Genomic DNA, 47,105 nt, shown 5'->3' with positions numbered 1-47,105 from the left:
GCCATCCAGTTACAGACCGCGGTGCCGAGGTTACGAAGGCGGCTGATGCTTATTTCAACGCTTTATAGAGCGATGTTCCGCAAATCTGGGTTTTGCTCGGCGCACATGCAACACGATGCAACGAGCAATGCCGGGAAAAGTGCGCTATCCGGTACGCTGTTGCATATTTGTTGCATTTTTTGCATATTGAGGAATCAGGTATTTAGTTCAAGTTACAGTATCTAAATAGTTTGGCCCCGTAGCTCAGCTGGATAGAGCAGCGGTTTCCTAAACCGGAGGTCAGCAGTTCGAATCTGCTCGGGGCTATTCACATTTACAGGCTTTTCAAGGAGCCAAAACGGTCCGTCGTCACCGGAATTGCCACCAGGTTTGGCTGTTGGCTTCGTTCCGTACGCCGCTTCGAAGCATTCGCGAAAACATGATTTATCAATGGGTTAGCTTTTGAGACGGGATGAAATGCGGCCGGATTGTGCACTGGCGGTTCAAAAACAGCAAGTTGGAAACCAAAATTCGAGTATTTAAACACAAAATTCAAAGATGAATCCGAACTCAGAATCTTTAGCAGCGAAATTTCAAAATGCGATTAAAGATCGGTATCTTCATTCGCATTTTAAAAAGATGGGACCAGGAGTCCGAATCATTAGCCCCATGTTTAAAACATGAATTCAAACCTGCAATCTTGAAGCGACTCTTTTCAAAACTGGCTTAAAGATCTCGATCTTTAAGCCCAAAATTCAAAAATGGCTTTAAAAACGGGCATCTTTAAACCGATCTTAAAAAGATGCGATCCAAGATCGCCAACATTAACCCGATTTTGAAAGAATGGATGTGAAGGTAGGAACATCAATTCAATCTTTGAATCACTGGGTCAAAGATCGGAAACTTTAAATCCATCTTTTCAAAAAGGCGTCAATGATCGCGATCTTTAAAAATTCCCTGCAGAATGTAATTAAAGATCTGAATCTTTAGCCTTATTTTCGAAATATGAATTCAATGTTTTGGGACTTGAAACCCAGAAGTCAAATATCAATCCAAAGACGCAAAGACGGGATTGATGATCGGAAAGATTAACCCAATGTTTAAAGATGCGTTTAAATATTCTGATTTTGGGACTCACCTTCAAATTATTAGTCCAATCTTGAAAACATTCTTTTAATTATTCGACTTTCTGTCCAAAAGTGTCGAACATCGAAAAGTTATCCACGACCATCCCCAACCTTTATATATGTCGAAATTCGCGGCACAGCAATCACTCGACACGGCAGTTTTTGAATACTTCCGCAAGGCGTCGATCTAGCGCCGGGCTAGCGGGCAGCGAATTCAGGTAGTCGGCGAAGCAATCGTTGAAGAGCGCGCCGGGGCGGCGTTCGCGCAGGCGTTGAACGACTTCGGGGCCGGGCATGCCGAGTTTGTGGAGAATGACTCCGGCGACAAGCGCGGACCGATTGAAGCCCATGCCGCAATGAGAGAGCACGCGGTGTCCGGCCTGCACAATCCGGGCCCCGAGATGTCCGACCGCGTCGAGCTTTGCGAGGTTCGGCAGGTCCTCATCGAAAATCGGAAAGTAGATATAGAGGCACTGATTCGGCACGGTCGGAACGCCGTCGTCGATATCGGCATCCAGGTCGATGATCGTGTCGAGCTGGTGCTGAAGCAATAGATCCCAATCGCTGATCGCGGGCGAGATGAACAGCTGCCCGGCATCATCGACTTGAAAGAGTTCCATGCGGGCAGAGTAGCACACTGCTAACCAAACGTTTTTAGCCGCAGATGACGCAGATGACGCAGATGGGGCGCAAAAACGAACTTTAGAGGCGCCCCCATCCGCGTCATCTGCGTCATCTGCGGCTAAAAACCTTGTCAAAAAAACTAAAACTGACGACCTTGTTACACAAGGAGGGGGCCGCATTGATCATGCCGACTGCTTCATTTCCTTGCTACCGCTGATGGCCCGGCAGAACGCATTCACGACCTGAGGATCCAGCTGTGTACCGGCGTTGCGCTGTAATTCAGCGACCGCTTCCGCTTGAGATCGCGCGGAACGGTAGGGACGATTCGTGGTCAGGGCGTCATAAGAGTCGGCGACGGCGATGAGCCTGGAGCCGAGAGGGATTTCGGTTCCGCGCAGCCGGCTGGGATAACCGTCTCCGTCGAGGCGTTCGTGGTGATGCAGAACGAGCAGAGCGGCTTGCTGGAATCCGTTGACGTTGCGGCTGGCCATCCAGCCCCATTCCGGATGTTTGCGGATCCAGCCGAACTCTTCTTCGTCGAGTCTGCCGGGCTTCAGAAGGATGTGATCCGGAACCCCGATCTTTCCGATGTCGTGCAGTGACGCAGCGAAAACGGTCCTCTCCGTTTCATCGTCCGGCAGACACATCTGGACAGCGATGCTGCGGACATATTTCGCCACCCGCTGGCTGTGGCCGCCGGTGTAACGGTCGCGGAGATCGATGAGGGACACGAGCGACGTTGCCATTGCGAGGGTCTGCTGTTGAAACTCTTCCTCCAACTGGGCGAGACGGTATTCTGTTTCGCGGCCGGAGTTGTACCCACTTGAAGCGTCCATATTTGACTCAGTTCGGCTTGACAGCGTGGAGGACGTCGATACGGCCGTATCCCAGCTCATTCACATAACTGGGGTTCTCGGAGTTGATGTTGACGGCGGCTCCGGTAATGGATGGCGTCGCACCATTGACCCGCAGCGAGCGGATGAGCGCTGCCGTCCCCGCAACAGCGGGCGCACTGAAGGAAGTGCCGGAAACGACGCTGTACATTCCTCCCGGGTAGGGAAGAATGATGTTCACACCGGGGGCATCCACCACCACGGCCCTGCCGTAGTTCGAGAACGACGCCTTTTGATCGCTAATGTTTGTTGCCGCCGTCGTGATCACGCCGCTATAAGCCGCTGGATATTGAGGACTGGTCGTATTGTTGTTTCCCGCTGAAGCGACCAGCGTCAGGCTCAGGCTCTGAGCGTAGGAGATGCTGCTCCTGACGGCGTTCGAGTCCGTTAACGTGCCGAAGCTCATGTTGATCACCTGAGCTCCGTGATTAGCCGCATAACGGATGGCTTTCGCGATCGTAAACAGATCCGAGTTTCCATTGCTGTCGAATATACGCAGCGGCATGATCAGGCTGTTCGGCGCAATTGCCGCCAGGACGCCCGCGCACTCGGTGCCGTGGCCATATGCGGGATTCGCGCTGGCCTGCGGCAGTCCTGTGTTGTCCATGAAGCTCGCCGAAGATTGATCCATGAAACTCGCGGATGACTGATCCATGAAGCTTGCGGACGACTGGTCCATGAAGCTCGCGGAGGACTGGTTCAAAGACGCATATCCGGTCGGCTTTCCCGTGATGAAATCGTAGCCCCCCGTGAGATGGCCGGCGATTGCCGGATGCGTCGAATCGACCTGGGAATTGAGATCGGCGATAATCACGCCGGCCCCGCGCGAATAGGCCAGCGCGTTCTGGCTGTGCATGATCTGCCATGCCGGCTGGGCGGCATACCAGCCGGGATCGACGCTGCCGACCACCTGCAGGACTCCAAGTTGTCCGACGTTCGGAAGCGCCAGACCGGTGTTGACCTCGGACCATTGAATACCGAGCAATCCCGTAACCCGCGAAAGCAGCGCCGGCACCAGGGACGGTACAGAGATCGGCAGTTTGAGCAGATAGATACCGGTGCCCGGGATGTTGTCCAGGATGCTTGCGCCGAGGATGTTGACGAGCGAGGTGATATTGCCCAGAGGCGCGAGCTGGACGATAACGGGCGTTTGCGCCTGCGCGTAAACGCTGAGCCACAACATCAAAATCAGTGTCAGAAAGAATCGACGTCCTGTCATTTTATCCTCCTGGAGCCGGCTATATAGGCGTCTACTACGCCTAAATGTATTCCTTCGCGGTCAACGCGCCGATCACGGTCAGATTGGGAAGGTCGATCTGCAAGCTGAGGTCGCCTTCCGGCACATCGCTGAAATGGAATTCCCCCAAGTCGTCGACGGCTGTGCTTTCGATGCGCTCACCGTTTTTCAGTAAATGGAACCGCGCGGATTGGACGAAGTCCTCTCCGTGCCGGGGAAGCAGCTGGCCGAGCATTTGCATGTGCTCCTGCTCTCCCCAGATCTTCACATGAATATCGAACTCTTCGGCGCGCATCACCAGCTGCCGTGCCGGTGCGGCTGAGCCGCGGGCGCCGGCCATTGCAGGCTGCATGAAACTATCGAATATCAGCGTGGCCAGGACGGAGCGGACTTTTGAGCCGCCACCGTCCGGCCGTTTCGGGTAGATGTGCATTGCGTTCTGCAATTCCTGATCGGATGCGCTTTTCAGATGCGACCTTTCCAGGTCGATCCCCAATTGCCGCCATCGGCCAACTTCCTGCGTGCAGTCATTGCAAACCGCCAGGTGTTGCTGCCAGAACTGTTTTTGGGATTGATCCAATCGCTCTTCTGCGAAATCAAGAGCGATCTCTGAACTTAAATGCATATTGTCCGAATTGCTCCTCCTGGCTAAAAGTGGCCAGCAAGGCCCTCAAAAATACGAAGAGAGCAAAAAAACTTCAACTCCGTTATGGGTTTCCTGCCAGCAAGAATGGTGCCCAATAGAACGGATTTGGATACCGGTCGCGGACCGCGAGCATGGCGATCCTCAAAGCTGTTGATTTTGCAGCTCCTTTTCGCCATTCCTGGTAAAACCGCGTCATCAATTCGGTGGTCGACTCGTCATTAACATTCCATAAACTAAGGAGCAGGGACCGGGCTCCAGCATACAAAAATCCCCGCATCAGGCCGAGAAGATCGTCCGCGCCGGCCACTTCGCTCATTCCGGACTGGCAGCCGCTCAAGGTAACGAGATTGGTTTGGCACACCATTGAGAACAGGTCGAAGGCGGTGAACCAGCCGTCCGCCAGTTTGAAGCTGGAGAACATCGGATTATCCTGGCGGAATACGGCGTGAGTCGCGATGTGGAGGAATTCGGATGTCCTGCTGTTTTCGACGAAGGCTTCGCGGATGGCGGAGTCGTCCTGCAAAAGGCGGGCGTCCGGGAAAAGACGCTTCAGCCGCGTGAGTTCCTCCTTCACCAGGGGAACACTTTCATCCGCCACCCCGATCAGCAGAGGCGATGCGTTTTCGACCACCGGTTTTTCCAGGCAGTACTTCAGAACCGAGGCGCTGGGCGCGTAGGTGATCTCGAAATCGTCGATCAGGTACTTTTCGCCGTCGAAGAATGCGTGGAAAGGCAGGAAGTGCAGAGAGCCGTGCGGGACGATGGCGAGGTGGGGAGTTTCGAGTTCTTTAATGAACGGCGCGATCAAATATTTGTGCAGCTCGTGAAGGTGCCGCTTCGTGGCCTCGAGAATCTGCTTTGCGTGTGACAGGGCGTAATCTTTTCCCAGCATGAATTTTTCGAGCTGGAACCCCAGGCGCTCCTGCTGGCTCAAAACGCGCGTTGCGGGGCACAGCCGCCGCACGACGCGGGCGCCGGCCGGCGAGACAACGAACGCCAGAACTTCTTCACCGGCAGTGAAGTATTCGATCACCGTCGTCCGCTTTGGAAGCGAGGCCCGAAGGGATTCGAGAGTGACGATCGATACCTGCTGCAGCGACGCATACTCCGGATCGTCATTCGATACTTCACGCAGCGTTCGCGCCAGTTCCTGTTCCTTGAGGCCGATCGTTTCGAAATCAGAAGATCGCGAAAGCGGCCGTGTTTCCGGCCGGGCCCGCGCGTATTGAATATTCAATTCCTCCCGCAGGCGATTGATTTTTGCCAGCAGGGATTGATCGGTATGGCCCTGGCTCGAAGGAGCGTAATGCGAAAGCAATTCGATCAGTCCGCGGGACCGCGCCCGCTCGCACCATGCGTATGCGATTGAAAGCTGGGCGGCCGAATCGTCTTTGTCGAGCGACAGGCGGACCAGAGCATCGTAAGCCTTCTGCCTTCCCTTGAAAAACGTCACGCGCAATTCATCATGATGAAGCCGGGCCTGATGTTTTTCGAGTTCCTGAGCGGCGGATTCGAAGTGCATCCGGGCCTGTTCCCATTTTCGCTCGCGCTCCGCAATTTCCCCGCACAACAGGTGATACGGGAACAGAACGAGCGGGATTTTGATGTCCTTGACGATCGAGGCGATTTCGCCCGTGTAGCGGCTTGCGGCTTCGAGGTCGTTTAATGCCAGAGCGACGCGGCCAAGCAACACAAGACTGAAGATCCGTTTCGAAGGGATGCCGAGCCGGTCAAAGACGGCCTTTGCCTGCGCTGCGAGCGCCTGCGCTTCCCAGAACCGCTGCAGCGACAGGTGGACCTCCGCCCGGTAGAGGTCGAGCAGTCCGATCCAGTAATGATTGTTTTCGAGCTCGAAGATCTTTTGCGACGTTCTGAATATTTCCAGAGCTTCGGAGAAGCGCCGCAATTGTATGAAAGCGATACCGTAAAGACTTGTCGCTTTAGCCTGTTCGTATTTGAGCCCCAGCTTCTCGAAAAGTCCGGCTGAGCGGATGGCAAGCGCCGCGGCGTCTCTGGACAGATTGAGCTGAAGATAGATTTCGGCTTCGTCGAGGTCGCAGAGCGCGTAATGGCGCAGGCTGCCCGCCTTCTCGAATTCGGCGCGCAGCCGGGAAAAGGCGTCCAGTGCGTCGCTGTACCGGCCGCGCAGATACTGGAGATAGGCGCGGTTGTACTCCGCCTGGATCGAGAGATCCGCCCAGCCCAGTTTGTGGCAGAGTTTGATGGACGCGGCATACATCTGATCGGACTTTTCGAACTCGTCGATGTCCGCCAGCGCATTCGCAAGATTGAAACTCGATAAAGCGATGCCCTGCTCGTCGTCGAGCCGTCGAAATGCGTCGTAGCATCTGGCGTAATATTCGTACGCGCGGGCGTGATCGTCCGTCCGGTGGTGGATGTTGGCGATGTTGTTGTAGAGCCGGGCGAGCCCGGTCTCGTCGCTCAGATCCTTGAAGACTTTTTCAGCTGCTGCGGCAACTTCGAAGGCTTCCGCATAATGATCTGCATTCAGGAGGACACCAATGAGGGCAAGCCGGAGCCTGGCGGCCTGGCGGATGTCGCCGATATTTTCGAGGCTGGAAACGACGTCGCGGTAAAAGGGAATGGCGCGTTCGAATTCTTCATTGGCGCCGAGACAGCGGCCCATCATGTGGCGCGCCTCGATGAGGAAGCTGTTGTCGCCCGAGGCGGATGCAATACGCACGGCCGCTTGCGCGAGAGAAACGCTTTGCGCGGTTTTTAGGGTTTTGGGCTGGCCCGCATAACTGCCGGCGGAGACCGGTAGGATTTCCGCCCAGATCCGTTTGAAGAGATCCTCGATTTCCTGGTGAGGCGCCGGCGCAGCGAACGCATCCAGCTCGGCATCAGAACATTTCAGAAGATCGTCTGGCGACATATCATTTCCAGCCATGGTCAGGTCAGGAGCTTCCGCAGTTTTTCCAGGCAGCGCGCGCGCGTGGGGCCGATGCTCGCTTCCGGCATTCCCAGGGTCTCAGCGATCTGCGCGTAACTCGGCTCGCTGGCATCGAAATAGAGAAGCCCGATGAGGCGCCGGCAGCGATCCGGCAGTTGATCCAGCGCCCGCTCCACCGAGTGCTCCCGCTCCACCTGCGCCAGGTGCCCCGAGATGTAGGGTATGTCTTCCTTGAGCGGCTCGGGCCCGTATCGCGTCTGAAGCACCGCATATGAGCGCCGGCGGGTGACGGTCATCAGCCAGGCCGGCAGGGCTTCAATACTTCGAAGGTCGGCAAGCTGTTGATACAATTCCAGCCAGACCTGCTGAAACACGTCAGATACGTCTTCGGGATTCGAGCAAAAAACATGCGCGATGGAATATACGAGCCGCTGGTATCGCACAACCAGATCTCTCCATGCGGCCTGGTCGCCCTTGAGGCACCGTTCGATCAGTTCGTTGTCGACTCGCGGTTGCACCGTGCTCACTTACTTACGGGACTCCTTCCCATTAACATCAGGACACAGCAAAGGGAAAAGATACTAGTGAAAATGTGGTAAACTGAGGAGTTTCTAGAGCGTATCCGGGAGGTACCAGTGCCGCGCACCAAAATGACTCGTCATCAGCTCAAGGAGCAGGACGAGATCACAACTTCGTTACAAACGTTTTCAGAGCTTCTGGTTGCAAGGAAAAAGGAAGCGATCACCGGCGTATCCGTTATTGCGGCGCTTGTCATCATCTACTTCGGATGGAGCTATTATTCCTCGAGCCGGAACGCCAGGGCCCAGACGGAATTGTCGCAGGCCATCAATACTTATGGTGATACGACCATCAAGTCCGACAAAGAGCGATATCAACGGACGATGGACCAGGCTCAGAAGGTTGCTGACAATTACGGTTCGCTGAACGCGGGCAAGATTGCGCTGTACTACGTCGCATTGAGCCAGGAAGGGCTGGGCGACACCCCGAAAGCGGTCCAGAATCTGCAGGACGTGGCGCAGCGCGGCGATGCCAGCATCAAGGGTGTCGCGCAATTTGCTTTAGGCGAAGTGTATAAGAAACACGGGGATACGCAGAAGGCGATCGACACGGACAAAGCCTTGTTCGACAGCGGCGGCTATTCCAGGTCGGCCGTGGCTTATGAGTTGGCGATGCTATATGAAGCCAACAATCAGGCCGATCAGGCGAAGCAGTTTTATCAGAAAGTCGTTACGGACTTTCCGGATTCCCCGTTCCGGCAAAATGCTGATGACGCTCTGAAACGGCTGGGCGTCGTGACACCGCCGCCGAAACCCTCGTAAGATAATTGAAAAGAGGGGGCATAACCATGAGCGAGTATTTTGTCGATCTCAAGGATTTAGCCCGGGACAAGGTTTCGTTTGCGGCGTCGTTCGAGCCGGGCATTGTCGATTTTGGCGGCGAGATGCGCCAGGCAGGTCCGCTCGATTGGTCGGCAACGGCGGAACGCGCGGGCGCCGAGATCCGGATCAACGGGAGCCTGAGCACGCTGCTCGAGTGCCTGTGTTCGAGGTGCCTGGAGGCGACTCGGGTCGAGATCCAGAAGCCATTCGACCTCTTCTTCCGCCAACGGGATGAGGAGCTGTTCGACGAAGACGAAGAGATCGAACTGGAGGAAGACGAAACGCGAACCGCGTTCTTCACGGGAACGAAGCTGGCCATTGCGGATGTTCTGCGGGAACAGGTGCTGTTGGCGCTTCCGATGAAAGTCCTTTGCAGGGTAGACTGCAAAGGTTTGTGTCCCGTGTGCGGGATCAATTCGAATACCGCCGCCTGCACTTGTCCGGGGGAGGATTTCAGTCCTCACATGGATGTGCTGGCGGAAATCAAAAAGCGGATGGAAAAACTGTAGGCGCGGGAGTAATCAGAATATGCCGAATCCAAAACGACGACATTCCAAAGCGCGGCGGGATCGCCGCCGGGCCCACGATCACCTGACAACGCGCTCGTTTTCCGAGTGCTCCAACTGCCACGAATTGCGCATGCCGCACCGCGCCTGCCCTCACTGCGGCTTTTACAAAGAACGGGAAGTTATCGAGACAGCCGAGGAATAGCGGGAGTTAAATCCTCATGGCTTTCAAGATCGCAGTCGATGCGATGGGCAGCGACGGCGGGCCGTCGGTCGAGATCGACGGCGCGGTCCAGGCTGCTGCGCAATACGGCACGCCCATCGTCCTGGTCGGGCAGGAGGAACGTGTGCGCGAACTCCTGCGCGAGCGCGATGCGGGCAATCTTCCGATCGAAGTTGTCCACGCCAGCGAAGTCATCACGATGGAGGACGCGGCCGCGACCGCCGCACGGCGGAAGAAGGATTCGTCCATTCACGTGGCGGCCCGGCTGATGCGTGATTCCGCAGTCTCCGGCTTTGTCAGCGCCGGAAACACCGGCGCCGTGATGGCGACGGTGAAGATGATCATGGGAACGCTCGCCGTGGTGGACCGGCCGGCCCTTTCCACGGTTCTTCCGACACAGAAAGGCAAGCCCGCGATCCTGCTCGACGTCGGCGCCAACGTGGATTGCAAACCGCATCACCTCGAGCAGTTCGCCATCATGGGCGACATTTACTCACGCGCGATTTTTGGAATTCGCCGGCCGCGCGTCGGGTTGTTGTCGATCGGAGAAGAGGATTCGAAAGGGAACGAACTGACCAAAGAGGCCTTCAAATCCCTGAAGCGCGCGCCGATCAATTTCATCGGTAACGTCGAAGGCCGCGATATCTTTACCGGCGATGTTGACGTGATCGTCTGCGACGGATTTACCGGCAACGTTGCGTTGAAATTGAGCGAAGGTCTGTACGAAGCATTCGCCTCCATGCTGAAGCAGGAACTCCAGAAGACGCTTTCGGCGAAAGTCGGCGCGATCTTCGCGCAGAACGCATTCCGGCAATTCAAGCACCGCCTCGATTATTCGGAATACGGAGGGGCGCCGCTGCTGGGCATCAAGGGAATCACGATCGTTTGCCACGGCCGTTCGAATGCCAACGCCATCAAGAATGCGATCCGCATTGCGGACGAATTCTGCCGGCACGGCGTGAATGACGTTATTGAGCGGGATTTACCGAACTCGGGACCCCAGAGATTGCAGGGCTGAATTGAAAATCGCATTTGTTTTTCCCGGGCAGGGCTCGCAGTATGCCGGAATGGGCCGCGAGATTTGTGAGAAATTTAGCGGCGCGCGCGCCGCATTCGATGAGGCCGATGCCGCGCTGGATTCTCCGATTTCGCAGCTCTGCTTCAGCGGGCCGGAAGAGGATCTGAAACTCACCGAGAATACGCAGCCCGCCATTCTGACGACCTCGATTGCGCTCTACCGGATTCTGGAACAGAAGGGTATCCGCCCCGATTTTGTCGCCGGTCACAGCCTTGGCGAATACTCGGCGCTGGTGGCGGCCGGCTCGCTGAAGTTGAGCGAAGCCGCATCCCTGGTCCGCCGCCGCGGCCGCTACATGCAGGAGGCCGTGCCGGTCGGCGTGGGTGCGATGGCGGCGTTGCTCGGTCTGGATCTTCCGGCGGTTCAAGCGGTGTGCGAAAAAGCCGCGCAGGGACAGGTCGTCTCGCCGGCCAATTTGAACTCACCCGGACAAATTGTGATTGCGGGAAATCGCGAAGCGGTCGAGCGCGCGCTTCCGATCGCAAAGGATGCGGGCGCGAAGCGCGCCATTCTCCTGCAGGTGAGTGCGCCGTTTCATTGCGCGTTGATGTTGCCGGCGGAGGAAAAGCTGTCCGTCGATCTCGCTGCCTGTTCATTCGGAGATCTGCGTTTTCCGCTGATCACGAATGTCGATGCCGAGCCGATACGCGGCGGTGCCGAAGCGCGCAGCGGCGTCAGGCGCCAGGTCTCGCGGCCGGTGCGCTGGCAGGAGAGCGTGCAGCGCCTGCTCGATGAAGGCGTACGCACGTTCGTCGAAGTAGGACCCGGAAAAGTGTTGTTGGGATTGATTCGATCCATCGATAAGTCGGTTACAATGCTGAACGCCGAGGATGAGAAATCGATGGAAAATGTTTTAAACGCACTCCTATAATTGCAGGTTTGCGAATCGATGATGGTTTAACAGGAGGGTTTGAGAATGGCTTCGTCAGTGGAAGATAAGGTCAAACAGATTATTGTGGAACAACTGGGCGTCGATGAATCCGAAGTGACGCCTACCGCCTCTTTTATCGACGATCTCGGCGCGGACTCTCTCGATACGGTGGAATTGGTGATGGCGCTGGAAGAGGGATTCGGCATGGAGATTCCGGACGAGGACGCCGAGAAGATCACGACAGTGAAGGACGCCATCAATTACATTGAAAGCCACCTTCCGAAGTCGTAGATATCAGGATTCCGAGGTTTAATTTTGCAGAAAAGAAGAGTTGTGGTCACCGGCGTTGGGTTGGTTACCGCGCTGGGGACCGGCACGGAAGACACATGGAAAGGCCTCTGCGAGGGACGCAGTGGGGTGACAGCGATTTCCCGTTTCGATACCACTCAGTTTTCCACCAGGATTGCCGCCGAGGTCAAGGGATTCGATCCGCTCAACTGGTTCGAGAAGAAAGACGTCAAGAAGATGGATTCCTTCATCCACTACGCCGTTGCCGCGGCGGAAGGCGCGATGAAAAATGCCGGATTGACGATCACTCCCGAATTGTCCGAACGTGCCGGCGTTTTCATCGGATCCGGAATCGGCGGGTTTACGATTATCGAGCGCGAGCACACCAATTTTCTCGAAGGCGGTCCGCGCAAAATTTCTCCGTTCTTTATTCCGTCGAGCATCATCAACCTCGCCGCCGGTCAGGTCTCCATACGTCTCGGCGCTCGCGGGCCGAACTCGGCCCCGTGCACGGCATGCTCGTCGGGCGCTCACGCGGTGGGTGACGCCTTTCGCGTCATTTCGCGCGGCGACGCGGATATCATGGTTGCGGGCGGTTCGGAAGCTGCCGTCACGCCGATGGGCGTCGGAGGGTTTGCCGCCATGCGCGCTCTTTCGACACGCAACGAAGAGCCCCAACGCGCTTCACGTCCCTTCGACAAGGACCGCGACGGATTTGTCGTCGGCGAGGGCGCGGGCGTGATTATTCTGGAAGAACTGGAGCTCGCCAAGAAGCGCGGAGCTCAGATCATCGCCGAGCTGGTCGGCTACGGCATGAGCGGCGACGCCTACCACATCACGCTGCCTCCGGACGATGGGAGAGGCGCGCATCGCGTCATGCTGAACGCCATCACCGACGCCGGCATCAAGCCCGAGCAGGTGGACTATATCAACGCCCACGGCACCTCGACGCCTCCCAACGACCGGATCGAGACCATGGCCATCAAACGGCTGTTCGGCGATTACGCATACAAAGTTGCAATCAGCTCCACAAAGTCGATGATCGGACATCTGCTTGGCGCCGCCGGGGCCGTGGAAGCCGGTATCACCTCGCTCGTTGTCGAGCGCGGTGTGGTTCCTCCGACGATCAACTACGACACCCCGGATCCGGATTGCGATCTGGATTACACTCCCAACAAAGCCCGCAAGCTCGAAGTCCGTTACGCGTTGTCGAATTCCTTCGGATTCGGGGGGACCAACGCATCTCTCCTGTTCAAAAGATACGAAGGTTAAGCCGCTCATGAGGCGGATGACGCAGATCTGCGTAATCCGCGTAATCTGCGGCTAATCTTGCTAATCTTTATATATGCCCGAACGCGATGTTCTGGAAGTCGACGTCGTCATCGTCGGCGGCGGACCCGCAGGATTGGCTGCTGCCTACCAACTCCGCAAACTGAATAAAGATCTCTCCATCGCCCTGCTCGAAAAGGGCAAAGAGATCGGCGCCCACATTATTTCCGGGGCCGTCATGGATCCGCGCGGCATCAATGAACTGATGCCGGACTGGAAGGAACGCGGCGCTCCGATCGAGAATTCCGTTGACGAGGATCATGTCCTCTTCCTGACCAGAAATCGTAAGTTCGCGCTGCCTCTCATTCCTGCCCCGCTCCAGAATCACGGCAATTACATTATTTCGCTGAACCGGTTCACCCGCTGGTTTGGAGAGCAGGTTGAAAAAAGCGGCGTCGATATTTTTGCGGGATTTTCGGGTGCGGATCTGCTCATCGAGAACGATGCCGTCGCCGGAGTCCGGACCGGCGACAAAGGCACGGACAAAAGCGGAAAGCCAAAAGCGAATTTCGAACCGGGGATCGATATCCGCGCCAAAATCACGATCCTGGCCGAGGGATCGCGGGGATCGCTGACCAAGCAGCTGATCCGGAGATTCAATCTGGACGAAGGCCGTAATCCACAGGTCTACACCGTCGGCGTCAAAGAAGTCTGGGATGTGCCGAAGGAGAGAAATACCGGCGGCCGCGTTATCCATACGATGGGCTGGCCGCTGCGGAACCAGGAGTTCGGCGGCGGATTCATTTACAACATGTCCGAGGGTAGAGTTTCCATCGGGCTGGTCGTGGGACTCGATTATCTCGACCCGCGGCTGGATCCGCATGAACGGTTCCAGGAATTCAAAACGCACCCTCACGTAAAGGCGATTCTTGACGGCGGCACGCTCCACTCCTATGGAGCCAAGACGATTCCGGAGGGCGGTTATTGGGCCCAGCCGCAGTACTACTTTAACGGCGGCATGATCATTGGAGATTCCGCCGGTTTCCTGAATGCCATGCGGCTCAAGGGCATCCATCTCGCTTTCAAGACCGGACAACTCGCGGCGGAAGCCGCCCACGAGGCTCTCCAGGCCAACGATTTTTCCCGGGACAAGCTGAAGCGATTTCACGAACTCGTGGAGGACAGCTGGGTGAAGAAAGAGCTGTGGAAGGTCCGGAACTTCCATCAGGCCTTCGAGCATGGGCTGATTGCGGGCCTGCTTCACACGGGATTACAGATGGCGACCGGCGGCCGCGGGCTGCACAATCGGTATCGCAACGTGCCGGGCTATGCCCGGATGGAGCATTTGAAGCAGTATTACGACGGCAATGTCCCGATGGATTCCGAACCCACTTATGACCGCAAACTCACCTTCGACAAGCTGACCGACGTCTACAATTCCGGCACTGCGCACAATGAAGATCAGCCGTGCCACCTGCACATTCTCCAGCCCGACATCTGCCATCCGCGATGTACGCAGGAATTCGGCAATCCGTGCCGGTCCTTCTGTCCAGCCGCCGTCTATGAGATGGTCGAGAATGGCAGCGGGCGCCATCTGCAGATCAATTTCTCCAACTGCGTTCACTGCAAGACCTGCGACATCATGGATCCCTATGAGGTGATCAACTGGGTCACGCCGGAAGGTGGCGACGGCCCGTCGTACGAGTTGCTGTAGAATTTCAGACCTATGAGTACTGAACCATACGTCAGGCAGGATCCGAATCCTGCTCCGCTTGTCTTTAAAATGCCTGAGGGCGCGATCGATTCGCATATGCACGTGATCGGCCCGTTCGACCGCTTTCCGCTGTCGCCGAAATCCAAATACCAGCCGTTTCCGGCGGCCTGGCAGGAACAAAAAGAGATTCTCATCCAAAAAATGGGATTCTGGGGTTTTGTGGTTGTTCAGGCCACCTGTCACGGCACGGACAACTCCGTGGTCGTCGATGCGCTGGAGCACATGGAGGGACGGGCTGCCGGCGTCGCGAGCGTCGATGAGAGCGTCACCATGGACGAGCTCCGCCGGCTGGACGCCGCCGGGGTTCGCGGAGTCCGCTTTGCCTTTCTTCCTCACATTGCCAGCGAAACGACGCCGGCGGACGTGATTCAGCGGATTGCGGCAAAGATCCAGCCTTTGGGCTGGCATGTGGATCTTTATTTCTTACCCGACGCATTTGAAGTCATGCGGCCTTTGATCCAGTCGCTGCCGACACCGGTTCTGATCGACCACATGGGCCGTCCGGATGTGAATGTACCCGTCGAAAAGAACGAGTATTTTCAGCGCCTGCTCGAGCTTGGAGCCTCCCGCCGGGACATCTTCTGGAAAATCACCTCGCCCGATCGCTATACGCGGTCGGCGCGGCCGGAGGATTGGAGCATCGTCTTGCCGTTTGCTCACGAATTGATCCGTCATTTCCCCGGGAATGTGATCAGTGGAACGGATCGGCCCCGGCCGAATATGAACACGGTCATTGTCACGGGCAGAGGAAACCCGCCGAACAAGATGCCGAACGACGGCGATATCGCAAATTTCTGGATCTGGCCCTCGGCGCACAAAGACCCGAAGGTTTTGAAGGAGATTCTGACGGTCAATCCGCGGAAGCTGTATCGCTTTCGAGACTTGTGATTGACTCCAAGGCGTCTCGCCCGATCAGTTCTGGACTTCGAATTTTAAAGTCGTGCCCCCGGCCTCGATGATGTCGCCATCGGCGAGCGGCTGTTTTTCCTGTAGTGCTTTCCCGTTCAACTTGACGTAACCGGCCACGATCGGCACCAGAAAGTAGCCATCCTGGTTCACGATCATCGCCGCGCTTTCCGGCGCCGATCCGAACAGGCCTTTGCCTTTAATCTTGATCTGAACGCGGTCGGATTTGCCCAGGTAAGTTGAACGCGTTTTAAGTTCGTAGTCGAGTTGATCGACCACTCCTTTTGTAACGCGAACCATCGCCGGCTTTTTCTGAGCGGCGGTAGTGGAAGCTGCCGCAAGCTCCTGCTGTCTCTCAGGAGCGATCATGATGGTGGCGTCCTGAGCTGCCTTTTTCGGGGGTATTGCGACGGTCGGGCTCTCCTCTTGTTTGTCATCGAGGAATTTCAGCGCGTGCTTTGCGATACCGATGACGTCATTGTTCTGGAGTCCGGACTTCACGATTTTCTTTGCGTTGACGAAAACGCCGTTTGTCGAATTGAGGTCCTCGACGAAGAAGGTATCGCCGACCAGTTTTATCCGGCAATGGTGGCTGCTTACTGCAGGATTGTCGATGACGACATCGTTGTCCGGCTTCCGGCCGACAGTGATTTCGTCCTTGGCGGGGATTTCCTTAAGAACTGCGCCTTCGAATTGGAGCAGGAACTTAGCCATTCCGAGGGACCTCCAGGGGTGAATGAATGCTCATGACGGCGCCTTCCAACCAAATGAGGTTTTCATAAATGACAGGATGGACTCGCTCAAACTTGCTTTTTCGATTTGAGCAACCGCAACCGTAATGTTGTCTCGTCCACCAGCGGCGTTCGCCGCTTCAATCAGATTCCTGGCGCAATCTTCAGGCCCTGATGTTTTCATCACAATTTCCAATATCTGATCGTCCGTCAGCTCTTTTTCGAGTCCGTCGGAGCAGAGCAGAAGGCAATCGCCAGGATAAAGCGGATATTCCTGCATGTCGATTTTGACTTCGGCGCTGGTCCCGAGAGAACGCGTCAGAATATTCTGTCCTCTTTTGACGGCCTCATCGTCTTTCGAGAGGAGGCCGTGTCGTACCTGTTCCATAACCAGCGAATGATCTTCCGTCAGTTGCTCGATCTCGCCGCGGCGAATCAGATAACAACGGCTGTCGCCGACATGCGCAAGACTGAGGCGGCCGCCGGTGATCAGAGCCGCTGTGCAGGTCGTACCCATGCCGTGGTCCTCCGGATAGCGCTTGGCCGCCTCGAAAATCATCTGGTTGGCGATTTTGAAACAGAATCCCAACCGATTGGTTTCCCCGGAAAGCCGCTCATCCGCAACCTCGCCTGCTGTTCCTTTGTGGACCAGCTGTTGAAGGTGGTCCGGGATCGTTTTTATAGCCAATCCGCTGGCGACTTCTCCTGCCTGATGGCCGCCCATTCCGTCAGCCACAATCAGCAGGTTAGCCTGCGGATCGATCCATACGGCGTCTTCATTGTTTGAGCGGGACTTTCCCGGATCGGTCAGCCCCGCAATCTTTATTGCCAGCCTGTTCACGATTTCTCATTCTGATCAATATGTATAGTCCTATCACCGGCCACATCTGGTCCGTCTGGTTTGAGCGGATTGCCCAGAACTGCGGTCTTGTCGGCCGCAGCCGTGGCAGCTGCAGCTGCCACGGCTGCGGCTGGTGCGGCGTTGACCACCGGAGCCGGCGTGCCTGATTTCAACCGTTCGATGACACGGCGCAGATCGGCGGCCAGGTCGGCGCCCCTCTGATACCGGGCATCCGGGTCTTTTTGCAGGCATTTATCAATGACAGCGATGACATCAGCGGGTAAATCCGGGCGGTAAGTGGCTGGTGGCGTCGGCGTATCATTCGCAATCTGGAACAGCAGAGTTCCGATGGCGTCGCCACCTTTGAAAGGTTTCTCGCCGGTGCTGAGTTCGTACAACATGACGCCGAGCGACCACAGATCCGACCGGCCGTCCACTTTCTTACCGGAAACCTGTTCCGGGCTCATGTACGAGGGCGTTCCCATAACCGTTCCGGTGGCGGTTTTCGAGGAAGCGGCCATTCGTGCGATTCCGAAATCGGTAGTACGCAGCGTTCCATCTTTTAACAGCATGATGTTCGCGGGCTTGATGTCGCGATGAATCACGCCGGCCTGATGCGCGTAGTCCAGACCGTCGGCGGTCTTGGCGCAGAAGTCGAGCACTGTTTCCAGCGGAAGCAACGAAGCTTTGTCGCAATAGCGTTTGAGATCGTGTCCCTCGAGCAACTCCATCGCGATGTAGGCGATTTCGTTCTCCTCGCCGGCATCGAAAATGCGGACGATATTGGGATGATTCAGGTTTCCGGCGGATTCAGCCTCGCGGAAGAACCGGCTCTTCAGTTCCTTCACCTGCTCGGCCGTTCCTTCCAGCTCCAGCATCATCGTTTTAATGGCCACCTGCCGGTTGATCTTGGGATCCCTTCCAAGATAAACAATTCCCATCGCTCCTCGGCCCAGTTCCTTTTCGACCTCGTACCGTCCGAGTGTCGGCTTCATGCCTCCGCTCTCGGTCATGATCGTCGAGTCTTTACCGCGGCCCACCGACGAGCCGAAAACAGCGCCATCGGCAGCTTTCTTCAAATTCTCCAGCCGTGTCGTGATGTCTTTGTAGCCTTTGAATTTTGTCGCGATGTAATCATAGACAGCGACAGCCTTGTTGTACTGTCGCTTCCTTTCGAAATCGAGGCTCAGGTTGTAAAGCAGATCGGCAACAGCTTCGTCCAGCGGGAGGGTTCTGAACTTCTCGAACGCGAGATCCAGCATGCCCTGGCCCTGAAAAGAAAGTCCGAGCATTTTGTTGGTTTCGATTTGTGAGGCTTCGACCAGTTCCTTGCGTTTCTCGGTTGTGAGGAAACGTTTGGAAACGATGACAGTGTATCCGGCCGCAAGCAGAATCGAAGGATATGTCACCTTGAGCCAATAATTCTGCGAAACAAACATCCATGTGCCGGTCACCAGCAGAGCCGCCAGAAACACCAGGGAGACGATTGCGCCCATAGCGGCTTTCATGCGTGGAAGGAGCAGGCTGACAAAAATTCCTACAAACAGAATCAAAAGCAGTTCCGCTGCCCGCGCCCAGGATGGACGAACCAGAAACTTCTTGGTGAGAAGGTCGTCGATAATATTCGCGGTCAACTCAACGCTGTTGAAATTCGTCCCGGTAGGCGTCACCCAGCGCGAATCCAGTCCGATAGCCGTCGAACCCAGCAGGACGATGCGATCCTTGAACTGGTCGGGATTCACTTTATCGTTGAGAACATCGAAGAACGAATAGTAGGGAAACGTCCTTTCCGGCCCACGGAAGGTGATGTTCATCAAGCCGGTTTCATCGAGGGGCGCTTCGATCCCTCCCAGGATGACTTTGTCATCCTGCGCGATTTTCAGGTCCTTCGAATCGAGGCCCAGGTAAACCCTCAGCAGTTCCAGCGCATATGCCGGATACATTGCATCGCCATAGGCGACGGACACGGGGACGCGGCGCACTGTTCCATCTCTGTCGGGCACGACGTTTATGTGGCCGATCCCAACCGCATCGGCCATAAACAGCGCCACAGGGTAACTCGCTTTTTCAGAGACTACATAGTTCGGGCTGCCGGACGGAAGAATTGTCATCGCCGAGCGGGCGATTTCCGGCGGCAAGGGATCCGGTTTGCCCCCAAGCCCGGCAGAGAGATCGAAAAACATCGGAAGGACGACCTTCTTACCCTTTAAAGACGCAGCCAGCTTCGCGTCCTCATCCAGGCTTTGCTTTGCCGTATCGATCGCCTCCAGAATGGCGGAAGGCGCACCCGGCGCCAGCGGCTTTTTGCTGGCCGGATCGTTCTCGATGACGACCTTCGACTCGGCAAGTTCTTTGTACCGTGTAGCCAGTTGATCCAGCGCTGCGATTCCCGGGTTATGGTCCGGCTCCGAAAACAGGATGTTCAATCCAATGACTTTGGGACCGTACGAACCCACTTTGTCCAGCATCGCTGCGATCCGCGACCGCGGCCACGGCCAACGGCCCAGTTGGGTCAGGCTGTTGTCGTCGATGGCGATGATTGCCACATCATTGGGTTGGCCGGATTCCTGCCGGAATTTCGCGCGCACGTCATAAAACTTCAACTCGACTGATTCGAGGAAAGTACTTCCGATCAGGTACGAGCCGGCGACGAAAAGGGTCAGGACAATTCCAAAAAATAGGTCCGAAGTGAAGAGTTTCTTCATAGCGCGGGGACAGGCTATGAAAACGTCGGGAAATAGTAAAGCAATTGTTGAAGGAAATTGTTTGGACGGGTCCGGCGGTAACGCTGGCCTGGGCAGCGGATCCGCCCTCGCCGGCCCAACGAAATGACAGCCAAAGTGGAATACCCATGACAGCCAGGCCATGCGTTATTAATGGGAATCCACTAATTCTCAGATGGCTTTTCAGCTTCATCGATAACCAGGACATCGACTGAGACTTTCTGAGCTTGCAAGCGAAGGCCAAGTTGGTCTTCGAGTGCGTCGGATAATGCATCGACACCGCTTGGCGGTCCGCCACCGCGAGGCTCTCCGGCAGGTCCCCGCTGTCCTCCACCGGTCGAGCGCAGAGTGAATTCGTAATCATAGATTCCTGCGAGGCCTGTTTTGTCGACAATGGGGCCATTGCGAATAAAGATCAATTGAGTCAGAAACTGTGCAAGTTGTTCCACCGTAGATCTTCCTTTGTATGTCGGCCGCCCAAGGCAACACACAAACGGTGAGTCTTCGTCCGCAATCTCTTTCAACTTCGGTCCACCCTTAGCGACAAGCAGCGCATATCCGGGGACCTCATGAGTATCTCGATGGAACTTCAGTTTGAAGCGATCCGCCAACATCGTCTGAAGCATCTGCCGCAATTGACCGGTTGTTGCCGTGGAAGAATCCTCGGCTTCTGCTTCGACCTGAAAGACTGCGGCAGGTTTTGAGGGTATCGTGGTGCGCCCAAAAAGACTGTTCATCCAGTCGGGCCCGCCCGCGACAAATTGCGGCACAGTGTTATACGCGAATGCAATCAAGCTCGGCAAAGTGACGTAATTGCCCAGACATCGGCCTCGTGGCGCGCTGATCGGATCTGCCAGCCCAAAAGGCGCCCGTCGGGTTCCGTCGGCGCCATGACAGGCAAAACCCACTTTCTCTCCTTGCCCGGGAGGATTGGAGGGCATTGGTTTTATCGAGACGGCGGCAAAATACAGCAGCGGCGGCGGCACAGCGTTTGGCGCCTCGGAAGGCGGGGTTGTGTTCTGTTGTAACAAGGCCAGATGCGCGCTGGCGTTTTGGCTCCATGATATTTCCTCCGAGACCGGCACGCTCGGCATCGACGAACTTGTCGCTACCTGCTCACCGGAATGAAGTGTTTTCTCCTTGGCGCCTTGCAGTATCTGAACCTCGCCCTGAATGACCGCGACGCGCGAGCCTTGCTCTTCAGCATTTACCAGAAAGACGGTGCCGACAACCGAGACGGTGACATCTTTGGTCCGCACATACAAATGTCCGTTGTGCTGTCTGGCGGCGGTAACGATGATGCTGCCGGCATTCAACTGGATCAGCCTGCCTTCAGCGGCAGTCCGGAGCGCCATCTCCGAATTTGAGCGCATTTCGATGCGTGAGCCGTCTGCGAGCGCCAATGTGGCGCGGACTGCAGAACGAACCGTTTCACCGTCCTGGATCTTTTCTCCGGTTTCGAGAACCACGGCTTGTGTGCCGGTCACCGCCCTCTCGAAAACGCCAAGTGAAGCAACAATAAGCAATAAGGCTGCGGCTGCAATGGCAAGGAAGGCATATCGGCGTCTCCGCTTCGCACTCTCGATACGCGCCATCACTTTTCCGGCGAGATCTGCCGGTGGTGCCGGCTCGCGGAGGGCGTCACGAAGGTTGTTTTCGAGTGGGTCCATAGATCTCTTCTCCAAGGGCGCGCGGCGCTTTTTCGCGAAGGATGGCAAGCGCGCGCTGCAAATGACTCCGAACCGTCGGTGCGGGCATATCGAGCAACTCGCCGATTTCGTCCGAATCCATATCTTCGGCGTATCGGAGGATCAAAATCATCCGTTGTTTCTCCGGGAGTGAGGCGACAAGGCGGCGCAGGCGCTCCGCAAGCAACGGATCGGATTCGGGTATCTGGTCCGGAACGTCCGGCAGTTCATCCAACGGCAATTCCTTCCGTGCCCTGCCGCTGCGTACGAGGTCGATACACCGATGGGTCGCCGCCCGCCTCAACCATGCTTTCAAGTGTTCGGGAGACTGAATGTTTTTCAGATTCTCGAAACACTGAAGGAACACATCCTGGACGATCTCTTCGGCAATCCGGGCGTTCAGGAAGAAATTGAAGGCAATCCGGTAGAGCATCGCTTTATGCTCACGCACCAACGATTCGAAATCGCCGTCCTTGATGGCCATCTTTCCCTTAATACGGAACGTTGATGCATTCTGATGCAAAATCTCCAGCCGGCCGGTTTACCGGCCTTTTTTATTCCCCTGGTGCCGTCACTGCCCGGGTTGCCGTTACGAAGTGAGAATCGCTTATGATTGCAGGCGATGAATCGCGACTCCCAAAGACGCTATAGCCTGGATGAGTATTTTTCCGTCGAAGAAAGCTCTCCTATCAGGAACGAATACTACGATGGGCAGATATTCGCAATGGCCGGAGCCTCCCTGCGGCACAACGGCATTGCCGCCAATGTCCTTAGTTTCGTGCGTCCCGCTATTCTAGGGCAGGGTTGTCAGACCTTCGGAAGCGGCCTTCGCGTGCAGACGCCCGGCGGTTTGTATACCTATCCGGACCTCAGTGTTGTGTGCGGGGAACCGTTGATTATCGCGGGCCGGCCAGATACGTTAACCAATCCGATTTTGCTCGCCGAAGTCTTGTCCGACGCCACGCGCGAATACGACCGGAATCAAAAGTTCACGCTTTACAGAGAAATTCCCACGCTTCGCGAATACATTCTCGTCGAACAGGACGCCCCGCTCGTGGAGGTTTTCAGGCGTTCCGGCAAGAACTGGCAGCCGCAGATCTATGATGATCTGGACGCAGCTGCCCCATTGGAATCCATCCGCCTCACGATCCCATTACGGGACGTCTACCAAGCAGTGTTCGGTTAGCGTTGAAGAACGGAGAGGGCGGGATTCGAACCCACGGTGGAACAACGCAGAAGCCTGCGTTTGAAGTCGCGTCGATAGAGCAATACAGGATTGACGCATCTCGAGCGCTTCGGCCGGATCGTGGCATCCAGCCTATGACCGCGCCTGCAGTCAGCAATTCGCGGTCATGCATTTCATCGCGAAGGCGCGGCCTTCTCCGGTGAAGGCGTAGAGCCGGCCATCTTGAACGCGGAAGCTCAGCGGCGGCCAGAGACTCGCGCCTGGTGCGGGGGCCGATTTCGCGCCAGCCGGCGCCTGCTTCGGCGCCGGTAACTCTGCGCCATCCGCCGGATGAATCGCTTCATAAGAGTTGCGTAAGGATAGCGGGCTTTTAGCCCGCGTTCAAATTCAAACAAGAATTGTTTTGGTGGTTGAACGCGGGCTAAAAGCCCGCGCCGCCCCCATTCCCCGCCTTTCCAAGGCGGGGTGGCGCGAAGCGCCGGGGCGGTTAGTTACGAACCGCCCCGTCTGCGCCGCTAAGGAACGGGACCATTTTATTAATGGCGCAGCCACCCCGCCTTGGAAAGGCGGGGAATATTCGTCGCGCCCGGCAGCGCGAAGCGGGCAGGCTTTCGCGATCGCCGCAGGCATCCCTATCGCCGGAATCGCGCCAAAGAGAAGCCAGCTACGGACCGCGCGGACGACCATTCGCGTCATCCGCGCATGGAACCCGACATAAACGTGTTCTCCTTTCTTTGAACCTCTACACTTTTCTGAACAGGTAACCGAACGCGCCTAGAACCGCGCACAGTCCGCCCTTCAGCCAGGCCTGCCACATCTCCAGCCGTGAGACCCGCTCCGACACTTTGTTGATGCCGATGAGCTGGCCTTCGATGCGGCCAAGCCTGCTGAGGACCTCCATGAGTTGCTCTGCTATGTCCATGGTTTCTCCTTTCTCAGGTTGTCTTTCGGATCCGGTGAAGCCGGACCGACAAGATCGCCTACGATTCGAAGCAATCGCTGGACGGCGTCTTCAAGGCCCTCCATCAGGTCGAGCAGCGCCTTGGAGACATCGGCCAATTCCGACACTTGTGTCACTGTCATCGCTATCGTCATGTTGCGTACTCCTTTCATGCGGTCTGATAAGGCAGGCAGGGGCCCAAACCGGCGCGCAATAACCGAACGTGATTTATCAGCGAGTTAGAAGAGCAAGGCGGGATGAAGAGCCGCGGTTCGTCTACTCTGCGTAGACTTCAGTAGACTGGAGTAGATTTCAGTAGATCGGAGTAGACTCTATCCCTCGGCGAGGAGCCGGTAGGCCCAGGCGCGGCTGATGTGGAAATGCGCGGCGGCTTGTTCCACCGTGGCGTTGTTGGCTTCGATGTACGCGAGCAAATCCGCCTTGAGAACCTTCTTCGCCGCTGCGCGGCCTTTGAATTTGAATACCGCGGGGGCGTCGGCCCTGACGGAGGCTGTTCCGGAAATGAGATATGGAGGAAGATCCGCCGGCTGGATCGTATCCTCTTTTCCGCGGACGATCGCATGCTGGATGACATTTTCCAGTTCCCGGACGTTTCCCGGCCATTTGTGCGTCTGGAGCACTTCCATGGCTTGCGGCGAGATATCCGCGACTTCACGCCAATGCGAATACTTCGTGAGAAAATGCCCCGAAAGCAGAGCGATGTCTTCGGCCCGCTCGCGCAGCGGTGGCACTTCGATCGACAGCACGTTCAGGCGGTAGAAGAGATCCTCCCGGAACCTTTTTTCCTGAACGGCTTGCTTGAGATTCACATGGGTCGCAGCGATCACGCGCACGTCGATCTCGGTTTCCTTGTCCTCACCGATTGCCGAGAAGCGGCCCTCTTGGAGGACTCGCAGCAGGCGCGTTTGCGCGCCGGAGCTCATGTCGCCGATCTCGTCGAGGAATATGGTCCCTTCATGAGCCATTCTGAACTTTCCTTTTCGCGCCATTGCCGCTCCGGTGAAGGAACCCTTGGCATGGCCGAAAAGCTCGCTTTCCAGCAGCGACTCCGGAATAGCTGCGCAGTTGATGGCTATAAAAGGATGGCCCTTCCGTGGACTGGCGTCGTGGATGCTGTGGGCAATGATTTCCTTTCCCGTTCCGGTCTCGCCCTGGATCAGAACCGGGGCGTCGACGGCAGCGACCTCCTTGATGTTCTTGCGGACGCCCAGCATTGACGGGCTGCGGCCGACCAGGTCGGGGATCGGTTCTTCTTTTTCCTGGAGAAGGTCGCGGGCATCGCGAATCGACTCGATTTTATCGGCCAGCCTGATCGAGGTGATGAGGAATGCCGCCACGCCCTTAAGCACACGCAGGTCTTCCGGCTCGAAGCCATTGCGGGTGGACGCTCCTTCCAGATAGATCACGCCGCGGACGGCGCCGGCCACGAGCAATGGAGCACAGATCACGGGCTTGATATCGTTGCTGATGACAGCGCATTTTTCGGCATAAACCTGATGCAGAATTTTGCTGCTGAGCTTGAACTCGACCTCGCCGTCGAAACCGCGCTCACGGAAAATGCGCGAAGCCCAGTCTGCCGGATCCGGACTGACCCGCCTGCCATTGACCACGATGGCGCCCCGTAATGCAGGAATAATCTCGAACGTACGATCGAGCAGCTGCACCTGAAGTTGCGCCGGGTCCTCGATCTCATTCAGCAACCCGGCCATGTACATCAGGACCTCGGATTGTCCTCTGTAATGAATCGCCGCCTCGTCGCGGACCGTGTAGTCGGCACGCAGCGTCTCGAGCTGGCGGTTGCGGTCGGCTTCGTCATCGATAAGGACAGGAATCGCCTTCGGGTCTCTTTCGGATTCGAGATAGAGGAAGGTCGTGCTTCCGCATTTGATGCGGTCGCCGTCTTCGAGATCCCGCTCACTCCGCGCGGTCCCGTTGATCCACGTGCCATTCCGCGTATTGCCGTCGCGGAGGTAGGGTCTACCGTCGTTCAGGAATGTTTTGAAGTGATATCCCGAGACCAGTTCGTCGTCCAGAACCAACGAGTTATCGGCCTCGCGGCCGACACTGAAGGGAATTTCAGTAAGCGGGATCACCAGCCCTTTGTGCGGGCCGGAAAGCGCGATAAGCCGGGGTTTCATTGGCCGGGCATCCTAACACAAAAAAGGGGGCGCACCCCCGGGATTGCGGAGTGCGCCCCTTCGACGGTTATGTGACCATACACGTCGTCCAGTCGGTCCAGTCCGTGAAACCGAGCTTGCCTTGCGCGCGAACTTGAAACGCGTAGACAGTGCCCGGCATCAGGCCCTGGAATCCAATGGGCGGTCTGGTCTTGGCGACTACCTTGCTCGTCACCGAGGCCGGCGGCCCGCCGTTGACCTGGACACCGTAATGGATTTCATAGCTCAGAGCCTTCGAAATAGACTGGATCTGAATTACGAGTTCTCCACTGATGGCGCCCTGGTAGACGCTTTGGATGACCGGTAACGGCAACGGCGCCGCTGGAACTTTGGTCGTCGAAGCCGGCGTAAATCCGCTGGACGTGAACTTCGCCATGTCTCCATCGCAATTGACTTCAACATAACGGCCCAACAGCCTCAGCATTTTTACGACGGTTTCCCGTTGCTTGTTTTTCTGAGCGAGCGCCTTCTTGCCGCCATCGAGAGCCTCCGCAATGAGTGCCGAGAGACTGCTGATAGCCGCCGTCAGCGCCGCCAGATCGACCGGCAAACTCGTAAAATTCGAATTCCCGGTCAGACCGGTCACAACTGCTGTCCCACGCTGAACAATATCCGCGTCGGACATTTTGTTGTAACTTTCAAGTGGCCGGATCGTGACCACTTTCGCCTTACTTACTGACATACGTACCTCCTTTCTTAGATTCGTTAACGGTTTTGGGGAGAGCCCCTTCCAGCACTTCGCTGGAAAGATTTCTACACCCGCCTTTCGAACGCGCTTATAAGTGCAATCGCGCTGCCGCGGGCGGCGGCCGAATACCAAACACGATTTATCAACGAGTTAGGCCTTTCGGAGCAGCGTTGCGCCTGGGTTCCGTCTACTCTGCGTAGACTTCAGTAGATTGGAGTAGATTTCAGTAGACGGAGTAGACGAAACGGAAACGGAGGGCTCTATCCAGGAGATCGGCTCCGCACATCAGCATTTGCCAACTGCTGGCGGGAAATTACCGTCAGCTGATGTGCGGAGGCGTTCCCACATCAGCTGAAGCCAATTTCTCATCAGCAGTTGACAACTGCTGACGGGAGATCGGCTCCGCACATCAGCATTTGCCAACTGCTGGCGGGAAAATGCCGTCAGCTGATGTGCGGAGGCGTTCCCACATCAGCTGAAGCCAATTTCCCATCAGCAGTTGCCAACTGCTGGCGGGAAATCGGCTCCGCACATCAGCATTTGCCAACTGCTGACGGGAAAGTGTCGTCAGCTGATGTGCGGAGGCGTTCCCACATCAGCACTTGCCATTTGCTGACAGGAGAAAGCGATTTCCCGTCAGAAGCCATCCTTCTCCTGATGCATGCATCCTTATGTATATGTAATTCCGAACGGGACTGCGCGCCTGAGGCGGTAGGTTTTTCTCCTATAAAAATGCGTTACATAAACATGTCGGGGTTTGGCGTTCAACAGGTTTTTCAGCGACACCCCTGGATATCGATCGTCTCCTTGTCGAAGTGGCATACGTCCCATCCTCTATAAGAATCAGGCACGCTTGCCGAAGGGACAGTGCGCCGGGATAAACCGGCATGGAGTAGAGAATGAAAGAGTCTTACATCGAAGGCCCAGCCAGTCACGATGGCCCCGAGTCATGCGTCGGCGTCCGTAAGGGCGCAGGCGAAGTGTTGACACCTGGAAGCAAGGCGCGCAGCTGCACAACAGCGTTGCGGATCTGGATACTGGCGAACTCCTGCCGCACCGCCCTGATGCTTTCTTTACCTGCGCTTCCCCCCGGAGGCCCTGAAGGCCGCAACCGCGCCGTGCTCATCGAAATGCTGGACACGAAGTGGGCCGAAGAACTGCGCCAAGCCTCGGCCGAGGTCTATTCGGGTGGGCTGTACTGGTTCACCGCTTCCGAACTTTTCACCGCCGAAAAACCAAACCCGACCGGTAAGGTGACAGGATCGCTGTTCCTACAAAAGCCGGAAATCGTATTAAATAGGGTCTGGGTAACGAGCGCACGGGATGCTGTATCTTTAAGCAATTGAATGATCGATGAAACTCATCCTTCAGATTGGCGGCAATTGCAATCGGGAGTCTGCAGGATCTTTCGGGAAATCGGCCTGTCGGCCGAAGAAGCCAAAACTCTAACTACGGCCCGCGGCAAGGTGGAGGTCGATGTGTATGCCGTCGACACTGCGAGTGTTGACCAAATCTCCTATGTCGTGGAGTGCAAGAACTGGACTTCTAGGATCAGCCAATCAGTAGTTCATTCCTTTACCACCGTCATGTACGAAACAGGTGCCAACATCGGTTTTATTGTTTGTAAAGAAGGGTTACAGCAGGGAGCGGAGCAATATTTGCAGAATACGAACATTCGGGGCTATACATATGCCGAATTTCAGCAACGGTACTTGGAGGTGTGGTTCGAACGATACTTCGGTCCGACCTTGGGGGACGCCGCCGACGATCTTCTGCGATACACGGAGCCGTTTAATTCTTACAGAATAAAAAATGAGTTTTCACTTGAAGTTTCAATACTTGAACGCCTTGAGACGCTACGAACCGATTGGAGTATGCTCGCAACCGTGATTATGTTTCTGAAGTTGAAGCGCGATTTACCCCAAGCGGGCGTTGATTTGGGTTGTCCGGCCATAGACGACGTCGGTCGCTTCAAGGACGCCATGGAAAAGGCTTTGCCGAATGGCTATAAGCTGGGAGGGAAGACTTATCGAGAGCTTCTGGGCGAACTCTTGAAAATAGTGAGAATTGCCACCGAAGGGTTCAATACCGCCTTTGGGCGAAATATTTTTCGCGGAGAGTCGTAAGAGATGTCCAAAGAAAGTAGGGGAACCACTAAACCCGGCTTCGTCAATCCAAACGGCCAAATCGTCGTCCGCGATACCGGCCTACCGGGCACCACAACTTGCAGCGGATTTATCAGCTCGGCTGCAGCCTGTGTGGACACGAGTATGGAGTTAACGGCTCCGACATCCACGACCGGAAATATCCTGCTTGCCAGAAGGGCAAACCTGGATTGTCGTCTGAAGGGAACGGTATGGCACATTCCAAGCACATCAAAGAAGATGGCCGCGTCTTTCGCGTCACAAATATTGACGTTACAATCATATTCAAGCACCCGCTATACTCGCTCGAATTTCAGGAAAGCGCCACTCTCGGCCCGACTGGTGCGTGGCCCGTGCTCGTTCTTACGCATGCTTCCGGCTGGCCCATTTACAAGGGCAGATGGGGTGAAAATGCCAAAGCTTTTGATATCGAGAAGTTCATTGAAACATCGACCAAGCCAATCAAAGGCTTTCTCGGACGCCGCAGGGAACTTTCATTCACCAGTTCGAAATCGCGATTGAAGATCCCGAACCCATTTTCACCGACCTGATCAGTTTCAGCCTGACTCGCAAAATCCTCATGCGTGCAACCATCAAGATCCGCAGGAGCGCGAGCCCAACGCAATCAAAAAGGGAGGCCAATTTTGATATCATTCCCTTCGTCTACTATTTTTCAGTCAGTGGTTATGAAAGCGACGGTGAATCATGTGCAGCACATGCGCGGGGAGACTGCTGCCCGCAGTGGGCAAAGCGTTCGTGTACGGCTTTTTCTGTTGTCTTGCTGTCATTCTGGGCGGAGTCGAGGTCGAGGCTCAAAATCCTCTTCAGAAGGTGTACGGCATCGACTTTAGCCCGTATCTCAACGGGCAGGATCCCAACATCGGCAGTCAGATTACCCCCGAACAGATTGCGGCCCGCCTGCAGATCATTGCGCCTTATACAACGTGGGTCCGGTCCTTTGGGAGCACCAATGGACTTGAAAATATTCCATTAGTCGCCCACCAAATGGGGCTGAAAGTCGCGGCGAATGCGTGGATCTCTAACCCCACTCTTTCTCCCAACGATGCGCAGAACACCGCTGAGATCAACAGCCTCGTTGCTGCCGCGAACGCGGGGCTCGTTGACATCGCAATTGTTGGATCGGAAGCAATCCGTCGAAAAGATGTGACCGTTAGTCAATTACTTGCATACATGCAGCAGGTTCGAGCGGCAATCCCCCAAAACATTCCGGTCACTACTGCCGATATTTGGCAAACGTTCATTGATAATCCCAGTCTCATTGCAGCAAGCGATGTTGTGTTCGCGAATCTCTATCCCTATTGGGAGAGTACACCGCAAGACAATGCGCTCTGCTCGCTCGAGTCTTCATATCAGAAGCTCCAGACTGCTGCGGGTGCAACGCCGGTGTATGTGAGTGAAACGGGTTGGCCGTCGGCGGGAGGTGTCAAAGGTTTTGCGGTTCCGTCCGTTGCGAACGCGAATTTGTACGCACTGCAGTTCCTTTCCTGGGCAAATGCCAATGGCATCAAGTCATTTTATTTTGAGGCGTTCGATGAAGCATGGAAGGCGAATACCGATGAGGGAACGGTAGGGGCACATTGGGGCCTGTGGGATGTGAACGGCGCGATGAAGTCGGGCATGAACGCGTTTTTTAACGGTCAGACGGCACCCGTGGACTGTACCGGCGATGGCTTTATTTCCGGACCAACGGCCCTCACATTTACGTATGTTCCGCCCTATGGCAGCGCTGATCCGCTCGATGTGAAGGTCACCGGCATCCATCCAGCAGATTATGTCCTTGCCACCTATATCCAAGTCTTTGGCGGATGGTGGACAAAGCCCACCTTCGACCAACCGACAGTGCCGATCAATCCTGATGGAACGGTACAAGTAGCAATCGACACAGGAGGAAGCGATCAACTGGCTACTGACATTGCGGTCTTTTTGATCCCCGCCGGTTGCACACCACCCAAGGTCGGGAATGGAGCGCTGCCCACGCTTGATTGTGCTGTCGCATCTCTGCAAGTCCACCGCACGCAGAGTTCGATTAGTGGCACCATTACCGACAATCTCAATGTGCCGATTGCAAACGCGGCTGTTTCAGATCCAGTTCTTGGCACGACGACGACCGCACCGGATGGCAGGTACTCGTTTTACCAAATTACCGCTGCCGGAACTGCAACGCTCACCGTCACCTATCCCATTTACACGTTTGCGGCCTCACCGAAAACAGTACCCATTCCGATGGCCAACCTGATTGTGAATTTCACTGGCTTACCAACCTTGACCATTACCTCAGCAGCACTGCCCGATGGATATACAGGCGCACCATATGCAGCAACGCTTGTGGCGACTGGAGGTGGAACACTCTACAGTAACTGGGCCATAGGCGCGGGAGCGCTGCCTCCTGGCTTAGTGTTAGATGGCGCGAGCGGCATTGTTGCAGGTACGCCGACGACGACGAGCGGTAGCCCCTATGGCTTTAGCGTGACAGTACAGGATAATCTGGGCAATATGGCGGCGCCGCAAACATTTACAATCACTGTCGCAACAGGAATGACCACGAGCACAGTGCTCACCAGCTCAGCAAACCCGCAGAGTTTAGGACAGCCGGTCACGCTGACTGCCACCATTACGCCGGCGCCAACAACCGGCAAGGTGACCTTTTACGACAGCACAACGCTGCTCGGAATCTCATCCATATCGAACGGCATCGCAACTCTTCATACAAGCATGCTTGCCAGTGGTGCCCGATCACTGAAGGCTTATTACGGCGGGGGCGCCGCTTATCGTCCGAGCATGAGCGCCACGGTGAAAGAAACTGTTCGCGCAGTACCAACGAATGGGTTCCACGCTGGTGCGACGCTGATGTTCGGGGCAACCGCCAATTCGGTGGTCATCGGAGACTTCAATAGTGATGGCAAGGCGGATTTAGCAGTTACGAATGATGTGTTTGCCGGCACCATAAGCGTGTTTTTGGGCAAGGGCGACGGTACGTTCCAAACTGCCGCACACTTCGGTGCGGGCATTAATCCTATGTCACCAGTGGTGGCGGATTTCAATGGAGACGGCAAGACGGACTTGGCAGTATTAGCAAATTTCATTCCGAGTAGGACAACAGTCGGTGTGTTCCTGGGCAACGGCGACGGCACGTTTCAGCCTGCGATGAGTTTTGGCGCGGATATCGGCTCAAACGCGATTGCGGCGGCAGATTTGAATGGCGATGGCAACGCCGACATTGTCGTCGCCAACGCGACCAGCAACGATGTCAGCGTGCTCTTGGGTAACGGCGATGGGACGTTTCAAAGTGCAGTGAATTTCGGCGTTGGCTCGTATCCATTGTCTGTTAGTGTCGGTGATTTCAATGATGACGGTAGGGCCGACATCGTGAGTGCAAACTCCGGTCTCTTCGGCGGCGGCCACGATGTTAGCGTCCTGCTTGGTAACGGCGATGGCACGTTTCAGTCGGCAGTGGACTTCGGTGTTGGGCCGTATCCTTATTTTGTTGTAGTTGGCGACTTTAATGGCGACGGCGAGGTTGATCTGGCTGTTGCGAATTATGCCACGTACTGTTGCTCCACGATTCCTAGCGTTAGCGTGCTCTTGGGAAATGGCAACGGCACGTTTCAGACAGCTCTTAGTTTTGCAGCGGGTTCACAGCCGTTCTCTCTTGCGGTTGGAGACTTCAACGGCGACGGCGCCGCCGATCTGGCTGTTGTTAACGATAGTACTGACTACGTGATTCTGCTCTTAGGTAACGGCGATGGGACATTGCAAGCGCCAGTCAACTTGTCCCCTGGCTCGTCGAGTTTACGCTCCATCGCTGTTGGCGATCTGAACAGCGATGGAGCAACTGACATCATTACCGCAACCGGCGCTGTCTTCCTCGGCTCTCTTCTCCCGCGTCAACGCCCACGGGGACAGCTCACGAGTCAATGATCACTTGAGGTGTAATGCCGCAAATTGAACCAGGTTTAGGAACATCCCAGTTCAGGGAGTAAGGTCGTTCCCGTGCAAATACAAGTAAATGGTGTTAAGTATCTGAGTTTAATGGGGCTTGAAACGCGTAACGCTTCAGTTGCTCAAAATCGGCGGCCGCTAAAACTCCCAGCCTTTCGCGGCGAGGAATCCCTCCAGGTTCGTCCACTGGATCCCGAAATGATCACAGACATTGGGTATCTTCGCTCCGCCGTCCTTTTTGACCTCCTGTGTAATGACCACGCCGTTGCTGATTTTTGCACAGCCAATGACAAACGGGTCTGCGGCCGGAGTCCCGCGCAGGCGTTGTTTCTCGCCGACGAGAGCCTGGAACGGCTTCACTCTGAAGATCTCGACAACAAACCGCATTTCTTCCGGCGTCGGTACGCGGAATACGGATTTGTGCGCTGTCAGCCAATCAGCCAGCCACGGTTGAATATGGCTGTGATTTTCGATTTCCCGGGAAACTTCCCGGACAGAAACGACATCCTCGGCCTCCACCGCCGCGTCGAACCGAGTCCAGAAACTGGGGAATCGTTTCGGATAGTAGTGAGAAAGAGCAACGATGCTGTTGGTATCGAAGATGTAAGGCATAACGGCCTTCAGCTTGTCTTCTGGAGGACAAACTGTTCCAGGCCTGGAATGTTCTTAACGCTCACGTTCAAGTAGTCCGCGAGCTGATCGACGGAAATGCGTCCTTTGTAATAGCTGGAAAACGCAAGGCTCAGGTATTTCTCGCCCAGATAGCTGGCCTGCGTGGCGTAGTAATTGCCACCGCCCTTTCCTGCTTGTGCGTCGGCTTTTACCCTCGCATCATATTCCTCCCGCCATTTCTTGACGTCGCGCTCGTAGCGCTGCTTGCCGACAAGCTCCATATCCAGCAGACGCCGCAACACAACTTCCCGGCTAACCTTATATGTCCAGGCAATGGCGTTTACGGCTTCCTCATCAGGCCTTTCGTATGTCCTAAGGGTGGCCTTGAAGTCTGAGGATGGAAGCAAAAGCTCCGCCGCCAGCCGATTGCAGAAGACTTCAACCTGCCGCGAATGACCGTGCAATTTGTCGATATAGCTGTCGTCCTGCTTCGTGACACCGCTTTCGTGAACGATAAGGTGAGCCAGTTCATGAAACAGCGTGAAGATTTGCCGGGTTTGGGCATTGCTGTTGTTGATAAGGATGAGAGGGAACTCTTCGTCATACAAGGACAGCCCGAAGACATCTTTCTGTTTGAAAGAATCCTTGAAGACAAAAATCCCGTTATCTTCTACGGCAGCTCGCCAGGTTTTGAGTCCATCCTCGATGCTTTTCCAGCCTTTCTGGACGGATAGTGGAATTTCCAGGTAATCACGGATCTTCTCCGCAATCGAAGATGCCGATTCCGAGGCTTTTGCAGAAATGTCCTTGAGCAATTGCCTGGGCGATGGATTACTTCCGTTTGCCAGCTCTGATAAAGACAGTTGCATGGCTCGAGCTTCTCGAACCTTGTGGCGTGTATCCGCTCCCAGTTCTTCGATCTCTGTTCCGGGCAGGGTCCGAAACGACTGCTTCGGGTCTATTTCATCGGGGATATCGGGGAAAAAGAAAATCGCAATCGGCCGCTTATAGACGGAGTATGCGAGCTTTTCCAGCTGCACATAAGTCGGCGCCGACTGCCCGGATTCCCACTCCTGGATGACCGAGGATTCTTTACCGAAAGCTGCCGCAACATCCTCGATCGATTGACCTGAGCCCTTTCTCGCCCATTCCAGAATTCTGGGATTTATTCCTGTGACTGGATTGCCCATGAGGATTCCACCGGTGCGCGATTCTACCGCAGCGTTCCGCGCTGCCTATAAATATAACGCGACCGCGTGGTCAGGGCAGGGACATGCAAGTCCAGAGACCTAACCTGTCCGTCCAGGTCAGTATCTTTTGAGGCAGTAAAGAGAAACAGGCAGTTTCAGCTTTTGAGGGTACTGAAGGCCAGAAGAGCCTCGAGATTGTCACTGCAGTGCTCGCCGACGTCAGCTTGCCTCGATAGCAACGGATGGGTGCAGTTCCAGCAGCCGTCCGAAGACAACTGGACCATGCACAAAAATGAAGGCCGAACTGCGCATGGCACGAGGAGGTCTGATGACAACCGTCAATTCTGTTGAGGAGAAGATCGTTTCAAGCGGAACAGGAGCCCGGATTCTCGGTATTTCCGAACGCACCGTCCGGTACTATTGCGAGATTGGCCAGCTTCGGGCCTATAAATTGGGCAAAAGTTGGCACATCTACCGTTCCAGCCTGGACGATCTAATCAGGCAGCGCAGCAACGATCTGGGCATAAAAGAGTCGGCAATCGCGGCAGGAACGGCAGTCGCGGCGAGCGTTTCGAAGCATTCTCCGGTAAGAAGGTAGTTATCGGAGGTGGAATGGTGGCAATCAGGGTTACGTGCATCAACAAAGAAAATGGGTATCACGAAGATCCGCATCATGCAATCAGTATGCTAGGTTGGGTCGAGGATGGAACCGGTAACAGCCAAACGTGGACGCGGTTGCAGATGTATGACTGGGTGAAGCGGGGCGGGGACGCGTATGTTCGGGACGGTCAGGGGAATCGCGCGCAGGTCGTCGCTCGTGAATCCCAGCACGGAACCCAATACGTACGGACCATAGCCGACCGTGTTCTCACGGATAACTTGTTGCGGCTACCGGAGTGCCGTTAATCGAGGTATCTGGGCTCGTATTGGAAAACTGACAAGTCATCGACCAGAACGCGATCCCAGGTGCAGAGCCGGCGATCAGACCGCTTGATACGGGAAATCCATCGGCAGGATGTTTAGCCGCGAATTTCATCGGCGGCGAGACGATTGGCCACCGCCAAAGCGTGCCTCACACAAAGCCTTTATTTTGCGGCCTTCACTGCTGCCCCGATAATTTTAGCGGTCTGTTCAAAGGTTTTAGCAGTAAAGCTCGGCTTTTTTTCACCCTCGAAGACTTTGTCCGTTGGTGGCGTGAATACATTTTTCACGGAATCGATAACAAACTCGGTGTACTTCGCCAAATCCACCGTGCCGTCTTTTTCGAGAATCGATCGGATAAGCTCCCGGTATGGATTAAGGGAAACGGATATGCTCGCCTTAAACGCATACTCCTCTTCCAGCCGTCGCTCTCGGCCGTATTGGACGGTACAAAACGTGATAGCGAACGCCAGCGGGATTGTCAGGGAAAGCTTGACCCAAAAGGCCAGATTCGTCGCGCTGTACGACTGGGCCTCATGCGCGATCCAGAATGTGACACCGGCGGAAACAAAGACAAGGGCGAATATCGCAATGGCCCACCACTTTTTCGACTTGACGACCTCGTTCTGACGGGCCTGAAAAGCTCCAAACAGGGTAAATCCTGTCGCCTGCTGGATTTGCTCCCGCACCTGGTCTTTGAGCTTTTCAAGTTCCGACAGAAGGTTCGCCGTTCTCTGCTGATTGGCCTCAATAGTCTCTGCCGACCGAGCATCCAACCGTACCTCGGCGGCTTGAACGCGTTCGTCCGTACGACTGGTAAGCTTTTGCGATTCAATCGTGAAGTTATCCAGAATGGAAGTTAGCCTGGTATCGGCTGCCTTTTGGAATGCTGAAAGATCGGTAACTGTATCAGTTAAAAGCGCTTCTGTTTTGTCATTATTCAGTTTGACGGAGGTATCGATCTTTGCGGTTAATTCCCGCGCCACCGTTTGGGCCTCTTCCTGCAATGACGCATATGCGGCATCGATTTTACTCACACTTTCTTCGATCAACTTTTTGACCGCCGCGTCAGAGTTCGTGATCAGCTTACTTGCATCATCAGTCGTCTGCGTTATCTTCTTCCGGTACTCGTCGACGTCACCATAGAAGCCTTTAATGCTTGTATCTAACGACAGAAGTTCATTGTTGGCGGTTTTGATATTGGCGCTAAGCTCGCCACTCTGTTTCTCCTGTTGCTTGATAGTGGAATATACGGCACTGATCTGGTCCGCGCTGAGCTTTATTTGGTCCAGAAGCACCGCGCAGGAAGCAGCGTTCTTTTGGGCATTTTCCAAAGCAAGGCGCGCACCTTCACTTTCCTTTTCAGCAGCGTCCGAAGCGGCTCGCGCTCGGTCGGATGAGGATGTTGCTTCCGCAAGATCGGAAACCAGTTTGGAAATGCGGACCTCCTGAGTCTTCAGCTGGTTGAGCTTTCGCTGGTAGCCGAGAACCTCTTCTGACAAATTGTGGAATCCGTACTTCCAGATGGCCGTGTTGAGCGCTTCGATACCATTTGTCAGATTTACGACTTCATCTACTCCTCCAGCCAGACCTTGCAAAGATTTAGCGATGCCCTCAAGGTTTGCCGAGATCTCCTTCTGTACGGTGATGGGGAGTTCAGTCAGCTTCCGCTTTTCGATCGCGTCCTCGAGAATGGCACGAGCGGATGAAAGATTAATGAAACTCTCGTCCAGAGGGACTAGCGCCCGATCCACGTCGAATCCGGATTGTTTCGCTTTCTGCTTTGCCAAATCCATTGCTTCATTAGTAAGCGTTGTGCAGATCGAAACGATTTGGTCCAACAAATCTCCTGCGTTCATATTGCATCCCTCCTGAAGTCGAGTCTTACATCTATGCTCCATTTCTGACGGTCAAAGCAGGTCCCTGATCAGGCAGTAGGCTTCCTTACGAAATCGGCGGCCGTCCCAACAGTTGGACGATGTTTCAACCTCCCCTGTCAAGGTATACCGTATGTCGCGTTTTACGATCGCAATACATCAAGATCTGCTCCTGGGTATAATGCCCAGTCTGTTAATAATTAATTCACGACTGGAATGGAATGGCACGAACACCGACGAAGAACAACGACACAACCGCGAACCTGGGTTTTGAGGCCAAACTCTGGGCGGCGGCCGACGCACTCCGCAACAATATGGATGCGGCGGAATACAAACACGTCGTGCTTGGGCTGATCTTCCTGAAGTACATATCCGATGCGTTTGAGTCGAAACACGCCGAGCTTGAAGCGCAGAAAGCCGAAGGCGCCGATCCTGAAGATCGTGACGAATATCGCGCGTCCAGCATCTTTTGGGTGCCGAAAGAAGCGCGCTGGGAGCATTTGAAGGCGAACGCGCCGCAGCCGACGATCGGCACTACGGTCGATGACGCCATGACTGCAATCGAGCGGGATAACCCGTCGCTCAAGGGTGTGCTGCCCAAGGATTTCGGCCGAACCGGTCTCGACAAGCAGCGCCTCGGTCAGATCATCAATCTGGTAAGTGACATCGCGCTCGGCAGCACCGCCGATCGGGCGAAGGACACGCTCGGCCGCGTTTACGAGTACTTTCTTGCCCGCTTCGCCAGCGCCGAAGGGAAGAGTGGCGGACAATTCTATACACCGTCGCGGGTGGTGCGCGTGCTGGTCGAGGTGCTCGCGCCCTATAAAGGACGTGTTTATGATCCCTGCTGCGGTTCGGGAGGGATGTTTGTCAGCAGCGAGAAGTTTATCGAAGCGCATAGCGGCAAACTTGGCGACATTTCCATCTACGGTCAGGAGTCTAACTACACCACCTGGCGGCTAGCCAAGATGAATCTCGCCATTCGCGGCATCGATGCACAGATTGCCCATGGCGATACCTTTCATAACGACAAACACGCCGACCTCAAAGCCGACTACGTCCTCGCGAATCCGCCGTTCAACGATAGCGACTGGCGCGGGGAGCTTTTAAAAGACGATAAACGCTGGGTCTATGGTGTGCCGCCCGCGGGAAATGCCAACTACGCGTGGGTACAGCACTTCATTTATCACCTGGCCCCGGCCGGACTCGCCGGGTTCGTGCTCGCCAACGGCTCGATGTCATCTAACCAATCGGGCGAGGGCGAGATCCGCAAGGCGATCATCGAGGCGGATCTTGTGGACTGCATGGTCGCTCTGCCGGGCCAGCTCTTCTACTCGACACAGATCCCGGTTTGCCTGTGGTTCATCGCGCGCAACAAGAAGAACGGACGCTTCCGCGACCGGCGCGGCGAGACGCTTTTCATCGACGCACGCAAACTGGGCTCGATGGTCGACCGCGTTCACCGTGAGCTGAGCGACGGCGACATCGCGAAGATTGCAGGAACCTACCACGCCTGGCGTGACGACAAGGACGCCAGCGAGTACGCCGATGTACCCGGCTTCTGCATCCGCGCGACGCTCGAGGATATTCGCAAGCAGGGCCACGTACTCACCCCCGGTCGCTTCATCGGCGCCGAAGCCGCCGAGGACGATGGCGAGCCGTTCGAAGACAAGATGACGCGTCTCAGTGCGAGTCTGCGTAAACAACAGGCCGAGGGGGCAAAGCTGGATCAGGTCATTACCACCAACCTGAAGGAACTTGGATATGGCGGTTGAGTGGCGAACAGCAACGGTCAAGCAGCTTGTGGACGAGGGCGTGCTGGAGCGCCCGATGGACGGGAATCACGGCGAGATTCATCCGAAGACCTCTGACTTCGTCGACCGCGGCATACCATTTATCATGGCGTCGGATCTAGCGAATGGGCGAGTTGACACGAAGAACTGCACATTCATCGACGAGCAACAAGCTCGATCACTGAGAAAGGGATTTGCATTACGGGGTGACGTCCTTATCTCGCACAAGGCCACTATGGGGCGAACGGCGATAGTTGGCGAGTTGGATGTTCCGTTCCTGATCCTTACCCCTCAAGTAACGTACTACAGGGTGAAGGACAGCAAGCGATTGTCGAATCGATACCTGAAGCTGTACTTCGACAGCCACGACTTTCAGAGCCTTTTCGAGACGTGGGGGCAGAAAGGCTCAACTCGCGCCTACCTGGGGATCACGGCACAACTCGAACTTCCGATTCTCCTGCCGCCAATGGAAGAACAGGGCGCTATCGCCCACATCCTCGGCACGCTTGACGACAAGATCCAACTGAACCAGCAGATGAACGAAACGCTGGAGGCGATGGTGCGGGTCCTCTTCAAGTCGTGGTTCGTGGACTTCGCGCCCGTCCGCACTAAGGCTGAAGGCCGCGACCCCGAATTGCCTCAGCATCTCGCGGAGCTCTTCCCGGATTCCTTTGAACAGTCTGCGCTTGGAGAGATTCCTAAGGGTTGGCAACACACTCCGGTCTATGACATTGCGACCTATGTAAATGGCGCTGCATATGCAACATTCCAGCCCAAAAGTGACCGGAAAGGGCTCCCGATCATCAAGATTGCTGAACTGAAAGCCGGCGTAACATCGCAAACTAGGTTTTCTAACGTGGACATGCCTGAGAAGTTCCGAATAGGCACCGGCGATATTCTATTCTCATGGTCTGGAAATCCAGACACTTCGATTGACACGTTCGTTTGGCCCCACGGCCCAGCATGGCTCAATCAACACATCTTTCGAGTATTGCCACGCGGTCCCAATGAAGGGCCATTTATTCTTTCAACGCTCAAGTTCCTCAAACCAATCTTCGCAGAGATCGCACGGAACAAACAAACCACTGGGCTCGGCCATGTAACGGTTGACGATCTTAAACGATTGCTCGTTGCACGACCAGACGATCGATTGATTCAGGCTTGGAATCAGATTGCCGGTCCTCTATTCGACAGAGGATTTCGAAACCTGCTTGAGAACCGCGACTTGGAAGCCTTACGTGATACCCTGCTGCCGAAACTGATTTCAGGCGAGTTGCGGATCGAGAATGCGGAGCGGTTCATCGGGGGTGGTAACTGATGGCTGATCTCGACGCGCTCGCGCCAAACTACTTGCGGGCGCAGCAACGATGGCCGGATGCGCCCACACTTGCAAAGTGTCACGAGGCGCTGAAGGCGTGCTTCGATGGGAACGGACACGGCATGGTCGAACATGTCAAATCGTTCATTGAGAGCGTTTGCCTGACGATCATGGGCGAGTTTCGAGAGCCGATGTCTTCTTCGACACCCTCCACAACGGAGTTGCTCGTTTCTGCGCTCAGTCCGTTGGGTTTACGAAACAGCAGGGGAGCTAACAAACTAGATAAGATACTTTCGGGATTTAACAAATTAGCCGACGCTCTGTCGGATATGCGCAACGAGACAGGGCCTCTGGCACACGGTAAGGATGGCTTCCTCGATGCAGTGACGGCCGATCATGCACGGGCTTTTCTGCACACGGGCGATGCGATCGTCGGCGTACTCCTGAATGCGTTTGAAGGAAAGCAGCCCGATCTGATTGCGACGCGTGAACCATACGAAAACTTTCCCCATCTCAATGACCGCATCGACAGCGCTGTGAACGTTGACGTACGGATTGACGAAGATGGCGATCGCCCCGTAGTGGTCTTCTCGGTGTACACAAAGAAGAGGACAGAAGCCATTGAGATCCGTGTCGAGCCGAGCAGACTCCTCTATGGAGTTGATCGAACGATTTACGTCGAATTGCTCAAGACGGCTGAACGCGCCGTTGAAGAAGTCGTAGAGACCGACGAAGAGGCTGAAGAAGCGGCTGTTCGAGCGGCTGTTGAGATTCCTGCGATTCCGGTTGCAGTCGGCCCGGTGACGGAATTGGTACCGCAGTATGAGGGCGAACTCAAGATCGTCCGCGTCGGCGTCGAGGCGTTCTTGACTGCCGAAGGCCTGGATCCGACGCTTCGCGATGGAGGTGGAAAGCAGCTTATTGATTCGCTTCTGGCAACCGCAGAACAAAACATCGGATTGGATTGGAAGGATCGAGAACCGATCCAAGCAAGACTGAAGGTCGCTTGTAAGCGTGTGCTCGTGCAGTTTGGAATTGTGTCTGGAAGAGCGGACTCCGTGGCTGAGCGCTTGGTGGCGTGGTTGCGCGTGCAACTGCCTGATGCCGAAGCGGGGACCGAAGCCTCCACAGCTTCGGCAGAAGGAGCCGGCGCGTGAACGCCGGCTTTACGGAATCCGTCGTCGAAGAGGCCGCCCTTGCCTGGCTGGAATCGCTCGGTTACACCGTGCTCCATGGGCCGCTCATTGCGGCAGGTGAGCCTAGCGCTGAGCGCGCCGATCCGGCGTATCGCGATGTTCTCCTCGATGGCCGCCTTCGACGCGCGCTCGCGCGGCTGAATCCGGATCTTCCGCCGGAAGCGGTCGAAGATGCTTACCGGAAGCTCACGCGAAGCGATGCGCCGTCTCTCGTCGAGCGCAACCGCGCCGTGCACCGAATGCTTGTCGATGGCATCAATGTGGAATACCGCCGCAAAGGCGGCTCGATTGCCGGGGCGCAGGCGCGCGTCATCGATTTCGACACTCCGGATAACAACGACTGGCTTGCAGTCAATCAGTTCACCGTGTCGGATGGCCGGCATACGCGCCGTCCGGACGTCGTCTTGTTCATCAATGGATTGCCGCTGGCCGTACTCGAGTTGAAGAACGCGGCCGGCGAGAACGCCACCGTCTGGTCGGCATTCCAGCAGCTTCAGACATACCAGGCGCAGATCCCGGAACTGTTCGCAACCAACGCTGCGCTGGTCGCCTCGGATGGCGTTCAGGCGCGGATCGGATCGTTAGGTGCCGGCAAAGAGTGGTTTAAACCCTGGCGCACAATCACTGGAAACGAGGATGCTTCGGCGAAACTTTCCGAGCTTCAGGTGGTTCTGGAAGGCGTTTTCGAGAAACGGCGTTTTCTCGACTTGCTTCGATACTTCATCGTGTTCGAGGACACTGCCGCCGATGGAGGCAGAGGCAAGCTCACTAAGAAGATGGCGGGCTATCACCAGTTTCATGCTGTGAATGTTGCCGTCGAGCAGACCCTGCGGGCGGCAGAACCGGCTCGTTCGCTCCGTCTCGTTAACGATCCGGCGGAGCGATTCCGTACTACCGTGCCCCTCGTTCCACTCCGCGCGGCTGCGGGCGCGTTCGGCGATCCGCACAGTTTTCGTCCTGAAGATTTCGAGTGGGTGGCTGTCGGGACACGCCGGTTGCAGCCTGGAATGTTTGTCGCGCAGGTTGCCGGCCGCTCGATGGAACCGCAGATTCCGGATGGTTCATGGTGCCTGTTCCGTGCTCCAGTCGAAGGTTCGCGGCAGGGTAGGATTGTGCTTGTCGAATTACGCGATGCCCTCGATCCCGAAACCGGGCATCGTTACACGGTCAAGCGTTATGAGAGCACCAAGATCCGTGATGGCCAGCTCTGGCGTCATGAGCGTATCACGCTGCGGCCGCTCAATGCGGAATTCAAGCCTATCGAACTCGCCAGCGAGGACGAAGACCGGCTGAAAGTCATTGCTGAATTTGTTGAGGTTTTGCCGTCCCTGGAGATCACGCATACATCGACGACGAGCGAGGGCCGTCCCGGCGATCGGCGCGTCGGCGTGGTGTGGCACACCCAGGGCTCGGGCAAGAGCCTGACCATGGTCTTCTATGCCGGGCGGATCATTTTGCATCCGGCGATGGAGAACCCGACCATCGTTGTCATTACGGATCGCAACGATCTGGACGACCAGCTGTTCGGTACGTTCGCTCGCTGCCGCGATTTGCTGCGTCAACCGCCGGTTCAGGCCGCGGACCGCGCCGATCTTCGATCCAAGCTGGCCGTTGCCTCCGGTGGCGTTATCTTCACGACCATCCAGAAGTTCTTTCCGGAGGAGAAAGGGGACCGCCACCCCATACTCTCGGACCGGCGGAATATTGTCGTGATTGCCGATGAAGCCCATCGCAGCCAATATGACTTCATCGACGGGTTCGCGCGGCACATGCGCGACGCCTTGCCGCACGCATCGTTCGTCGGATTCACCGGGACCCCGATCGAGAAAGCCGACGCCAATACCCGCGCGGTCTTTGGAGACTACATCAGTGTCTATGACATCCAGCGAGCCGTTGCCGATGGCGCGACGGTGCCGATCTATTATGAGAGCCGGCTCGCCAAGCTGGAGTTGAAGGAATCGGAACGCCCCAAGATCGATCCGCAGTTCGAAGAGGCCACCGAAGGCGAAGAAGTCGAACGCAAAGAAAAACTCAAAAGCAAATGGGCTCAAATCGAAGCCGTCGTCGGCTCCGAGAACCGCATCAAACTAATAGCGCGCGATCTTGTGGAGCATTTCGAGAACCGGCTTGCGGCGATGCAAGGCAAAGCCATGATCGTGGTCATGAGCCGTCGAATCGCGGTCGAGTTGTATCGGGAACTGGTCGCTCTGCGGCCCAGTTGGCACGGCGAGAATGACGAGCACGGTATGCTCAAGGTCGTGATGACAGGTTCCGCGTCGGATCCCCTGGAATGGCAGCCGCACATTCGCAATAAATCGCGCCGCGAAGACCTTGCGAACCGGTTCCGTGATCCCAACGATCATTTCCAGATCGTGATCGTGCGCGACATGTGGCTCACCGGCTTCGATGCGCCAAGCCTCCACACCATGTATCTGGACAAGCCGATGCGCGGACATGGGCTGATGCAGGCGATCGCACGAGTCAATCGAGTCTTCAAAGACAAACCAGGCGGGCTCGTGGTGGATTACCTCGGCCTGGCAGACGAACTGAAGAAGGCCCTCGCGACGTATACAGAAGCCGGCGGCAAGGGAAAGACAGCGCTGGACCAGTCCGAAGCCGTCGCCTTGATGCTCGAGAAGTATGAAGTTTGCCAGGGCCTGTTCCACGGTTTCGATTGGAGTGCATGGATTACGGGCACTCCGCAAGCCCGGCTCTCACTCTTGCCTGCAGCCCAGGAGCATATCCTCGCTCAGGAGGACGGCAAGGCGCGGTTGCTGCGGGCGGTGACCGACTTGTCCCAGGCATTCGCGCTCGCCGTCCCGCATGAAGAAGCGCTGCGGATCCGCGACGATGTCGGTTTCTTCCAAGCCGTGCGCGCCGTTCTTGCCAAAAACGCACCTGGCGAACGCAAGACGGACGAGGCGCTGGATCTCGCCATCCGGCAGATCATTTCGAAAGCGGTTGCGTCCGATGAGGTCGTGGATATCTTCGCTGCAGCCGGTCTCAAGAAGCCCGATATATCCATTCTCTCGGAGGAGTTTCTGGCGGAAGTGCGTGGCATGCCCCAGCGCAACCTGGCCGTGGAACTACTCCAGAAATTGATTAAGGGCGAGATCAAATCACGAGTGAAGCGCAACGTCGTTCAAGCTCGGTCTTTCGCGGAGCTTTTGGAAACCGCCATTCGGAAATACCAGAATCGCGCGATCGAGACTGCGCAGGTTCTGGAAATGCTGATCGACCTCGCCAAAGACATGCGCGCCGCCAATTCAAGAGGCGAAAAACTCGGACTCTCCGACGAGGAACTCGCTTTCTACGACGCGCTCGAAACGAACGACAGCGCTGTCAAAATCCTCGGGGATGACACGCTCAAAACGATCGCCAGAGAACTGGTCGCCATGGTTCGGAAGAACGTCACGATCGACTGGACGATCCGAGACAACGTGCGGGCCCAACTCCGTGTCCTGGTAAAACGCATCTTGCGCAAATACGGTTATCCACCGGACAAGCAGGAGAAAGCGACACAAACTGTGCTCGAGCAGGCGGAGGTGCTGTCCGAGACCTGGGCTATCGAATGAGAGGCCCGTACGAGTATCCGGAAAAACAACTGTCTTGACATGAACCATTTGGGCGATGGGGTGATGAAAGTCTTCCGAGTGGAATGAGCAAGTGGGTTACCACTTTGAGGGGGACGCCGAGAAAGCGAAATCAAATGTCGAAAAGCACGGTTTCTCTTTTTGAAGAAGCCGTGACCATATTTGCCGATCCATTGTCCATGAATATGCCCGATCTGGATCATCCGGCATCTGAACGCCGTTATGTGGCCCTCGGCCTATCGGATCGATATCGTTTCTTGGTTGTCTGTTATGCTGAAATTGCTGAAAGAACAAGAATCATAAGCGCGCGCCAGCCGCCGCGTTCCGAGACAAAAAGTTATGAAGAAGGCTAAAACCAAGTCACCGGCGCGAAGAACGGACGAAGACACGATGCGTGATGAATCATTGGCTGGCAGGATCGCTACAGGTCAGTTCTCGCTCGGTTTCTCCGCATGGCTGATGCCCCAGGATCTGAACAGATCGGGTTGACTCATCCCATAATCCATACTGATGCTTCCGCACCACATATGTCGCGTAGATGATAGTGAGCGCCGCCCAGTTCAGAACCATCAGCCAGAATTGGCCCCAATGGACACCATTGATAAAGTGTGTTTTGAAGGGCCACAGATAAGGCGTAGGCAATAAATTGGTCTCATGCAGCGGTATATCGCACAGGACATGCAGCCCCCAAGCGCACCAGATCCAAGGGAATTCACTTCTAAACAACCATATGGTTGCGGCCACAACGGCCCACACCACTAGACTGTGCGTGACGTTGTACGCCGTGTACACGTAAGGCGGAAAATCTCCGGAACCTGAGATGAGTATCTGCCAAACGGTGAAAGGACCTAATGCGATAAGATCCGGTGCCGCTCCGAGCAGGCACGCCAAGCGCCAGTGCCGTGCGCTTTTGCTACCGAGCAGTGCGCCACCCCAAAGGCCATGTGCTAGGACATCCACCACAACAGACTATAGATCCTACCGTGTGACTGCGTCATCAGCGTCATGGGCCGGCAAGGATCGCCACAGCAGGTTAATTCGCGTCCGGCTTCTCTGCGTGGTCGATCACAATCACATCCACAGCGCCTCGTGTTGACTCCAACCTCAGCCCCAGTTGTTCTTCCAGGGCGGTATAAAGTGATGGTCCAGGCTGTGCTGCGGGTGCCGCAACTGGACCGGCAGCGGTGGTCGGACCAGTGATTCCAAACGGGCCGACTCTGCCCTCACCGACATTGGGCGTCCACTGAAGCGTGAAGTCGTAATGTTTCGTGAGTCCCGTACGATCCTCGATGGGACGCGCCAGTAACGGCGACAAGACGACATCAATCAGCGTGGATGGCGAGACGTGCTTCGCTGTCATCCGACCAATGCCGAACCGCATGCTGTCCTTGCCCCGCTGATCTCCAAGCTAGAAACCACCCCGAGTCCTTCCCAGAAAACCTTGCAGCATTGGGCTTTAGCCCGTGTTCCCATCACGTCCGCAGATGCCAGATATTGCCGTTTGGGTCCGTAAACGAGAAGTCGGGCCGCAGGTTCGTCGACCATTCCTCCCCATTATCGGGCCGGAAATGGATCGTGCCCGGCGGATGGATGTCGCCGGCTTCCTTCAACTTGCCCATCCAGACGTAGGCGCCGGTCGAGGCGCCTTGCCGGGTAACCGAGGTATATCTGGCCCACCTCTTTCGCGCCGAGGATGGTCAGGCCTATCTGTTCCGTCAGGTGGGGGATAATGCTGTTAGGCTGCTTTGCGACGACGTGAAGTTCGACAACC

41 protein-coding genes and 1 tRNA gene are annotated in these 47,105 nt (G+C 55.9%); 22 read left to right on the top strand and 20 right to left on the bottom strand.

Features of this window, described 5'->3' with window-relative positions; all coding sequences use genetic code 11:
- Positions 1 to 232: 232 nt before the first annotated feature.
- Positions 233 to 306 (top strand) — tRNA-Arg (locus VGK48_20965).
- A gap of 943 nt (positions 307 to 1,249) precedes the next feature.
- Here VGK48_20965 and VGK48_20960 read toward each other — a convergent pair.
- From VGK48_20960 to VGK48_20935, 6 genes are all read right to left on the bottom strand, one after another.
- Positions 1,250 to 1,726: a hypothetical protein gene (locus VGK48_20960; GenBank protein HEY2383654.1), complete on the bottom strand. Its 477-nt coding sequence runs from the start codon at positions 1,724 to 1,726 to the stop codon at positions 1,250 to 1,252.
- Positions 1,727 to 1,912: 186 nt separating this feature from the next.
- Positions 1,913 to 2,566 carry an HD-GYP domain-containing protein gene (locus VGK48_20955; protein HEY2383653.1) on the bottom strand — a complete coding sequence of 218 codons (654 nt, stop codon included), beginning with the start codon at positions 2,564 to 2,566 and terminating at the stop codon, positions 1,913 to 1,915.
- A gap of 7 nt (positions 2,567 to 2,573) precedes the next feature.
- Entirely contained in the window at positions 2,574 to 3,842 is a 1,269-nt protein-coding gene (locus tag VGK48_20950) for a S8 family serine peptidase (protein HEY2383652.1), read from the bottom strand.
- Positions 3,843 to 3,882: 40 nt separating this feature from the next.
- Positions 3,883 to 4,440 (bottom strand): hypothetical protein, encoded by a 558-nt coding sequence (locus VGK48_20945; GenBank protein ID HEY2383651.1) that lies wholly within the window; start codon positions 4,438 to 4,440, stop codon positions 3,883 to 3,885.
- Positions 4,441 to 4,567: 127 nt separating this feature from the next.
- Positions 4,568 to 7,402, bottom strand: coding sequence for a CHAT domain-containing tetratricopeptide repeat protein (locus tag VGK48_20940; GenBank protein HEY2383650.1), 2,835 nt, complete (start codon positions 7,400 to 7,402; stop codon positions 4,568 to 4,570).
- Positions 7,403 to 7,419: 17 nt separating this feature from the next.
- A complete protein-coding gene (locus VGK48_20935; protein HEY2383649.1) occupies positions 7,420 to 7,947 on the bottom strand; it encodes a sigma-70 family RNA polymerase sigma factor in 528 nt (175 codons plus the stop codon).
- A gap of 108 nt (positions 7,948 to 8,055) precedes the next feature.
- On the opposite strand from VGK48_20935, the gene VGK48_20930 reads away from it, so the two are divergent.
- The 9 genes from VGK48_20930 (at position 8,056) to VGK48_20890 (ending at position 15,717) form a co-directional block, all read left to right on the top strand.
- Positions 8,056 to 8,760 carry a tetratricopeptide repeat protein gene (locus tag VGK48_20930; GenBank protein ID HEY2383648.1) on the top strand — a complete coding sequence of 235 codons (705 nt, stop codon included), beginning with the start codon at positions 8,056 to 8,058 and terminating at the stop codon, positions 8,758 to 8,760.
- 26 nt (positions 8,761 to 8,786) lie between these two features.
- Positions 8,787 to 9,329: a DUF177 domain-containing protein gene (locus VGK48_20925; protein ID HEY2383647.1), complete on the top strand. Its 543-nt coding sequence runs from the start codon at positions 8,787 to 8,789 to the stop codon at positions 9,327 to 9,329.
- Between the two features lie 19 nt (positions 9,330 to 9,348).
- A complete protein-coding gene (rpmF, locus tag VGK48_20920; protein ID HEY2383646.1) occupies positions 9,349 to 9,531 on the top strand; it encodes a 50S ribosomal protein L32 in 183 nt (60 codons plus the stop codon).
- A gap of 16 nt (positions 9,532 to 9,547) precedes the next feature.
- Positions 9,548 to 10,567: a phosphate acyltransferase PlsX gene (plsX, locus tag VGK48_20915; protein HEY2383645.1), complete on the top strand. Its 1,020-nt coding sequence runs from the start codon at positions 9,548 to 9,550 to the stop codon at positions 10,565 to 10,567.
- Position 10,568: 1 nt separating this feature from the next.
- Positions 10,569 to 11,498 carry an ACP S-malonyltransferase gene (gene fabD, locus VGK48_20910; protein ID HEY2383644.1) on the top strand — a complete coding sequence of 310 codons (930 nt, stop codon included), beginning with the start codon at positions 10,569 to 10,571 and terminating at the stop codon, positions 11,496 to 11,498.
- Between the two features lie 45 nt (positions 11,499 to 11,543).
- Complete coding sequence (gene acpP / locus VGK48_20905; GenBank protein ID HEY2383643.1) at positions 11,544 to 11,789, top strand: acyl carrier protein; 246 nt, start codon at positions 11,544 to 11,546, stop codon at positions 11,787 to 11,789.
- Positions 11,790 to 11,813: 24 nt separating this feature from the next.
- A complete protein-coding gene (gene fabF / locus VGK48_20900; protein ID HEY2383642.1) occupies positions 11,814 to 13,058 on the top strand; it encodes a beta-ketoacyl-ACP synthase II in 1,245 nt (414 codons plus the stop codon).
- 73 nt (positions 13,059 to 13,131) lie between these two features.
- Positions 13,132 to 14,769, top strand: a complete 1,638-nt coding sequence (locus VGK48_20895) for an electron transfer flavoprotein-ubiquinone oxidoreductase (protein HEY2383641.1) — start codon at positions 13,132 to 13,134, stop codon at positions 14,767 to 14,769.
- A 12-nt stretch (positions 14,770 to 14,781) separates the two neighbouring features.
- The gene (locus VGK48_20890) at positions 14,782 to 15,717 is read left to right on the top strand and encodes an amidohydrolase family protein (protein ID HEY2383640.1); all 936 of its coding nucleotides are present in this window, start codon (positions 14,782 to 14,784) and stop codon (positions 15,715 to 15,717) included.
- Between the two features lie 24 nt (positions 15,718 to 15,741).
- On the opposite strand, the gene VGK48_20885 is transcribed toward VGK48_20890, so the two are convergent.
- The 5 genes from VGK48_20885 to VGK48_20865 form a co-directional block, all read right to left on the bottom strand.
- Positions 15,742 to 16,449 carry an FHA domain-containing protein gene (locus tag VGK48_20885; protein ID HEY2383639.1) on the bottom strand — a complete coding sequence of 236 codons (708 nt, stop codon included), beginning with the start codon at positions 16,447 to 16,449 and terminating at the stop codon, positions 15,742 to 15,744.
- A 30-nt stretch (positions 16,450 to 16,479) separates the two neighbouring features.
- The gene (locus VGK48_20880; GenBank protein ID HEY2383638.1) at positions 16,480 to 17,307 is read right to left on the bottom strand and encodes a Stp1/IreP family PP2C-type Ser/Thr phosphatase; all 828 of its coding nucleotides are present in this window, start codon (positions 17,305 to 17,307) and stop codon (positions 16,480 to 16,482) included.
- Positions 17,304 to 20,012 carry a serine/threonine-protein kinase gene (locus VGK48_20875; protein HEY2383637.1) on the bottom strand — a complete coding sequence of 903 codons (2,709 nt, stop codon included), beginning with the start codon at positions 20,010 to 20,012 and terminating at the stop codon, positions 17,304 to 17,306. Before VGK48_20875 ends, VGK48_20880 begins: the two co-directional genes overlap by 4 nt.
- A gap of 182 nt (positions 20,013 to 20,194) precedes the next feature.
- Positions 20,195 to 21,700: a TIGR03435 family protein gene (locus VGK48_20870; protein HEY2383636.1), complete on the bottom strand. Its 1,506-nt coding sequence runs from the start codon at positions 21,698 to 21,700 to the stop codon at positions 20,195 to 20,197.
- On the bottom strand, positions 21,672 to 22,202 hold the full coding sequence (locus VGK48_20865; protein HEY2383635.1) for an RNA polymerase sigma factor: 531 nt from the start codon (positions 22,200 to 22,202) through the stop codon (positions 21,672 to 21,674). Before VGK48_20865 ends, VGK48_20870 begins: the two co-directional genes overlap by 29 nt.
- A gap of 138 nt (positions 22,203 to 22,340) precedes the next feature.
- On the opposite strand from VGK48_20865, the gene VGK48_20860 reads away from it, so the two are divergent.
- The gene (locus tag VGK48_20860; protein HEY2383634.1) at positions 22,341 to 22,904 is read left to right on the top strand and encodes a Uma2 family endonuclease; all 564 of its coding nucleotides are present in this window, start codon (positions 22,341 to 22,343) and stop codon (positions 22,902 to 22,904) included.
- Between the two features lie 742 nt (positions 22,905 to 23,646).
- Here VGK48_20860 and VGK48_20855 read toward each other — a convergent pair.
- The 4 genes from VGK48_20855 to VGK48_20840 form a co-directional block, all read right to left on the bottom strand.
- Positions 23,647 to 23,826, bottom strand: a complete 180-nt coding sequence (locus tag VGK48_20855; protein HEY2383633.1) for a hypothetical protein — start codon at positions 23,824 to 23,826, stop codon at positions 23,647 to 23,649.
- Entirely contained in the window at positions 23,817 to 23,999 is a 183-nt protein-coding gene (locus VGK48_20850) for a hypothetical protein (GenBank protein ID HEY2383632.1), read from the bottom strand. Before VGK48_20850 ends, VGK48_20855 begins: the two co-directional genes overlap by 10 nt.
- 177 nt (positions 24,000 to 24,176) lie before the next feature.
- On the bottom strand, positions 24,177 to 26,003 hold the full coding sequence (locus tag VGK48_20845) for a sigma 54-interacting transcriptional regulator (protein ID HEY2383631.1): 1,827 nt from the start codon (positions 26,001 to 26,003) through the stop codon (positions 24,177 to 24,179).
- A gap of 67 nt (positions 26,004 to 26,070) precedes the next feature.
- Complete coding sequence (locus VGK48_20840; GenBank protein HEY2383630.1) at positions 26,071 to 26,724, bottom strand: fibronectin type III domain-containing protein; 654 nt, start codon at positions 26,722 to 26,724, stop codon at positions 26,071 to 26,073.
- A gap of 905 nt (positions 26,725 to 27,629) precedes the next feature.
- Here VGK48_20840 and VGK48_20835 point away from each other — a divergent pair.
- From VGK48_20835 to VGK48_20820, 4 genes are all read left to right on the top strand, one after another.
- Positions 27,630 to 28,076, top strand: a complete 447-nt coding sequence (locus VGK48_20835; GenBank protein HEY2383629.1) for a hypothetical protein — start codon at positions 27,630 to 27,632, stop codon at positions 28,074 to 28,076.
- Positions 28,077 to 28,856: a restriction endonuclease gene (locus VGK48_20830; GenBank protein HEY2383628.1), complete on the top strand. Its 780-nt coding sequence runs from the start codon at positions 28,077 to 28,079 to the stop codon at positions 28,854 to 28,856. It begins immediately after the preceding gene.
- Between the two features lie 230 nt (positions 28,857 to 29,086).
- Positions 29,087 to 29,425 (top strand): hypothetical protein, encoded by a 339-nt coding sequence (locus VGK48_20825; protein HEY2383627.1) that lies wholly within the window; start codon positions 29,087 to 29,089, stop codon positions 29,423 to 29,425.
- A 190-nt stretch (positions 29,426 to 29,615) separates the two neighbouring features.
- Positions 29,616 to 32,813 (top strand): FG-GAP-like repeat-containing protein, encoded by a 3,198-nt coding sequence (locus tag VGK48_20820; protein ID HEY2383626.1) that lies wholly within the window; start codon positions 29,616 to 29,618, stop codon positions 32,811 to 32,813.
- A 159-nt stretch (positions 32,814 to 32,972) separates the two neighbouring features.
- Here the strand turns inward: VGK48_20820 and VGK48_20815 are convergent, their stop codons facing one another.
- Both VGK48_20815 and VGK48_20810 read right to left on the bottom strand, forming a co-directional pair.
- A complete protein-coding gene (locus tag VGK48_20815) occupies positions 32,973 to 33,446 on the bottom strand; it encodes a DUF4411 family protein (protein ID HEY2383625.1) in 474 nt (157 codons plus the stop codon).
- Positions 33,447 to 33,454: 8 nt separating this feature from the next.
- Complete coding sequence (locus VGK48_20810; protein ID HEY2383624.1) at positions 33,455 to 34,636, bottom strand: ImmA/IrrE family metallo-endopeptidase; 1,182 nt, start codon at positions 34,634 to 34,636, stop codon at positions 33,455 to 33,457.
- A gap of 328 nt (positions 34,637 to 34,964) precedes the next feature.
- On the opposite strand from VGK48_20810, the gene VGK48_20805 reads away from it, so the two are divergent.
- Positions 34,965 to 35,234 carry a helix-turn-helix domain-containing protein gene (locus VGK48_20805; protein HEY2383623.1) on the top strand — a complete coding sequence of 90 codons (270 nt, stop codon included), beginning with the start codon at positions 34,965 to 34,967 and terminating at the stop codon, positions 35,232 to 35,234.
- Positions 35,235 to 35,248: 14 nt separating this feature from the next.
- On the top strand, positions 35,249 to 35,542 hold the full coding sequence (locus VGK48_20800) for a DUF3892 domain-containing protein (GenBank protein HEY2383622.1): 294 nt from the start codon (positions 35,249 to 35,251) through the stop codon (positions 35,540 to 35,542).
- A gap of 179 nt (positions 35,543 to 35,721) precedes the next feature.
- Here the strand turns inward: VGK48_20800 and VGK48_20795 are convergent, their stop codons facing one another.
- A complete protein-coding gene (locus VGK48_20795; protein HEY2383621.1) occupies positions 35,722 to 37,416 on the bottom strand; it encodes a hypothetical protein in 1,695 nt (564 codons plus the stop codon).
- A 239-nt stretch (positions 37,417 to 37,655) separates the two neighbouring features.
- Between VGK48_20795 and VGK48_20790 the strand changes: the two genes are divergently transcribed.
- The 5 genes from VGK48_20790 to VGK48_20770 all read left to right on the top strand — a co-directional run bounded on the left by VGK48_20790 (position 37,656) and on the right by VGK48_20770 (position 45,687).
- Entirely contained in the window at positions 37,656 to 39,209 is a 1,554-nt protein-coding gene (locus VGK48_20790) for a class I SAM-dependent DNA methyltransferase (protein ID HEY2383620.1), read from the top strand.
- Positions 39,199 to 40,545 (top strand): restriction endonuclease subunit S, encoded by a 1,347-nt coding sequence (locus VGK48_20785; GenBank protein ID HEY2383619.1) that lies wholly within the window; start codon positions 39,199 to 39,201, stop codon positions 40,543 to 40,545. The genes VGK48_20790 and VGK48_20785 overlap by 11 nt, the downstream gene beginning before the upstream one ends.
- Complete coding sequence (locus VGK48_20780) at positions 40,545 to 41,702, top strand: abortive infection family protein (GenBank protein ID HEY2383618.1); 1,158 nt, start codon at positions 40,545 to 40,547, stop codon at positions 41,700 to 41,702. The genes VGK48_20785 and VGK48_20780 overlap by 1 nt, the downstream gene beginning before the upstream one ends.
- Positions 41,699 to 45,316, top strand: a complete 3,618-nt coding sequence (locus VGK48_20775) for an HsdR family type I site-specific deoxyribonuclease (protein HEY2383617.1) — start codon at positions 41,699 to 41,701, stop codon at positions 45,314 to 45,316. The genes VGK48_20780 and VGK48_20775 overlap by 4 nt, the downstream gene beginning before the upstream one ends.
- Positions 45,317 to 45,450: 134 nt before the next feature.
- Entirely contained in the window at positions 45,451 to 45,687 is a 237-nt protein-coding gene (locus VGK48_20770; protein ID HEY2383616.1) for a BrnT family toxin, read from the top strand.
- Positions 45,688 to 46,367: 680 nt separating this feature from the next.
- On the opposite strand, the gene VGK48_20765 is transcribed toward VGK48_20770, so the two are convergent.
- Positions 46,368 to 46,715, bottom strand: a complete 348-nt coding sequence (locus tag VGK48_20765) for a TIGR03435 family protein (protein ID HEY2383615.1) — start codon at positions 46,713 to 46,715, stop codon at positions 46,368 to 46,370.
- A 91-nt stretch (positions 46,716 to 46,806) separates the two neighbouring features.
- Complete coding sequence (locus VGK48_20760; GenBank protein HEY2383614.1) at positions 46,807 to 46,953, bottom strand: hypothetical protein; 147 nt, start codon at positions 46,951 to 46,953, stop codon at positions 46,807 to 46,809.
- Positions 46,954 to 47,105 lie beyond the last annotated feature (152 nt).

This window comes from Terriglobia bacterium, assembly GCA_036496425.1.
Classification (GTDB): Bacteria; Acidobacteriota; Terriglobia; order 20CM-2-55-15; family 20CM-2-55-15; genus 20CM-2-55-15.
Note: the sequence above shows the minus strand (reverse complement) of the source record. Positions and strands in the feature narration are given on the sequence as shown.

Excerpts from the sequence above, each read along its gene's own strand:
- VGK48_20960 (HEY2383654.1), bottom strand. The coding sequence starts at position 1,726 with ATGGAACTCTTTCAAGTCGATGATGCCGGGCAGCTGTTCATCTCGCCC.
- VGK48_20795 (HEY2383621.1), bottom strand. The coding sequence starts at position 37,416 with ATGAACGCAGGAGATTTGTTGGACCAAATCGTTTCGATCTGCACAACG.
- VGK48_20895 (HEY2383641.1), top strand. The coding sequence starts at position 13,132 with ATGCCCGAACGCGATGTTCTGGAAGTCGACGTCGTCATCGTCGGCGGC.
- VGK48_20830 (HEY2383628.1), top strand. The coding sequence starts at position 28,077 with ATGATCGATGAAACTCATCCTTCAGATTGGCGGCAATTGCAATCGGGA.
- plsX (HEY2383645.1), top strand. The coding sequence starts at position 9,548 with ATGGCTTTCAAGATCGCAGTCGATGCGATGGGCAGCGACGGCGGGCCG.
- VGK48_20950 (HEY2383652.1), bottom strand. The coding sequence starts at position 3,842 with ATGACAGGACGTCGATTCTTTCTGACACTGATTTTGATGTTGTGGCTC.
- rpmF (HEY2383646.1), top strand. The coding sequence starts at position 9,349 with ATGCCGAATCCAAAACGACGACATTCCAAAGCGCGGCGGGATCGCCGC.
- VGK48_20860 (HEY2383634.1), top strand. The coding sequence starts at position 22,341 with ATGAATCGCGACTCCCAAAGACGCTATAGCCTGGATGAGTATTTTTCC.
- VGK48_20765 (HEY2383615.1), bottom strand. The coding sequence starts at position 46,715 with ATGCGGTTCGGCATTGGTCGGATGACAGCGAAGCACGTCTCGCCATCC.
- VGK48_20815 (HEY2383625.1), bottom strand. The coding sequence starts at position 33,446 with ATGCCTTACATCTTCGATACCAACAGCATCGTTGCTCTTTCTCACTAC.
- acpP (HEY2383643.1), top strand. The coding sequence starts at position 11,544 with ATGGCTTCGTCAGTGGAAGATAAGGTCAAACAGATTATTGTGGAACAA.
- VGK48_20955 (HEY2383653.1), bottom strand. The coding sequence starts at position 2,566 with ATGGACGCTTCAAGTGGGTACAACTCCGGCCGCGAAACAGAATACCGT.
- VGK48_20845 (HEY2383631.1), bottom strand. The coding sequence starts at position 26,003 with ATGAAACCCCGGCTTATCGCGCTTTCCGGCCCGCACAAAGGGCTGGTG.
- VGK48_20940 (HEY2383650.1), bottom strand. The coding sequence starts at position 7,402 with ATGTCGCCAGACGATCTTCTGAAATGTTCTGATGCCGAGCTGGATGCG.
- VGK48_20925 (HEY2383647.1), top strand. The coding sequence starts at position 8,787 with ATGAGCGAGTATTTTGTCGATCTCAAGGATTTAGCCCGGGACAAGGTT.
- VGK48_20780 (HEY2383618.1), top strand. The coding sequence starts at position 40,545 with ATGGCTGATCTCGACGCGCTCGCGCCAAACTACTTGCGGGCGCAGCAA.
- VGK48_20870 (HEY2383636.1), bottom strand. The coding sequence starts at position 21,700 with ATGGACCCACTCGAAAACAACCTTCGTGACGCCCTCCGCGAGCCGGCA.
- VGK48_20840 (HEY2383630.1), bottom strand. The coding sequence starts at position 26,724 with ATGTCAGTAAGTAAGGCGAAAGTGGTCACGATCCGGCCACTTGAAAGT.
- VGK48_20850 (HEY2383632.1), bottom strand. The coding sequence starts at position 23,999 with ATGACGATAGCGATGACAGTGACACAAGTGTCGGAATTGGCCGATGTC.
- VGK48_20890 (HEY2383640.1), top strand. The coding sequence starts at position 14,782 with ATGAGTACTGAACCATACGTCAGGCAGGATCCGAATCCTGCTCCGCTT.
- VGK48_20810 (HEY2383624.1), bottom strand. The coding sequence starts at position 34,636 with ATGGGCAATCCAGTCACAGGAATAAATCCCAGAATTCTGGAATGGGCG.
- VGK48_20865 (HEY2383635.1), bottom strand. The coding sequence starts at position 22,202 with ATGGCCATCAAGGACGGCGATTTCGAATCGTTGGTGCGTGAGCATAAA.
- VGK48_20785 (HEY2383619.1), top strand. The coding sequence starts at position 39,199 with ATGGCGGTTGAGTGGCGAACAGCAACGGTCAAGCAGCTTGTGGACGAG.
- VGK48_20760 (HEY2383614.1), bottom strand. The coding sequence starts at position 46,953 with ATGGGCAAGTTGAAGGAAGCCGGCGACATCCATCCGCCGGGCACGATC.
- VGK48_20835 (HEY2383629.1), top strand. The coding sequence starts at position 27,630 with ATGAAAGAGTCTTACATCGAAGGCCCAGCCAGTCACGATGGCCCCGAG.
- VGK48_20855 (HEY2383633.1), bottom strand. The coding sequence starts at position 23,826 with ATGGACATAGCAGAGCAACTCATGGAGGTCCTCAGCAGGCTTGGCCGC.
- VGK48_20770 (HEY2383616.1), top strand. The coding sequence starts at position 45,451 with ATGTCGAAAAGCACGGTTTCTCTTTTTGAAGAAGCCGTGACCATATTT.
- VGK48_20885 (HEY2383639.1), bottom strand. The coding sequence starts at position 16,449 with ATGGCTAAGTTCCTGCTCCAATTCGAAGGCGCAGTTCTTAAGGAAATC.
- VGK48_20800 (HEY2383622.1), top strand. The coding sequence starts at position 35,249 with ATGGTGGCAATCAGGGTTACGTGCATCAACAAAGAAAATGGGTATCAC.
- VGK48_20805 (HEY2383623.1), top strand. The coding sequence starts at position 34,965 with ATGACAACCGTCAATTCTGTTGAGGAGAAGATCGTTTCAAGCGGAACA.
- VGK48_20875 (HEY2383637.1), bottom strand. The coding sequence starts at position 20,012 with ATGAAGAAACTCTTCACTTCGGACCTATTTTTTGGAATTGTCCTGACC.
- VGK48_20825 (HEY2383627.1), top strand. The coding sequence starts at position 29,087 with ATGGCACATTCCAAGCACATCAAAGAAGATGGCCGCGTCTTTCGCGTC.
- VGK48_20790 (HEY2383620.1), top strand. The coding sequence starts at position 37,656 with ATGGCACGAACACCGACGAAGAACAACGACACAACCGCGAACCTGGGT.